Origin of the sequence: Lactobacillus sp. Sy-1, from assembly GCF_019303535.1 — a bacterium.
Classification (GTDB): Bacteria; Bacillota; Bacilli; order Lactobacillales; family Lactobacillaceae; genus Nicoliella.
In genome coordinates this window covers 1-57,671 of record NZ_JACCIU010000001.1, presented here as the reverse complement: position 1 = coordinate 57,671, position 57,671 = coordinate 1, and the positions used below count along the sequence as shown (strand labels likewise).

The 57,671-nt window shown below is 41.5% G+C and carries 47 protein-coding genes, 1 tRNA gene and 5 rRNA genes (1 of these 53 running past the window's edge); 46 read left to right on the top strand and 7 right to left on the bottom strand.

The genetic code is table 11. The features are described from left to right. From HZL42_RS00265 to HZL42_RS00255, 3 genes are all read left to right on the top strand, one after another. Window positions 1-878 (top strand): 23S ribosomal RNA (locus tag HZL42_RS00265) (it extends 2,037 nt beyond the left edge of the window). Window positions 879-949: 71 nt separating this feature from the next. Further along, window positions 950-1,066, top strand: a 5S ribosomal RNA gene (gene rrf, locus HZL42_RS00260). Window positions 1,067-1,113: 47 nt separating this feature from the next. Next, window positions 1,114-1,186: transfer RNA gene (locus HZL42_RS00255), tRNA-Thr, on the top strand. Between the two features lie 73 nt (window positions 1,187-1,259). On the opposite strand, the gene helD is transcribed toward HZL42_RS00255, so the two are convergent. Beyond that, the gene (helD, locus tag HZL42_RS00250) at window positions 1,260-3,575 is read right to left on the bottom strand and encodes an RNA polymerase recycling motor HelD (RefSeq protein WP_219053735.1); all 2,316 of its coding nucleotides are present in this window, start codon (window positions 3,573-3,575) and stop codon (window positions 1,260-1,262) included. A gap of 333 nt (window positions 3,576-3,908) precedes the next feature. Between helD and trpS the strand changes: the two genes are divergently transcribed. The 15 genes from trpS (at window position 3,909) to HZL42_RS00175 (ending at window position 18,896) form a co-directional block, all read left to right on the top strand. Further along, window positions 3,909-4,928: a tryptophan--tRNA ligase gene (gene trpS, locus HZL42_RS00245; RefSeq protein WP_219053734.1), complete on the top strand. Its 1,020-nt coding sequence runs from the start codon at window positions 3,909-3,911 to the stop codon at window positions 4,926-4,928. Between the two features lie 39 nt (window positions 4,929-4,967). Continuing rightward, a complete protein-coding gene (locus HZL42_RS00240; protein ID WP_219053733.1) occupies window positions 4,968-5,906 on the top strand; it encodes a Ppx/GppA family phosphatase in 939 nt (312 codons plus the stop codon). A gap of 54 nt (window positions 5,907-5,960) precedes the next feature. Next, window positions 5,961-7,211 (top strand): hydroxymethylglutaryl-CoA reductase, degradative, encoded by a 1,251-nt coding sequence (locus HZL42_RS00235; RefSeq protein ID WP_219053732.1) that lies wholly within the window; start codon window positions 5,961-5,963, stop codon window positions 7,209-7,211. Window positions 7,212-7,226: 15 nt separating this feature from the next. Continuing rightward, window positions 7,227-8,192 (top strand): IpaB/EvcA family protein, encoded by a 966-nt coding sequence (locus HZL42_RS00230; RefSeq protein ID WP_219053731.1) that lies wholly within the window; start codon window positions 7,227-7,229, stop codon window positions 8,190-8,192. Between the two features lie 18 nt (window positions 8,193-8,210). Beyond that, entirely contained in the window at window positions 8,211-8,918 is a 708-nt protein-coding gene (locus tag HZL42_RS00225) for an NAD-dependent protein deacylase (protein ID WP_219053730.1), read from the top strand. A 2-nt stretch (window positions 8,919-8,920) separates the two neighbouring features. Continuing rightward, complete coding sequence (locus tag HZL42_RS00220; RefSeq protein WP_219053729.1) at window positions 8,921-9,766, top strand: DUF72 domain-containing protein; 846 nt, start codon at window positions 8,921-8,923, stop codon at window positions 9,764-9,766. 72 nt (window positions 9,767-9,838) lie between these two features. Next, complete coding sequence (metG, locus tag HZL42_RS00215) at window positions 9,839-11,869, top strand: methionine--tRNA ligase (protein WP_219053728.1); 2,031 nt, start codon at window positions 9,839-9,841, stop codon at window positions 11,867-11,869. Window positions 11,870-11,937: 68 nt separating this feature from the next. Further along, on the top strand, window positions 11,938-12,711 hold the full coding sequence (locus HZL42_RS00210; RefSeq protein ID WP_219053727.1) for a TatD family hydrolase: 774 nt from the start codon (window positions 11,938-11,940) through the stop codon (window positions 12,709-12,711). After that, on the top strand, window positions 12,711-13,268 hold the full coding sequence (gene rnmV, locus HZL42_RS00205; RefSeq protein WP_219053726.1) for a ribonuclease M5: 558 nt from the start codon (window positions 12,711-12,713) through the stop codon (window positions 13,266-13,268). The genes HZL42_RS00210 and rnmV overlap by 1 nt, the downstream gene beginning before the upstream one ends. Next, window positions 13,268-14,158, top strand: a complete 891-nt coding sequence (gene rsmA / locus HZL42_RS00200) for a 16S rRNA (adenine(1518)-N(6)/adenine(1519)-N(6))-dimethyltransferase RsmA (protein WP_219053725.1) — start codon at window positions 13,268-13,270, stop codon at window positions 14,156-14,158. Before rnmV ends, rsmA begins: the two co-directional genes overlap by 1 nt. 110 nt (window positions 14,159-14,268) lie before the next feature. Continuing rightward, on the top strand, window positions 14,269-15,117 hold the full coding sequence (gene ispE, locus HZL42_RS00195; protein ID WP_219053724.1) for a 4-(cytidine 5'-diphospho)-2-C-methyl-D-erythritol kinase: 849 nt from the start codon (window positions 14,269-14,271) through the stop codon (window positions 15,115-15,117). Between the two features lie 113 nt (window positions 15,118-15,230). Next, the gene (purR, locus tag HZL42_RS00190) at window positions 15,231-16,055 is read left to right on the top strand and encodes a pur operon repressor (protein WP_219053723.1); all 825 of its coding nucleotides are present in this window, start codon (window positions 15,231-15,233) and stop codon (window positions 16,053-16,055) included. A gap of 15 nt (window positions 16,056-16,070) precedes the next feature. Next, window positions 16,071-17,444, top strand: coding sequence for a bifunctional UDP-N-acetylglucosamine diphosphorylase/glucosamine-1-phosphate N-acetyltransferase GlmU (gene glmU, locus HZL42_RS00185; RefSeq protein WP_219053722.1), 1,374 nt, complete (start codon window positions 16,071-16,073; stop codon window positions 17,442-17,444). A gap of 120 nt (window positions 17,445-17,564) precedes the next feature. Next, window positions 17,565-18,524, top strand: a complete 960-nt coding sequence (locus HZL42_RS00180; RefSeq protein WP_219053721.1) for a ribose-phosphate diphosphokinase — start codon at window positions 17,565-17,567, stop codon at window positions 18,522-18,524. A gap of 3 nt (window positions 18,525-18,527) precedes the next feature. Next, the gene (locus HZL42_RS00175) at window positions 18,528-18,896 is read left to right on the top strand and encodes a DUF3899 domain-containing protein (protein ID WP_219053720.1); all 369 of its coding nucleotides are present in this window, start codon (window positions 18,528-18,530) and stop codon (window positions 18,894-18,896) included. A gap of 41 nt (window positions 18,897-18,937) precedes the next feature. On the opposite strand, the gene yidA is transcribed toward HZL42_RS00175, so the two are convergent. Further along, window positions 18,938-19,756, bottom strand: coding sequence for a sugar-phosphatase (gene yidA / locus HZL42_RS00170; RefSeq protein WP_219053719.1), 819 nt, complete (start codon window positions 19,754-19,756; stop codon window positions 18,938-18,940). Window positions 19,757-19,773: 17 nt separating this feature from the next. Next, window positions 19,774-21,120, bottom strand: coding sequence for an HD domain-containing protein (locus HZL42_RS00165; RefSeq protein ID WP_219053718.1), 1,347 nt, complete (start codon window positions 21,118-21,120; stop codon window positions 19,774-19,776). Between the two features lie 172 nt (window positions 21,121-21,292). Here HZL42_RS00165 and HZL42_RS00160 point away from each other — a divergent pair, with 172 nt between their 5' ends. The 5 genes from HZL42_RS00160 (at window position 21,293) to HZL42_RS00140 (ending at window position 26,042) form a co-directional block, all read left to right on the top strand. Further along, on the top strand, window positions 21,293-21,703 hold the full coding sequence (locus HZL42_RS00160) for a DUF1934 domain-containing protein (RefSeq protein WP_219053717.1): 411 nt from the start codon (window positions 21,293-21,295) through the stop codon (window positions 21,701-21,703). A gap of 74 nt (window positions 21,704-21,777) precedes the next feature. Further along, window positions 21,778-22,353 carry a DNA-directed RNA polymerase subunit delta gene (gene rpoE, locus HZL42_RS00155; protein ID WP_219053716.1) on the top strand — a complete coding sequence of 192 codons (576 nt, stop codon included), beginning with the start codon at window positions 21,778-21,780 and terminating at the stop codon, window positions 22,351-22,353. Between the two features lie 191 nt (window positions 22,354-22,544). Then, a complete protein-coding gene (locus HZL42_RS00150) occupies window positions 22,545-24,155 on the top strand; it encodes a CTP synthase (RefSeq protein ID WP_219053715.1) in 1,611 nt (536 codons plus the stop codon). Window positions 24,156-24,402: 247 nt separating this feature from the next. Beyond that, window positions 24,403-25,689 carry a UDP-N-acetylglucosamine 1-carboxyvinyltransferase gene (locus HZL42_RS00145; protein ID WP_219053714.1) on the top strand — a complete coding sequence of 429 codons (1,287 nt, stop codon included), beginning with the start codon at window positions 24,403-24,405 and terminating at the stop codon, window positions 25,687-25,689. Window positions 25,690-25,793: 104 nt separating this feature from the next. Further along, window positions 25,794-26,042, top strand: coding sequence for a type B 50S ribosomal protein L31 (locus tag HZL42_RS00140; protein ID WP_219053713.1), 249 nt, complete (start codon window positions 25,794-25,796; stop codon window positions 26,040-26,042). A 47-nt stretch (window positions 26,043-26,089) separates the two neighbouring features. Here HZL42_RS00140 and HZL42_RS00135 read toward each other — a convergent pair whose 3' ends face one another. Next, a complete protein-coding gene (locus HZL42_RS00135; RefSeq protein WP_219053712.1) occupies window positions 26,090-26,563 on the bottom strand; it encodes a low molecular weight protein-tyrosine-phosphatase in 474 nt (157 codons plus the stop codon). A 96-nt stretch (window positions 26,564-26,659) separates the two neighbouring features. On the opposite strand from HZL42_RS00135, the gene HZL42_RS00130 reads away from it, so the two are divergent. The 8 genes from HZL42_RS00130 (at window position 26,660) to HZL42_RS00095 (ending at window position 34,085) form a co-directional block, all read left to right on the top strand. Next, window positions 26,660-27,241 (top strand): LemA family protein, encoded by a 582-nt coding sequence (locus tag HZL42_RS00130; RefSeq protein WP_219053711.1) that lies wholly within the window; start codon window positions 26,660-26,662, stop codon window positions 27,239-27,241. 8 nt (window positions 27,242-27,249) lie between these two features. Beyond that, window positions 27,250-28,146, top strand: coding sequence for a zinc metalloprotease HtpX (htpX, locus tag HZL42_RS00125; RefSeq protein WP_219053710.1), 897 nt, complete (start codon window positions 27,250-27,252; stop codon window positions 28,144-28,146). 69 nt (window positions 28,147-28,215) lie between these two features. Then, entirely contained in the window at window positions 28,216-29,001 is a 786-nt protein-coding gene (locus tag HZL42_RS00120) for a hypothetical protein (protein ID WP_219053709.1), read from the top strand. Between the two features lie 66 nt (window positions 29,002-29,067). Next, window positions 29,068-30,450: a UDP-N-acetylmuramoyl-tripeptide--D-alanyl-D-alanine ligase gene (gene murF, locus HZL42_RS00115; RefSeq protein WP_219053708.1), complete on the top strand. Its 1,383-nt coding sequence runs from the start codon at window positions 29,068-29,070 to the stop codon at window positions 30,448-30,450. Window positions 30,451-30,600: 150 nt separating this feature from the next. Beyond that, on the top strand, window positions 30,601-32,133 hold the full coding sequence (locus HZL42_RS00110) for a DEAD/DEAH box helicase (protein WP_219053707.1): 1,533 nt from the start codon (window positions 30,601-30,603) through the stop codon (window positions 32,131-32,133). A 124-nt stretch (window positions 32,134-32,257) separates the two neighbouring features. Then, window positions 32,258-33,379: an alanine racemase gene (alr, locus tag HZL42_RS00105; protein ID WP_219053706.1), complete on the top strand. Its 1,122-nt coding sequence runs from the start codon at window positions 32,258-32,260 to the stop codon at window positions 33,377-33,379. Window positions 33,380-33,418: 39 nt separating this feature from the next. After that, a complete protein-coding gene (locus HZL42_RS00100) occupies window positions 33,419-33,730 on the top strand; it encodes a hypothetical protein (protein ID WP_219053705.1) in 312 nt (103 codons plus the stop codon). Then, window positions 33,711-34,085, top strand: coding sequence for a type II toxin-antitoxin system PemK/MazF family toxin (locus HZL42_RS00095; RefSeq protein WP_219053703.1), 375 nt, complete (start codon window positions 33,711-33,713; stop codon window positions 34,083-34,085). Before HZL42_RS00100 ends, HZL42_RS00095 begins: the two co-directional genes overlap by 20 nt. Window positions 34,086-34,146: 61 nt before the next feature. Here the strand turns inward: HZL42_RS00095 and cbpA are convergent, their stop codons facing one another. From cbpA to HZL42_RS00080, 3 genes are read right to left on the bottom strand one after another with little or no spacing between them, the layout of a single operon-like run. Continuing rightward, window positions 34,147-34,788, bottom strand: a complete 642-nt coding sequence (gene cbpA / locus HZL42_RS00090) for a cyclic di-AMP binding protein CbpA (protein ID WP_219053701.1) — start codon at window positions 34,786-34,788, stop codon at window positions 34,147-34,149. Window positions 34,789-34,792: 4 nt separating this feature from the next. After that, window positions 34,793-36,379: a glycosyltransferase family 39 protein gene (locus HZL42_RS00085; protein WP_219053700.1), complete on the bottom strand. Its 1,587-nt coding sequence runs from the start codon at window positions 36,377-36,379 to the stop codon at window positions 34,793-34,795. Window positions 36,380-36,436: 57 nt separating this feature from the next. Next, a complete protein-coding gene (locus HZL42_RS00080) occupies window positions 36,437-37,387 on the bottom strand; it encodes an L-lactate dehydrogenase (protein WP_219053699.1) in 951 nt (316 codons plus the stop codon). Between the two features lie 160 nt (window positions 37,388-37,547). Between HZL42_RS00080 and pth the strand changes: the two genes are divergently transcribed. From pth to rrf (HZL42_RS00005), 15 genes are all read left to right on the top strand, one after another. Continuing rightward, on the top strand, window positions 37,548-38,105 hold the full coding sequence (gene pth, locus HZL42_RS00075; RefSeq protein WP_219053698.1) for an aminoacyl-tRNA hydrolase: 558 nt from the start codon (window positions 37,548-37,550) through the stop codon (window positions 38,103-38,105). Window positions 38,106-38,131: 26 nt separating this feature from the next. Beyond that, window positions 38,132-41,653 (top strand): transcription-repair coupling factor, encoded by a 3,522-nt coding sequence (mfd, locus tag HZL42_RS00070; RefSeq protein ID WP_219053697.1) that lies wholly within the window; start codon window positions 38,132-38,134, stop codon window positions 41,651-41,653. Continuing rightward, entirely contained in the window at window positions 41,640-43,223 is a 1,584-nt protein-coding gene (locus HZL42_RS00065; protein WP_219053696.1) for a polysaccharide biosynthesis protein, read from the top strand. The genes mfd and HZL42_RS00065 overlap by 14 nt, the downstream gene beginning before the upstream one ends. A 4-nt stretch (window positions 43,224-43,227) precedes the next feature. Beyond that, on the top strand, window positions 43,228-43,506 hold the full coding sequence (locus HZL42_RS00060; RefSeq protein WP_219053695.1) for an RNA-binding S4 domain-containing protein: 279 nt from the start codon (window positions 43,228-43,230) through the stop codon (window positions 43,504-43,506). Window positions 43,507-43,590: 84 nt separating this feature from the next. After that, window positions 43,591-43,974: a septum formation initiator family protein gene (locus HZL42_RS00055; RefSeq protein WP_219053694.1), complete on the top strand. Its 384-nt coding sequence runs from the start codon at window positions 43,591-43,593 to the stop codon at window positions 43,972-43,974. Between the two features lie 83 nt (window positions 43,975-44,057). Then, on the top strand, window positions 44,058-44,567 hold the full coding sequence (locus HZL42_RS00050; RefSeq protein WP_219053692.1) for a S1 domain-containing RNA-binding protein: 510 nt from the start codon (window positions 44,058-44,060) through the stop codon (window positions 44,565-44,567). 73 nt (window positions 44,568-44,640) lie between these two features. Beyond that, the gene (tilS, locus tag HZL42_RS00045; protein ID WP_219053691.1) at window positions 44,641-46,029 is read left to right on the top strand and encodes a tRNA lysidine(34) synthetase TilS; all 1,389 of its coding nucleotides are present in this window, start codon (window positions 44,641-44,643) and stop codon (window positions 46,027-46,029) included. Beyond that, a complete protein-coding gene (gene hpt / locus HZL42_RS00040) occupies window positions 46,026-46,568 on the top strand; it encodes a hypoxanthine phosphoribosyltransferase (RefSeq protein WP_219053689.1) in 543 nt (180 codons plus the stop codon). Before tilS ends, hpt begins: the two co-directional genes overlap by 4 nt. A 106-nt stretch (window positions 46,569-46,674) precedes the next feature. Continuing rightward, window positions 46,675-48,741 (top strand): ATP-dependent zinc metalloprotease FtsH, encoded by a 2,067-nt coding sequence (gene ftsH, locus HZL42_RS00035; RefSeq protein WP_219053687.1) that lies wholly within the window; start codon window positions 46,675-46,677, stop codon window positions 48,739-48,741. 89 nt (window positions 48,742-48,830) lie between these two features. Then, window positions 48,831-49,769: an Hsp33 family molecular chaperone HslO gene (gene hslO, locus HZL42_RS00030; RefSeq protein WP_219053684.1), complete on the top strand. Its 939-nt coding sequence runs from the start codon at window positions 48,831-48,833 to the stop codon at window positions 49,767-49,769. Between the two features lie 10 nt (window positions 49,770-49,779). Then, on the top strand, window positions 49,780-50,784 hold the full coding sequence (gene dusB / locus HZL42_RS00025) for a tRNA dihydrouridine synthase DusB (RefSeq protein WP_219053683.1): 1,005 nt from the start codon (window positions 49,780-49,782) through the stop codon (window positions 50,782-50,784). Between the two features lie 115 nt (window positions 50,785-50,899). Continuing rightward, complete coding sequence (gene lysS, locus HZL42_RS00020; RefSeq protein WP_219282803.1) at window positions 50,900-52,393, top strand: lysine--tRNA ligase; 1,494 nt, start codon at window positions 50,900-50,902, stop codon at window positions 52,391-52,393. 373 nt (window positions 52,394-52,766) lie between these two features. Continuing rightward, window positions 52,767-54,342 (top strand): 16S ribosomal RNA (locus HZL42_RS00015). A 220-nt stretch (window positions 54,343-54,562) separates the two neighbouring features. Beyond that, a 23S ribosomal RNA gene (locus tag HZL42_RS00010) occupies window positions 54,563-57,477 on the top strand. Between the two features lie 71 nt (window positions 57,478-57,548). After that, window positions 57,549-57,665: ribosomal RNA gene (gene rrf, locus HZL42_RS00005) — 5S ribosomal RNA — on the top strand. Together the 16S, 23S and 5S rRNA genes form the textbook arrangement of a ribosomal RNA operon. Window positions 57,666-57,671: the final 6 nt, after the last annotated feature.

Below are 57,671 nucleotides of genomic sequence, written 5' to 3'. Positions count from 1 at the left end.
ACCTGTGAAGAAGCAGGTTACCCGCGACAGGACGGAAAGACCCCATGGAGCTTTACTGTAACTTGATATTGGGTGTTTGTATAGCTTGTACAGGATAGGTAGGAGCCATAGAAGTCGGAACGCTAGTTTCGATGGAGGCAATGGTGGGATACTACCCTCGCTGTATGAACACTCTAACCCGCACCACTGATCGTGGTGGGAGACAGTGTCTGGTTGGCAGTTTGACTGGGGCGGTCGCCTCCTAAACAGTAACGGAGGCGCCCAAAGGTTCCCTCAGAATGGTTGGAAATCATTCGACGAGTGTAAAGGCAGAAGGGAGCTTGACTGCGAGACATACAGGTCGAGCAGGGACGAAAGTCGGGCTTAGTGATCCGGTGGTACCGTATGGAAGGGCCATCGCTCAACGGATAAAAGCTACCCTGGGGATAACAGGCTTATCTCCCCCAAGAGTTCACATCGACGGGGAGGTTTGGCACCTCGATGTCGGCTCATCGCATCCTGGGGCTGTAGTTGGTCCCAAGGGTTGGGCTGTTCGCCCATTAAAGCGGTACGCGAGCTGGGTTCAGAACGTCGTGAGACAGTTCGGTCCCTATCCGTCGCGGGCGTAGGAAATTTGAGAGGAGCTGCTCTTAGTACGAGAGGACCGGAGTGGACATACCGCTGGTGTACCAGTTGTGCCGCCAGGCGCATCGCTGGGTAGCTATGTATGGATGAGATAAACGCTGAAAGCATCTAAGTGTGAAACCCACCTCGAGATGAGATTTCCCATTCCTTTATGGAAGTAAGACCCCTGAAAGATGATCAGGTAGATAGGCTGGAAGTGGAAGTGCAGTGATGCATGGAGCGGACCAGTACTAATTGGTCGAGGACTTAACCAAGTAAGGTAGTTCTCACGGAAGAATAAAATATTATCTAGTTTTGAGAGAACGAAGTTCTCACAGTTAAATAGTGTGGTGATGATGGCCAAAAGGATACACCTGTTCCCATGTCGAACACAGTAGTTAAGCTTTTGAACGCCGAAAGTAGTTGGGGGATCGCCCCCTGCAAGGATAGGACGTTGCCACGCAAACTAAGGACCTTCGTGAATAACGAAGGTCCTTTTAATTTAACAATGCCGTTTTAGCTCAGGAGGTAGAGCGTTTCCATGGTAAGGAAGAGGTCCCGGGTTCAAATCCCGGAAACGGCTTCTCAAATTAATATTGCGTTAAAACAAAAAATCCAGTTCCCATTTCTAGGGCAACTGGATTTTATTGTTCTAATTAGTTATGCGAACTAATTTGATGATCGATTTTAAACGCGTTATTTGGGACACCAGCTTTAGTAATTAATGAACTAACTGGACCAATACTAATTAATATTAAGCTGTGCATGGCCCTAGTTGCAATCGTATAAAGGGTGCCAATTAAATCGGTTGAATCATAGTTTTTATCAGAGACGTTCCAACCAATTACGGAGTCGAATTCTAGTCCCTTAGCTAAATAAACCGGTAATACAATTGCTCCCTTTGGCAGCGTTCGATCAGCATCATCTAGGAGGGTGGTTTTAAATTCCCGATATAGATGATGATAGATTAACTTAGCTTCATCCATATTCTTGGTGATAATTGCAACGGTACCATTATCTAACAATTGTTGCTTAATGGAAGCCTTTAGGCTATTAATCGCCACTTTATTATCATATCGGACAATAATCTCTGGAATTGGTCCCTGCCGATTGAAAGCCTCAATTTCGTTTCCATCTGGAAGTAATGACTTAGCAAACGTTGTGATCTGATAAGTTGAACGATAAGACTTCCGGAGGGTAATCAATCGGGAGTGCTTCGTTTTAAAAGCTGCATCCAACTTAATTAGGAGGTCGTTAGGTTTTTCAACCGCTTTAAAAAGGGCCTGTTCACTGTCCCCAATTAAATTAAATTTGGCATTGGAAAATATAAATCTTAAATAAACTAATTGGGCGATTGAATAGTCCTGCATTTCATCGATAAATAGGTATTTAATTGCCCGATTGCGACCTTCACCAGTAATTAAATCACGTAAGTACAATTGTGGCGCAGCATTATCCAAACTTAATTGATGATTTTCCAGTTGATCTGAAAACTGCTTAACGGATTGTTCCCATTCCTGATTTGAAATATGGTCAGGGACGTCAAGCTGTTTTAAGAATTGCTCATATTGGATGTATGGATCAAAGAAGTTATTATTATAAATCGCATCATAGATGATGCGATACTCCTTTTTAACAATTTTAGTTGCTAGGAAGTCTCGCTCATCGTCTTGACCTTGAAAGTCGCGCAATTGCTTACCCTTCATCATTGTTCTAATTCTTTCCTCACTAAGACTTTCTAATTCTTTATTGACCCAATTATCATGAATGGAGGTATGAATCCGCCGTTTTAAAGTGCGAATTAGTTGATTTTTAGTTTTTAAGATTCTTTGAGAAGTATGCATACTCTGTGGGTATTGTTGATAGATAGAACGAATATCCTCAGCGGTAAAAAATGGCTTTCCTCTAAATCCGATTGAACTGAACTGAATATCATCAGCTGCAATATTAGCAACGTAATTAGCGAGATCATTCATAAATTGCGCGCTGCCCTTATAATTATGAATTGCGATTTGTTCTGAGCTGAGTACCTGTTGATTTTCATATCGGTCAAAAATGGTTTGGACTTTTAAACCTTCAAAGCGGTGGTTAAAGAACTCAGCAAGGGTCACCTGGCGCATGTTACGCTCACCCAGGCTAGGCAGTACGTCTGAAATATAATGACTAAATAACTTGTTAGGCGATAGTAGCACGATTTGATCTGCAACCAACGAGCTTCTGCTGTGGTAGAGAAGAAATGCAATTCGCTGTAAAATAGCGGATGTCTTTCCAGATCCTGCAACCCCTTGAACTACTAGCAGATCACTGGTGGTATCACGAATAATGTCGTTTTGTTCACTTTGAATCGTGGCAACGATATTTTGCATCGTTTCATCGTTTTGTTCCCCAAGAGCGTGTTGAAGCATTTCATCACCAACGGTTTCGTTGGTATCAAACATGTTATCAATTTGGCCTGCTTGGATTTGAAATTGTCGTTTTTTTAGTAGCTCGGTTGATAGCCGACCGGCAGGGGTGGTATAGCTAACCTTACCCAATGTTCCATTATAGTAGATACTTGAAATGGGTGCCCGCCAATCATAAACTAAAAAGTTTTGTTGGTCATCAACGAATGATGCAGTCCCGATGTATAGTTGTTCTGGGGTTGTTTCTCCATCATCTAGGATGTCAATTCGCCCAAAATACGGTGAATTAGCTAATTCCTTCAGCGTATTTAAATGGCGTTTAATGATGGTTTCATTTTCAATGTCCCGGTTAACTAATCCTCTTTGTTGTTGCAATTCAGCACTGGTTTCAATTCGGTCATCAACTTCAAAGTAGTTAACTGAAGTATTGGCACTGTAGTTTTGTTGAACGTTTTTGGTTTCTTCATGTGCTTTTGACAAATCAACCTTTGTCTTTTCAATTCTAGACTTAATCTGTTTTACAATTGAATCAACACGTTTTTGTTCTTTTTGGTATTCACCGGGTTCCAAACTGATTCCTCCGTTTCCTAAAATCCTTTTCAACGTGCAATAATTTTAGGTTGAAAAAGGCCAAATGTCAATCAAACTCACTTTGACATTAAATTAGTAATCAATTAAAATATTAGATGATTATAAATGTTTAAAAGTAGTTGCCCCTACCAGACAGAGAGGTCATAAGCGCTGAAATTGACCATGGGTTGACGAAATGGTTAGATGGGTTCCCCCTTATCGGAAAATAGTGGCAAGTTTAAGCGCTTGCAACATAGGTGGTACCACGTTAAAGGCGTCCTATTGGAGATTATTCATCCAGTAGCACGCCTTTTTTAGAAAGGATGGATTATTATGACGGATAAAAAGGTAATTTTAACTGGAGATCGCCCTACGGGGAAACTTCACATTGGACACTATGTTGGTTCATTACGGAATCGGGTGGCATTACAAAACTCAGGGGATTACGATACCTACTTACTAATTGCAGATATGCAAGCGTTAACTGACAACGCTCGTGATCCTGAAAAAATTCAACACAGTTTACTACAGGTGGCCTTAGACTACCTAGCAGTTGGAATTGATCCCGAAAAATCAACGATTTGTGTTCAATCTCAATTACCAGCGTTAAATGAATTGACCATGCACTACCTTAACTTAGTAACGGTTTCTCGTTTGAACCGGAACCCAACGGTTAAGACTGAAATTAAGCAAAAAAACTTTGGGCAAAGTGTCCCAGCCGGTTTCTTCATCTACCCAGTTAGTCAAGCCGCTGACATCACTGCGTTCAAGGCTAATACGGTTCCAGTCGGGGCTGACCAAGAACCAATGCTTGAACAGACCAGAGAGATTGTCCGGTCTTTTAACTCCATTTATAAGCAGGAAATTTTGGTGGAACCAGAAGGCTACTTCCCACCAAAGGAAATGGGTCGGATTCCAGGACTAGACGGTAATGCTAAGATGAGTAAATCACTTGGGAACGCGATTTACCTAGCTGATGATCCAGATACGATTAAGGAAAAGGTCATGTCAATGTATACCGACCCTGATCACATTCACGTTGAAGATCCCGGAAAGGTAGAGGGGAACACTGTTTTCACCTACCTTGATATTTTTGACAAGGATCAAGACCATGTTGAAGAATTAAAGCAACAATACCGGCATGGTGGACTAGGGGACGTTAAAATCAAGCGTTACTTAAATGAAGTTCTCCAAGCTGAATTAGAACCAATTCGAACTAGACGTGAAGAATTTGCTAAGGACCCAGCAGCGGTTTATGACATTTTGAAAGCCGGCAGCCAACGAGCTCAAGCTGTTACTAACCAAACCCTTCAAGAAGTTCGGGATGCAATCGGGATTAATTACTTTAAATAAACACTGAACTAAATCGTTATTTAAAGAAGGGTGTTAAAATTGGAAAATTTTGTAATTTTAGATATCGGTTCCAATTCAGTGCGAATGGCAATCAATCAAATTGAAAGTGATGGATCGTATCGTGAAGTTAAGAGAGTAAAAAATGATAGCCGCCTTTCCGAAGGGATGGGGCGTGAAAAGCTATTAAGACCAGCGGCGATTAAGCGAACGATAGGTGCACTGCAAAATTTCCAAAATGTTTATAAGGAATATCCAAACGTGCACGTTAAAGTAATCGCAACCGCCGCGGTCCGCCAAGCTAATAACCAATCAACCTTTTTGAAAAAGGTCCGGGATGTCTTGGGATTACGGATTAAAATCTTATCCGGGAACCAAGAGGCCTACTATGATTACTTGGGAGTCGTTAATAATATTAAGGAACCCAACTACATTCTAGTTGATATTGGCGGTGCTAGCATGGAACTTGTGTTAGTGCAAAATCACAAGAAAAAGAACTTAATTAGCCTGCCAATGGGGGCAGTGAGCCTATCTGAGCACTATCACCTAGGAAGTCGGATTAACGCCGCAGATTTATTTAACGCCGAATGCTATATCCAACAAGAATTGCACCGGGTATTCTGGTTAAAATGGGCTTACCGTTATCCCCTCGTTTTACTAGGTGGTGCAACCCGGGCGCTAGCTAGGATCAATCAGCACCATCAACACCTTAATCGGTCCCACCGGTTGAATCGTTACCAATTAAAGCAGACCCAGGTCTTGAAAACGTTTGAAATTTTGGTTGCGCGTGACAATGCCCAACGAAAACAAATTTCGGGGTTAGAATCTGACCGTGCTGACATTATTGTTGGGGGATTGTTGCCATTAGTTTCAATTATTAATCGAATTAATTCAAAACAGGTCATTTTTGCTGATAGTGGGGTTCGTGAGGGGTTAATCAACGAATACCTTCGGCACATGCAGGCCAACCAAAAACGTTAATTACTTTCGATCAGCTGAATTAGGTGACCGATTGCAAAGGTGGAATTTTTATCTATGGATAGCTCGTTTAAACATTTTTACCGTAAATCATATCATGATCGGTTATCAGTAGTTGGTGAATACGCAACCCTTAATGATGATGCGAAAACCTTAATCAAGGAACACGTTAATCAAACGGACGCAAAGCTAATTGAAAACTACCTCACTGACTATTCATTACCCGAAGGGGTGGGAGTGAACCTAATGGTAAACGGCGTCGAACACGCCGTTCCAATGGTAACCGAGGAGCCTTCCGTAATTGCGGCCGTTAGTAATGGTGCCAGAATGCTTAGTAAAAATGGCATCGACGCCACGGTGATTAGCCGGGAACTAATTGGCCAAGTGGTTTTACACAATCCGCAGCCTGAACTATTAGATTGGATTAATGAACGGCACGGAGAACTAATTGCCCTAGCTGATTCGGCCCACCCGAGCATCCATAGTTATGGGGGCGGAGCTACCGACATCGAAATTCGCCAGTTAGACGTTGATGACTACTCGTTAGACCTCAGTGTCAACGTTTCAGAAGCGATGGGTGCAAACATCATTAATTCAATGCTGGAAAAAATTGGGGCTGCAATTAACCAACAATCACCGGGCGTTGTTTTAATGCAAATCCTCTCAAACTATGCGACGAAGAGTCTGGTGCGGGTAGTTGGGAAAATTGATTTTAGCCAACTAGGAGCGCCTGGGATGACTGGACGTGAGGTTGCTGTTAGAATTGGGTTAGCTAGCCACATCGCCCAAATTGACCCGTACCGGGCCACCACCCATAATAAGGGAATCATGAATGGAATTGATGCCGTAACGATTGCCATGGGAAATGACTGGCGGGCAATCGAAAGTGGGATTCATGCTTACGCAGCTAAGGATGGGCACTACCGCGGGCTAAGTCATTGGAAGGTTGTTGATCAACAACTAGTTGGTGAAATGACGGTTCCAATGCCAGTTGGGTTTGTCGGCGGGGCCACAAGTGTGTTTCCACTAGTGAAAATCAATCAGTCAATCGCTAAGGTTAAAAATGCGCGTGAATTAATGCAGTTAATCGCAGCGACTGGATTGGCGCAAAATTTAGCGGCATTAAAGGCGATTGTTACTGATGGAATTCAAAAGGGCCACATGGCATTGCAACTAAACTCACTGGCTATTAGTGCTGGTGCAGCTCCCGACGAGGTTGCTGAGGTGGTTAAGAAGCTAAGAAAAATAAAGAACGTTGGAATTGATGATGCCCGTTCGGTTATCAATCAAATTAGAAAATCTAGTTAATGAAGGTGATATTACTTGGAACCACAAGATATTAAGTTAAATGAACAAACCCAGAGTTTACTGAACGTTGTAAATCGGTTCTTTCCAGGCAAGGTGGAAGTGCAATTTATTGGACGTTTGCAATCTGGATATGTAAGACACGACCAAGCTCAAATGGTGCAAGACGGTAAGAATATTTATATTCAAATTTCTGATTTAACCGCCCCTAATTACACGGCATCACACGAACTACTGCACTTGTTAATGACGCTCCGCGGTTTTCCGCAGGAGTTTTTCTCCCTGACGACCGGTAATTCAGAATTAGATGACCAACTTCAAGCAATGGGAATCGAACTATTTGATATTGTTTCCCACTTCGTGGTGGTTTCTGAACAACGAAAGCACGGTTTAATTGACGATGAGATTGAATCAATGTACCTAAAGGGGGTAAAGGCGACGATTAAGCCTGAACCAGCTGAACTAGATGATGAAATGTCATTACGGCTGTTGACCCTTTTAGATGCATTAGTGTTCTACGGTGATGAATTTAATAAGGTGGCTGACGAACTAAAATCGGACTACCCAATTTCACTAGCGGCCGCTCAAAAGATTTATCAAGTGATCACCGCTAAGCCAACCGATTCACCATTTGGCCTCCGGAGAAACGTGGTAAAATTATTCAGGGTTTTTGATGACCAATTGAAGGAATGGAATTTACCACCATTGAACAATAAGGACTTTACTACCATCACAAGTGTATTATCAGAACGGCAGTTAGGTCTCAAGGTTAATCAAATGTTTGAAATTTTCCATTCGGAACTTCATGAAAAACAAACTAACCGCAGAGCCTATGTTGGATTCAGCAAGGTTGATGATCAAAATTCATTTGTAATTCCGGCACCAACCGGGATGGATGATAGTCCCGCATATTTTAAACGTCTTTATAACATGAGCGTAGAAGACCTCTTTAAAGAACTTAAGATGCCATTTATCATTCGATAATTAATGGGGGCGTTAAATATGGATGAAGATGTTCAAAAAGTTTTTAACCAAGCAAAGCGAATTGTCTTCTTGACCGGCGCGGGGGTTTCAACTCCTTCCGGGATTCCAGACTACCGCTCCAAAAACGGTTTATATGAACAGGATAATGATGGTAAGCCGGCTGAGTACTACCTTAGCCATGCTTGCCTGCAAAACGAACCGGATAAGTTCTATGCGTTTGTTAAGAATAATATGTACTACCCAGACGCAAAACCGAATCCAATTCATGAAAAGCAAGCAGCGTTGACTAACCAGAACCGCGCTAGCATTATTACCCAAAATGTTGATAACCTTTACAATGTTGCCCATGCTACTCACCTAGTTGAGTTTCACGGAAACTTATATGATGTTACATGTCAAAAGTGCCATCGTTCTGTCGATTGGCATGCTTACCTAGAAAGTCCAGTTCACAAAGATTGCGGTGGTATTTTACGTCCTGGAATCGTGTTATACGATGAGGGACTGGATCCTAAACGGGTTCAAACTAGCGTTGACTTAATGTCAGAAAGTGACTTGATTGTAATTGTGGGAACTTCGATGCGGGTCTATCCATTCGCAGGGTTACTCCAGTACCGAAACCCAAGTGCACCAGTTATTGCAATTAATCAAGAAAAGCTGGACCTAGGAATTCCGTTAAAAATGATTCAGGGGGATGCGGTAACCTTTTTTAAGGAATTGCGGGTCTAATTATGATTACGATTGGATTAACAACCTGGTCGGATCATCCTGCATTTTCTAACACCAATCAGGCCCCCAAATTAGTGGAGTACGCTAGCTTCTTACCAACGGTAGAAGTTGATACGCCATTCTATGCCATTCCACGGGTCGCAACCGTTTTGGATTGGCGAAAGCAGGTGCCTAGTCAGTTTCAATTTATCCTAAAAGCAAATCGATTAATGACGCAACACGATATCAAGAGTCCAGAGGCGGTCTCACTTGCTGATCGCAAGCAAGCGTTTATTAGGTTTAAGGAAATGGTACAACCACTGGTGGAAACTAACCAACTCAAAACGGTGCTATTCCAATTTCCACCGTACTTTGCAGTTAGTAAGGATAATTTAGACTACCTTGCAGAACTTCCGAACTGGTTGCCTGGCCTCTCGCTTACGGTGGAATTTCGCCACCCTTCGTGGTATCAAAAGCCGTTCATTAATCGGTTGTACTCCGGATTGAAGCAATTGAAAATGACCCTTGCCATCATTGATGAACCGCATAATCTAAATGATGGAGTTCCGTTCGTTCCGTTAATTACCAACCCAAATTTGGTTTTTATTCGGCTCCACGGACGAAATGCTGAGGGCTGGTTCAACCAGGGTCCTGATTGGCGTAAAAAGCGGACCCTTTATCGTTATAATGAGCATGAATTAACCGGATTAGCAAAAATAATCCGTGATTTAGACTCGCAGGCTAAGGAAGTATGCGTGATATTTAACAATAATTCCGGGAAGGATGCTGCTCCAAATGCTTTAAAGTTACAATCGATTTTGGGACTGCATTTTACTGGATTAGCACCAAAACAACTCGATTTATTTTAACGGTTCACTGTTATGCTATAATGAAAAACAAATAAAGCTAGCGGCCACCGCTTTGGAAAGGGAGCATTACCTATGGCAAAACCAACTTACTATATCACCACCCCAATCTATTACCCGTCCGGGCGATTACACATTGGAAACTCATACACTACCATCGCATGTGACGCGTTGGCGCGTTTTAAGCGTGCAACTGGGTACGATGTATTTTACCTTACCGGAACCGATGAACACGGTCTCAAAATCGAACAAAAGGCTGAAAAGTTAGGCATGGATCCCCAATCATATGTTGATAAAATGGCCAAGGGGATTAAAGAACTTTGGAAGACCCTTGATATTTCAAATGATAAGTTTATCCGGACGACCGATGACTACCATGAAGCTGCAGTGCAAAAGATTTTCCAAAAGCTCCAGGATAATGGTGACATTTACCTTGGTGAATACACCGGTTGGTATTCAGTATCCGATGAAGAATACTTTACTGAATCCCAATTATCCGAGGTTTACAAGGATGACGATGGAAACGTTACTGGTGGGAAGGCCCCTAGTGGCCACGAAGTTCAATTAGTCCACGAACCCTGTTACTTCTTTAAGATGAGCAAGTATGCAGACTGGCTCCTTCAATACTACAAGGACCATCCAGACTTTATCGAGCCATCAACTAGAATGAATGAAATGATCAATAACTTCATTAAACCTGGTTTGGAAGATCTTGCTGTTTCACGGACTTCATTTAAATGGGGGGTTCCAGTTAAAAGTGATCCCAAACACGTTGTTTACGTGTGGATTGATGCTTTGACTAACTATATTACCGCATTAGGATACGGTTCTGATGACGATTCCCTATTCAAGAAGTACTGGCCTGCTGACGTCCAAATGGTGGGGAAGGAAATCGTTCGGTTCCACACGATTTACTGGCCAATTATCTTACACGCATTGGGACTAGCAATTCCGAAGCACGTAATTGGGCACGGATGGTTACTAATGAAGAACGGAAAGATGTCGAAGTCCAAGGGGAACGTGATCTATCCAGAAACCTTGGTGGAACGCTATGGACTAGATGCCACTCGTTACTACCTACTACGGGCAATGCCGTATGGGAATGACGGGGTCTTTACTCCCGAAGACTTTATTGACCGGGTTAATTACGACCTTGCAAACGACCTCGGAAATCTTTTGAACCGGACAATTGCAATGATTAATAAGTACGAAGGCGGAACCGTTCCTGAATTCAAATCCGGAGTAACTGAATTTGATGGGACGTTAGAAACCGTTGCTGCAGATTCCATTACCGAATTTAACGAAAAAATGAACAGCGTACACTTCGCAGATGCATTGGCTGCCGTTTGGAAGTTAGTGGCTGCTACGAATAAGTACATTGACCAAACTGAACCATGGACGCTTGCAAAGAGTGATGGTGCAGATGATAAAGCAGCGTTAGCCGCAGTGATGGCGCACCTTGCCGCTAGCTTACGGGTGATTGCACTCCTGGTTAGCCCAATCATGACGCAAGCGCCTAAGAAGATTTTCGAACAACTCGGCTTGCCACTAGATTCACTTACCTTAACGGACCTTAAAATTGCTGATTTACCAGCAAATACTAAGGTAATTAAGAAGGGGGTTCCAATCTTCCCTCGACTAGACGTTGAAGCAGAAGTGGAATTTATTAAGGGACAGATGACTAAGTCTGATAAGACCAAGGGGCGTGCTGCTCAAAAGGCTGCTGCCGAAGGCGCCTTTGATCCTGATACAACTGAGTTGACCCTCACTAAAAAAGCAATTCGATACGAAGCCTTTGATAAGGTTGAACTAAAGGTTGCGGAAGTGGTTGACGTTCAACCAGTTGCGGGCTCTGATAAGCTATTACAATTTAAATTAGATGCAGGTGATCAGGGGTACCGGCAAATTCTATCTGGAATTGCCCAATGGTATCCAGATTACGCTAAATTAGTTGGGAAGAAGCTAATTGCTGTATCGAATTTGAAGCCTCGTAAAATGCGTGGTGAAGTTAGTCAGGGAATGTTGTTGTCCATTGAACACGAAGACGGTTCAATTGAGTTAGCAACCCTACCAAGTAACTTTGAAAACGGGGCTACTTTAGAATAATTAAAACCTAAAATTAGCCATTAATTCAATTTGATTAATGGCTAATTTCATTTTGGAGGAGCATGTTTATGAAAATTTTTGACTCACATACCCATTTAAACGATGCCATTCTTTATCCGGATGCGAAGCAATATATCGAACATGCGCAAAAATTAGGCGTGGTGAAAATGGCAATTGTTGGTTCTGACCAGCATTTGAACCGTTTAGCAATCGATTTGGCACATCAATACGATAACTTATATGCAATTATTGGTTACCATCCAGAGGAAGCAAACTCATTTGATGATGCAGTTGAAGCGGAGTTAATTGAGCAACTAAAGGATCCTAAGGTAGTTGCGGTGGGCGAAATTGGTCTTGACTATCACCAAAACGTAGTGAAGCAAAGCACCCAAAAACGGGTCTTTAAGCGCCAGATTGAAATTGCAAAGGATGAGAACCTACCAATTTCGGTTCATAATCGGGATGCATTTGAAGACACTTATGACATTATAAAATCAACCGATGTAAGCAACACCCACGGAATTGTGCATAGCTTTAACGGGGATGCTGAATGGGCTCGTAAGTTTATTGAGCTAGGGATGCTAGTTTCATTTAGTGGGGTAGCTAGTTTCAAAAAAACGAAGGAAGTCCATGAGGCGGCTGCTGAAGCTCCGTTAGACCGCATTTTAGTTGAAACTGATGCGCCCTATTTAGCACCGGAACCATACCGGGGCAAACAAAATGAGCCCGGGTATACACTCTACACTGTAGAAGCAATTGCAAGGTATCGAGATACAACTCCAGATGTAATTGCTGATGCAACCTACCAAAATACGCTAAGGTTATTTGGAATCGAGGAATAATGAAGAAGATAAAGGAAGTCATTGTCGTTGAGGGTAAGGATGATACCAAACGAATTAAGGATGCCGTTAATGCTGATACCCTCGAAACCAGGGGCTCGGCAATCGACAAGCGAACAATTGCGCTGATCAAAAAAGTGGCTGTCCAACGGGGCATCATTATTTTTACTGACCCTGATTTTTCTGGCGAGCGAATTCGCAAAATCGTTGCTAAAGCGGTTCCGGATGCCAAGCATGCATTTATTAATCGGAGTCTGGCAACGCCAACCAGAAGTCATGGATCACTTGGAATTGAACACGCCTCTGCTGAAACCATTCAAGCGGCGCTAGCGAACCTGTATACGGAGAATCCAACTGCACAGCCATTAATTCCAGATGCAGTATTGATTGAGTCCGGGTTAATGGGGGGCACCGGTGCTAAACAGCGCCGCCAAAAACTATGTGACATTTTAAACATTGGTTATGTGAATGGGAAGCAACTAAGCAAGCGTTTGCAAATGTTTTCAATCACCCCACAGCAATTTGACGGCGCATTGAAGCAAGTTGAGGAGGAACAATAATGACAGAAACACCAGCAATCGGGAGTCCTGCAAGAACTCAGGCAATTTTAAACCGCTACCACCTTTCAGCGAAGAAGAGTCTCGGGCAAAACTTCTTGACCGACTTAAACACCCTAGTGGGGATTGTGGACGCAGCTGAAATTACTACTAATGATAACGTAATTGAGATTGGCCCCGGAATTGGCTCGCTAACGGAACAGCTAGCCAAGCGGGCTAATAAGGTGGTTGCCTACGAGCTAGATCAAAACCTACTCCCAGTCCTAGATGATACGTTACATCAATACGATAATGTGAAAATTATCAACCAAGACATCTTAAAGGCAAACCTTCCTGAAATGATTGAAAAGGAATTTGGTGATGATAAGCCGATTAAAGTGGTTGCAAACCTTCCTTACTACATCACAACCCCCATCATCTTAAGCCTTTTAAAGGGACCAGTTGATTTTTCAAAAATTGTGGTAATGATGCAAAAAGAGGTTGCTGACCGCCTTTGTGCTAAGACGGGGGTAAAGGCATATAGCTCTTTATCGGTAATCGTTCAGTACCTCCATCGGGTGACCGTTCCAATGTTGGTATCCAGAAAGTCATTTATTCCATCGCCAAATGTTGACTCTGCAATCGTAACCCTTTCTAGTTACGATCATCGCGATGTCGTAGCGTTTAATGATAAGTCATTTATGGGATTTGTGCGGGGGTGTTTTGCTCATAGACGGAAAACGCTTTGGAACAACCTCCAAAGTGTTTTTGGCAAGAGTCCAGAAACCAAGGAACAAATTAAAGCTGGATTGGCCCAAATGGAAATCGATCCAGGGGTGCGCCCAGAAAGATTAACGGTGAGTGACTTTGTTAAATTAGCGAACACCTACCATCAAATTGGAATCTTAAAATAATCGAACTAGCAACTATTAAAATCTAATAGTTGCTTTTTTAGTCCACTGACTTTTGATTCAATTTTTAGTATAATTAAAAATAAATCAAAATTATGATTGGAGGGGTGGACTTGAGAATCGTAGAAAAGGCGCCAGCGAAGATCAATTTAGGACTAGATACGCCGTATATGCACGATGATGGATTACCAGAGTGGAACATGGTAATGGCATCAGTGGATTTGGCAGATTACGTTGAGATTAAAACAGATGGGAGTGGCCTGATTACTGTTGAATCTGATAGTGTATTTATCCCGAATGATCAACGTAACTTAGCATACCAAGCAGCATTGTTGATTACCAAGCAGTATCATATCAACGATGGCATTCAGATTAAAATTACCAAGCACATTCCGATTGCAGCCGGGCTCGGGGGCGGATCGTCTGATGCAGCAGCTGTTTTGCGGGGGTTGAATAAGTTATATCAGATCAAGCTTACCAATCGTCAACTAGCTGAACTTGGTTTAAAAGTTGATTCAGACGTTCCGTATTGTATATATAGCCAGACCGCCCGGGTGACTGGTCGGGGTGAAATCATTGAAGTGATGCCTAAACTACCGTCAATGTGGGTGGTAATTGTTAAACCCCGCATTAGTGTTTCTACTCCCAAAATTTTGCAGGAAATTGATTATCAAAATTTAATTCATCCAGATATTGAAAAACTATTATTTTTCACCAAAAATGGGGATTTAAATGGAATTACTGCTAATATGGGAAATGTTTTAGAGGCCATTTCTGGGAAACGATATCCGGAAATCATTGACATTAAAAATCGTTTGATTAGCTTTGGGGCTGATGGTTCCCAGATGAGTGGAACTGGGCCCACCGTATTTGCGGTCTGTCATAAGTATAGTCGGGCCAAACGGATTTTAAATAGCATTCGAGGGTTTTGTAACGAGGCCTATTTAGTTCGTCCACTATAAATATTACTTACATTAATTGATTAAATTCTGAATAAAGTAGGTAAAACACGAACTTTTATGATAGAATTTGATTGATAGGAAAATTTTGGAATTATTTTATAGAGGTGAAAAATTTGAAGGTCAGACGAAGTAATCGGCTAATTGATATGACAAAGTATCTTTTAGATCGACCACACACACTTATTCCCCTGACTTTTTTTGTTGACCGTTATGGTTCAGCAAAGTCTTCAATTAGTGAAGACCTAGGAATATTAAAACAAACATTTAAGGATCGTGGAATTGGAATTGTTGATACTGTTCCGGGAGCCGCAGGTGGGACCCGCTTTTTGCCATCCATTCCGGCATCCGAAGCCCAATCATTTGTTAACGGGTTAAAGGATGCCCTAAATGATGATAGTCGCTACCTAGCTGGAGGCTACATCTATATGTCAGACGTACTTAGCTATCCTGATACTCTGAGAACGATTGGCCGTATCATGGCGACTAAGTACACCGATCAAAAGATTGATGCAGTCTTAACAGTTGCCACGAAGGGAATCCCAATTGCTCAAAGTATCGCTAGTAATTTAAACGTTCCGTTCGTAGTTTCTCAACATGATTCTAAAATCACCGACGGATCTACAATTAGCGTGAATTATGTGTCTGGTTCAAATAATAATGTTAAAAAAATGGTATTATCTAAGCGGAGCCTAAAGGCTAATTCCAGAGTGTTGATCGTTGATGACTACCTTAAGGGTGGTGGAACGGTAAATGGACTGGCGACCTTAGCTCGTGAATTTAACTGTGAAGTTGCAGGTGTTTCTGTATTAGCTGAAGAAAATTATGATCGAACTGAATTTGCTGATCAAGATTATGTTTCACTGGTTAAGGTTGACATTGCAAAGCACATTACGGTCTCAGATGGCAACTTCTTAAAGACCGTCTTTAATCAAAAATAGGGGGGAATTATTTCAATGGCTGTAAGAAATACAATTATTTTAGCTGCTGGTAAGGGAACCAGAATGAAATCTAAGTTGTACAAGGTCTTGCACCGCATTTGTGGGCGGACCATGGTGGATCACGTATTGACTCAGGTAGAAAAGACCCACATGGATAACGTCGTAACGGTAGTTGGTTATGGGGCCGAGGATGTTGAACGTGAACTAGGAGATCGGACTAAGTACGTGGTTCAAGAAAAACAACTAGGAACTGGGGATGCCGTAATTAAGGCAGAACCATTGCTAGCTAACGTTGAGGGAACCACAATGGTAGTTAGTGGTGATACACCACTATTTACCAGTGAGACCTTTGAAAAATTGTTCAAGTACCACGAAGAAAAGCAAGCTGCTGTTACCATTTTGACTTCGAAGGCTCCTGATCCAACTGGATACGGGCGGATTGTGCGAAATGACCTAGGAATCGTTGAAAAAATCGTTGAACAAAAGGATGCCTCGAAGGAAGAACAAGCAATCAACGAAATTAACACCGGGGTGTACGTTTTTGATAACCAGGCGTTATTTGAATCGTTGCATCAGATCAATAACGATAATGCTCAGGGTGAATATTACCTAACTGATGTAATTGAAATTTTGAAGAACGCCGGCCGGATTATTGCGGCCTACCAAATGGCGGACTTCTATGAATCGATGGGGGTTAACGATCGTATTGCGCTTTCGAAGGCCACTAAGGTAATGCAAGAACGAATTAATAATCATCATATGACCGAAGGGGTTTCGATTATCAACCCTGAGGACACCTACATCGATGTTGACATTCAAATTGGTTCCGACACGGTAATCGAACCCGGGGTGCAGATCCATGGAAAGACGACCATCGGATCTAATTGTCGGATTGGGGCCCACTCTGAAATTATCGATTGTAAGTTACATGATAATATCCATGTAATTTCTTCATACCTTCAAGAATCAGAAATGCTTGATAACTCCAATATCGGCCCTTACAGCCACTTAAGGCCACAATCAATAATTGGTGAACACGTTCACTTAGGAAACTTCGTAGAGGTTAAAAAGGCCCAAATTGACGAAGGGACCAAGGTGGGACACCTAACCTACATCGGAAACGCCCATTTGGGTCGAAGTATCAATGTTGGTTGTGGAGTGATTTTTGCTAACTACGATGGCAAGAATAAGCACAACATTACCGTAGGTGACGCCTCGTTTATTGGGAGCAATTCAAACTTGATTGCGCCAATTACCGTTGCTGACCATTCCTTTATCGCTGCCGGTTCCACGATTACCGATGACGTAAAAGAATACGATATGGCAATTGCCAGGGCTAGACAAACAAATAAGCCAGGCTATTATAAAAAATTACCATACGATGGATAGATAGTGAATGAATTCACTAAACGTTGTATAATATTAACTGAAATTAGTGTAAAATAGTAAGCAAGAATATCTTAATAAGTGTAATAGTCAATCTGAATGGATTTTGAGATGGAGGAAGTCATGGCTGAACAAAAAATCGATCCTAAATTTAAACTATTTGCCTTAAGTTCAAACCGCCCATTAGCACAAAAAATTGCTGATGATATGGGGATTGAATTGGGCAAGGCAAATGTTAATCATTTTAGTGATGGTGAAATTCAAATTCAAATCGAAGAAAGCATTCGTGGGGATGATGTATACATCATTCAATCAACTTCAGAACCAGTGAATGATAATTTGATGGAATTATTGATTATGTCCGATGCGCTTAAGCGTGCTAGTGCCCGGACAATTAACGTTGTAATCCCTTACTATGGTTACGCACGACAAGATCGCAAGGCCCAATCTAGAGAACCAATCACTGCCAAGTTGGTTGCTGATATTTTACAAACCGCTGGAGTTAATCGAGTGGTATCACTTGATTTGCACGCTGCTCAAATTCAAGGGTTCTTTAACATCCCAGTTGACCATCTAATGGCAGCACCCTTACTAGCTGACTTCTTCTTAAAGGAAGGCTTTGATTCAAATACTGTTGTGGTCTCACCTGATCATGGTGGCGTTGTTCGCGCACGGAAGTTAGCCGAACACCTAAAGGCCCCAATTGCAATCATTGATAAAAGAAGACCCAAAGCAAACGTTGCTAAGGTTATGAACATCATTGGTGATATTAAGGGGAAGACCTGCTTAATGGTTGATGACATGATTGACACGGCCGGGACAATTACACTGGGAGCGCAAGCATTAATTGATGCTGGGGCAAAAGAAGTTTACGCTTGTTGTACCCATCCAGTGTTATCCGGTCCAGCAATTGAACGGATTGAAAAATCACCAATTAAGCAATTAGTGGTAACTGATTCCATTCAACTCAAGCCTGAAAAAGAAATTAGTAAAATTAACCAAATTACAATCGCTAAATTAATGGCGAATGCAATTACTCGAATTCACCAAAACAAGCCATTGAGCCCTTTATTTAAGGCTTAGACGATGCTAAGTCGTTTGATCAACCAATTTAAAATCATGCTGATAACCACTGGTGGTGCAATTTTAATTGCGTTAATTCCATTGTTGATGCATAAACTGTCGCTTGTGGTAATGCTAAGTAACGTTTACTTCATGGTTGGATTGTTTATGCTAGTGGTATCCGCATTTATTATGATTTTAGGGGGCCATTTGTTTACAGGTTGGCATCGAGTTCGGCGGCGTGGTGATAATGCTGAACTACCTGATGAACAGGTTCCAGCTAGAAAAGTTGGCCGTTTAAAGAACGCGCCAATCCGGGTGAGTCGTTCTGCTAATTTCTGTTTACAAATATCAATTCCGCTAATTATCGTGGGAATTCTGATTACAATATAAAAAGCTGACCATTTGGTCAGCTTTTTATTTGCGGTTTTTAATTATGATTCAGGATTGTTAACGAATTTGTTGATCGCATAAGCAACCCCATTTTCAACATTGCGTTTAGTTACGAATTGGGCAGCTTGCTTATTATCTTCAATGGCATTGCCCATTGCAACCCCTAGTCCAGCAAATTTAATCATTGAAAGATCGTTTCCTTGATCACCAATTGCCATGATGTTTTCAGGTTTTAAGTCTAACTTTTCAGCTAGTTCGCGAAGGGCATTTCCCTTACTAATTTTTTTATTTAAGAATTCAAGGAAGAATGGTTCGGTTTGAACAACGTATAGTTTATCTTGAATTGCTGTGGGAATGTTAGCCTTAGCGTGGGTGATTTTTTCTGGAGAACTAACGAACATGGACTTGGTAATTGTTAGTTCTGGTTTGATGTCCTCTGGAGTTCGAAACTTAATTGGCAGTCTGACAATTGAACTTTCATAGATCGAGTAACGACTGAGGTCGCGATTAAAAGCATAAATTGCCTCGGGGGTTTCAATTTGATAGTTAACGTCAAACTTCCGAGCTAGGGCTTCGGTATCCACGAAATCGTCGTAAGTGATGGTGTGATTAGTAATTACCTTACCGTTTGCGTCTTGAACCGTGGAGCCATTAAAGGTAATTGCGTATTCATCTGACCCTGAAATTGATAACTCTTCCAGGTACTTCTCAACTCCTGAAATAGGGCGGCCAGTACAAAGCACAATCTTGATTCCCTTTTGGCGCGCCGCTGCGATTGCCTGTTTGGTTGGTTCGCGAAGGACCTTGTCGTCGTCAACTAGGGTTCCATCAATATCGATTGCAATTAATTTAATATCCATAATTTTTTTATTCCTCGCTATTCATTAATAATGTGATCATTTTTAATATGTTTTCTAAATTCTTCTACCATGGGTGAGAATAAGTTGATTTCATCAGACTTAATTAACTCCCGCGGGAAGAAAAAGCGGTTCTCACTGACGATTTTATTAGTAACTACCCGAACGAGGTCACTAACATCTGATAATCCCACGAAGCTGCCATCCGGATTAATCAACTTAATTTGCCCGTCATGAATTTCCTTTTTGGTGTCGTATGAATCATAGGGAAGGTTAAAGCTATTGTCAATTCCGGTATAGTACTTGGTATCATACCCGCAACCAGCAACTAGCTTTTTCATTTTATTAATAGTACTAAGGTCTTCCTTATCATACTTGGCTGATTTAAATGGCCGCCGATCAATGAAACGATGGGCGAGGTCGCTTAAAATGGGGTCGTTAGATTTTTTCCAGTGAATGAAGTAAGTATTTAAAACCCCATCGTCTAATTCAAGGTAGTCACTCAGACTAAACTCCTGATTGAAGAATGGAATTAATAAATACGGCATTAATTCAGGCTCTAACTGGTTAGCACGGTACAAGTCTTTTGCCCGAAGCAAGAGGTGGTTTAAAATGACCTCCATTGAACGGGAAACCGGATGAAAGTAAACCTGTAAATACATCTGCATCCGACCAATAATGTAGTCTTCAATTGTGTGCATTCCATTCATGTCAAAGCAAATCCCGTTTTCGTACGGTCGCATGATTCTTAAAATTCTGGTAAGGTCAAAATTACCATAGCTAGTTCCGGTGCTATAAGAATCGCGAAGCAGATAGTCCATCCGGTCCGCATCGCACTGGCTAGAAATCATTTGAACGACCTGCTTATTCGGATACGATTTATCGATTACACTAGCCACTTTTTGGGGGAAATCATCGCTGACCTGCAGTAAAACTTTATTCACCTGCGTACTAGGATTAGTGATAATTTTTCTGGTGATTGCCTCGTGGTCGGTGTGAAAGATGTGTTCGAACGTATGGGAATAAGCCCCGTGGCCAATGTCGTGAAGCAAGGCTGCACAAAGGGCCACGATTCGTTCTGAATCATCCCAAAGCCCATCTCCAGGTGTTTTAGATGGGAAGTTTCTTTGGAAGTTATTACAGATTCGCCGGGCGATTTCATAAACGCCCAGTGAATGGGTAAATCGAGAATGTTCAGCGCCATGAAACGTAAATGATGACGTTCCTAACTGCTTAATTCTACGAAGTCTTTGAAACTCAGGAGTGTTGATTAAATCCAGGATTACTTGGTGGCGTACATATATATAATTATGAACCGGGTCGCGAAAAACTTTTTCACGAGGTAGTAGTTGATTAGCGTATGACATGCTTTAACTCCCCTAGTAGTTTAAAATCAAAAGGATTATAACATTATTATAACTAAATTTAATGACTGTGACTATTAAATAAGTGCATTTTACGTTTTCCTAAGTATAATTAAGGGGATGTGAAAATTATTGGGAGGCGAATATCATTAGAGATACGAACGTACAAAAGGTCATGATTCATCTAGAAACCAGCATTAGTCAAGCAGATGATCACGATAATTTCGTGTATGATGTTGAAGGACAATTGGCGCGTGTCGGTCAATCATTTTACTTGCGTTACCAAGAAGACGATCCAAATACTGGTAAAAAGGTTCCGGTAACGTTTAAGATGGACGATAGCGGAGAAGTGCGCTTGACTAGGGCTGCTGATAACCGTTTGCAAGTTAGATTTGCGCAGGGCAAAAAGCACGTTGCGCGCTACAGTACCCCTTATGGATTGATGAATATGGACGCTGAAACAGTCCAGTTATCATATCAGTATCAAGATAATCCAGCTAGGGGCAACCTGTCCGTTGATTATCGGCTATTTTCAGGAGTTAACTTGCTTGGTGACTATAAGATAAGGTTGCAATTTAGCGTCTAGACGAGTAACATAAAGTAGTATATGTATAGCTCGATTAATACGATTTGAAAGTGTTTGAAAGGACGTGCACCAATTTGGAATTAAAAGCCTTGGAAGGTAAAAATAAAAAAGAACTCTCAATGATTGAAGTTGCGCACGCAATTTTATCACAACGTGGCGATGTTATGTCATTTGCTGATTTAGCTAATGAGATTCAAAAATACCTTGGTGACTCAGATGAAGAAATCAGAAACCGCTTAGTTCAGTTCTACACTGACTTAAACGTTGATGGTAGCTTCATTTCATTAGGTGATAACCTTTGGGGCCTTCGGACTTGGTATCCATACGATTCAATCGATGAAGCCACTGTTCATCCAGAAGAAGAAGATGAGGAACGCCCAAAGAAGAAGCGTCGGAAGGTCAATGCATTCTTAGCTGATGCTGATGACGACGATGATGTTATTGATTATGATGATGATGATCCTGAAGATCAAGATGATTATGATGCCGATGACGACGATGATGAAGATGATCATGATTTAGATGATATTGACGAAGAAAATCCAATTGACGATGAAGAACACAATGACGTTCCCGATGACGTTGATCTTCATGATGCTGACATGGATGATGATGACGATGATGATGATCAAGATGAAAGTAAAAAATAATTTTTTTGCTTGACTATCACCTTAAATCTATGTAGTATATTGTTTGGGCTCCTTGCATGGACTTTGCAAGGAATTGATCGATTATATTATTGTAGTTAATAAGCTCCCCGTTCCATTGAATGGGGAGTCTTTTTATTTTTTATTGTTGTTTTTAAATGTAACCCTAAATCATGAAAAAAGGAGAAATTCAATTGACTAAGTATATTTTTGTAACTGGTGGAGTTGTTTCCTCACTTGGTAAAGGAATTGTTTCAGCATCAATTGGTCGGCTATTGAAGAACAGAGGACTTAAGGTAACGATTCAAAAGTTTGATCCATATATTAATGTGGATCCTGGAACGATGAGTCCTTATCAACACGGTGAAGTTTTTGTTACCAATGATGGGACTGAAACTGACCTTGATTTAGGTCATTACGAAAGATTTATTGACATTAACTTAAATAAGTATTCAAACGTAACGACTGGGAAAATTTATTCAGAAGTGCTAGAAAAAGAACGGCGTGGGGACTACCTAGGGGCAACCGTTCAGGTAATTCCACACATTACGAATATGATTAAGGAAAAAATCATGCGGGCTGCAAACATCTCCGATGCAGACGTTGTAATTACTGAAATTGGGGGAACCGTTGGTGACATTGAATCCCAGCCGTTCTTGGAAGCAATTCGGGAAATGAAGACGGAAATGGGTGCTGAAAATGTATTTTACATCCATACGACCTTAATTCCGTATCTACATGCAGCTGGTGAAATGAAGACCAAGCCAACCCAACACAGTGTTAAGGAACTACGGGGACTAGGAATTCAACCTAACTTGCTAGTTGTTCGGGCTGAACACCCAGTAACTGATTCAATGAAGAAGAAGATTTCATTGTTCTGTGATGTTAAGCCAGAAGCCGTTGTGGAATCAACTGATGCCAAGTCCCTTTATTCCGTTCCATTGAGCCTACAAGCACAAAAGATGGATGACCAAATTTTGGAACACTTTGGAATTGACGCACCAGAAGCTGACATGACTAGTTGGCGTGAGCTCGAACACCGTGCATTGAACCTAAAGAATGAAATTAACATTACACTGGTTGGTAAGTACGTATCCCTTCATGATGCCTACATCTCAGTTGCCGAAGCATTACACCATGCTGGATACCCAGTTGATGCTAAGATTAACTTAAAGATGGTGGCAGCTGCTGACATTACTGATGATAATGTAGCAGAAGTGCTTGCCGGTGCTGATGGAGTCATTGTGCCTGGTGGATTCGGTCGCCGTGGAGTTGAAGGAATGATTAGAGCGGTTAAGTACGTTCGTGAAAACGATATTCCATTCTTAGGGGTTTGTTTAGGAATGCAGGTTGCTAGTATCGAGTATGCACGGGATGTACTTGGCTATGCTGATGCTAACACTACTGAAATTGATCCTGATACTAAGCACAATGTAATTGATATCATGGCTGACCAATCAGACATTGAAGAACTAGGTGGGACCCAGCGACTAGGGGCATACCCATGTAAGATTAAGCCGGGAACTGTAACTGCCGCTGCTTATGACAATAAGAAGGAAATTTCAGAACGGCATAGACACCGTTATGAATTTAATAATAAGTTTAGAAAAGATATGGAAGCTAAGGGATTGGTATTTGCTGGAACCTCCCCAGATAACCACTTAGTTGAAGTAATTGAAGTTCCAGAAAACAAGTTCTTCGTTGCGGCTCAATATCACCCAGAATTTCTTTCTAGACCAAACCGTCCAGAAGGCTTATTCAAGGCATTCGTTGCGGCTGCTAACAAGCAACACGGGAACGAATAATCAATAAGTTGGGCTGAGTATTAAAATAATTCGCAAAAGTGAGCGCATAGATGTTGGTAGTTACTAACGTCTATGCGCTTTTTTTATTTTACATTTGCTAATAAATTCACAAATTGGATATAAAAAATGATATAATTTATTATCAGTGATTAGTTTACTAGTCACGACTGATTTTTCACTTGGAAGGTGGCATAGTGACCACTTCAAACCAGTGTTAATGATAAAAATTAAGCGAGGAAATGCAATAATGAGTGAAATGATTATTCATGGGGGGCATCGACTCTCAGGAGAGGTAACAATTGGGGGAGCTAAAAATAGTACGGTAGCCATTATTCCGGCATCCATTTTAGCTGATTCACCAGTTCAATTGGACATGGTTCCTAATATTTTAGATGTTAAGAATTTAATGTTACTTCTGGAGTCAATGAATGTTCATTCTGAATTTGTCGATGGTGTTTTAACCATTGATCCTACCGACATCAAACAATTACCGTTACCTAGTAGGGCAATCAAGAGTTTACGGGCTTCGTATTATTTTATGGGAGCGCTATTAGGCCGTTTTCACCGGGCCGTATTAACCTTTCCTGGTGGTGATAACATTGGTCCCAGACCAATCGATCAACACATCAAGGCCTTCAAAGCGTTGGGCGCAACCGTTGATGAAAAACCAGATGGTAAAATTAACATTGAAGCTGGTCCGAATGGTCTTCATGGAGCACCAATTTTTATGGACGTAGTATCAGTTGGCGCCACGATTAATGCTATTTTAGCTGCTGTTCGGGCTAACGGGACCACCACGATTTGGAACGCCGCTAAGGAACCAGAAATTATTGATGTAGTTACGTTTTTAAATAACATGGGCGCTAAAATTAGGGGGGCCGGCACCGACGTCATTCGAATTGACGGGGTCGATCAACTAATTGCTAAAAACACCCATACAATTATTCCAGATCGAATCGAGGCCGGGACCTATCTTTCGATGGCTTCAGTAATTGGAAATGGTGTGTTAGTTAACAATGTGATTCCAGAACACTTGGAATCGTTTATTGCTAAGTTAACTGAAGCGGGCGTCAAATTAGACATTAACGAAGATAGTATTTATGTCCACCGGTGTAACCGCTTTTCACCAATTAAGATTAAGACGCTTCCCTTTCCAGGTTTTGCAACTGATCTTCAGCAGCCGATTACACCATTACTATTGAGGGCGAATGGTGATAGTATCATTGTGGATACCATTTATCCCGAACGGACTCGGCATATTCCAGAGCTGATTAAGATGGGGGCTAATATTCGGGTCAACGAAGATGATCATATCATCATCATTAGTCCGACCGATAAACTGACTGGTGCAGTTGTGGACGCTGGTGAAATTAGGGCTGGAGCAGCAGCGTTGATTTCTGGATTAATGGCTGATGGGGTCACTAAAATTACTAACGCTGATAATATATTGCGGGGGTATGATAATGTGGTTGATAAACTGACGAATTTGCATGCCCACGTTGAACTGATCAATAATACCAACTTAATAAATTAAAAAAGCATTGATTGACTAGTTAGTTGGTGGTAATATAATAAGTATCGACTAATCGATAATCTCTGTTTTCAGAAAGATTTCAGGGCAAAGGAGCGATAGATATAATGAAAAAAGGAATTCATCCAGATTACCACAAGGTTGTATTTAAGGATTCAAGTACTGGTTTCAGTTTTTTAACTGGTTCTACTGCTAATTCTGACCAAACCATCGAATGGGAAGACGGTAACACTTACCCATTGATTCTTGTGGAAATTTCATCTGATTCACACCCATTCTACACTGGACGTCAAAAGTTCACTCAAGCAGATGGTGCTGTGGACCGTTTCAACAAGCGTTACGGTTTAAACAAGTAATTAATCTTAATTACGGAAAAGAGTTCGTCATTCGACGAACTCTTTTTTTATTGCGTTAATGAATGTTGCTTAATGTAGGCTAACCATGCGGGCATGGCCTTAGCTAATACATCGTATGTGTAGTCAAACTTATGGGTGTACCATGGATCAGGAATTGGCGTACCCTTTTGATCTGGGAAGATGTCCAGACAAAGATGAATCTTATCGATGCAATCAGCGGGGGCCATTCGTTTTAGGTCGATCATGTTCTGGTGGTCCATTGTAATGATGTAATCAGCCCATTCAAAATCAGCAGTGGTAATTTGGGTTGCGTGGAGATTTTGCCACGCCAAGTGATGCTTAGTGAGGGTTTTAATGGTCCCTGGTTGAGGATGGTTACCCTGTTCCTCATCACTAGTGGCTGCGGAACGAACCTTGATTTGATTGGTAAGGCCCTGTTCAGCAACTAATTTTTTAAAAATGACTTCTGCCATCGGTGAACGACAAACGTTACCCAAACAGACAAATAAAACGTTGGTCATAATGTTCCTCCTTAGTTTATGGTTATTATTATTATAGCTAATTAAGCTGTTTTTTGTTATGATTAATACCAAATTAACAGAATGGAGATATTCAAAATGGGAATTATTATTGCGATTGTTGTGATTGCCGTTGTGGTAATTGCATACATTATGATTTATAACGGATTAGTTCGTTCAAGAACGTACGTTGATGAATCATGGAGTCAAATTGACGTTCAATTAAAACGCCGAAACGATTTAATTCCAAACTTAATTTCAACGGCGAAGGGGTATGCTAATTATGAACAAGAAACCCTAGCAAAGGTGACTGAATTAAGAAATCAAATGGTCTCAATCGATGGGAACGTTGATCGTGACAAGTTAATGCAGGTTTCTGACCAGTTGTCTGGTAGCCTTAAGTCAATGTTTGCGGTGGCTGAAAACTATCCAGAACTAAAGGCTGATAAGCACTTCCAAGAACTAATGGAAGAATTAACTAATACTGAAAATAAGATTGCTTATTCAAGACAGCTATATAATTCAACCGTTGCGAAATACGATATGCAAATTAATACCTTCCCTAGTAATTTAGTTGCTGGGATCCACCACTTTACTAAGCGGGAATATTTAACGGTTCCAGAGGAAGAAAAGCAAGCGCCGAAGGTAAATTTTGACGAATTTAAGGGCTTTAATAAGTAGGCGGATAAATGTTATATGAACAAATTGCGCAAAATAAACGAAAGACGCTTTACGTATTAACCGGATTTATTTTATTGCTGCTGCTAGTCGGGGCAGCAGTCGGAATCCTGTTCTTTAGAAGCCCCGTTGCCGGGATTGTGATTGCGGCATTGGTCGGGGTGGTTTACTCTTTGATCATGATCAGTCAGTCAATTGATATCGTGATGATGATGAATCACGGTCATGAAATTACCTCCTCAGATCAGGATCCTGAACTATGGCACATCGTTTCTGACATGGCTTTGGTTGCACGGATTCCAATGCCGCGGGTCTTTATTATTGATGATGACAGTCCGAATGCCTTTGCAACCGGAAACAATCCTAAAAAAGCGGCGGTAGCAGTTACGACTGGATTACTTGCGGCGTTAAATCGGGAGGAGTTAGAAGGTGTAATTGGACATGAGGTTTCACACATTCGGAACTATGACATTCGAGTATCGACAATTGGGGTTGCCCTAGCTGCTGCAATTTCCATCATTGTTGATTTTGGGATGCACTCGCTTTGGTTCGGTGGGGGCCGCAGGGATGATAATGATGAAAAAAGCACTGGGGTGGTTGAGATTATTGCTGCGGTGGTAATTATCATCTTGGGTCCACTAGCTGCCAGCATTGCCCAGATGGCATTATCCAGAAACCGAGAATACTTAGCTGATGCTTCAGGCGTGGAATTGACTAGAAATCCACTGGGGTTGATTAACGCCCTAAGGAAAATTTCTGGTGGTGAACCAATGCATGACATTAACGCTAATAGTGCGGGACTATACATTGAAGATCCTTACCATGGTCGCCACCAGTTTTCATTTTCAAGGCTATTTGACACTCATCCGCCGATTGAGGATCGCATTAAAAGGTTAGAAAAAATGTAATTTTGTGGTGTAAAAATTTAAAAAAGGAGTACAATAAAATAGTTAAATATTTGCGAAAGTGTGGTTGTAATGCGGGATAATTTTATTTACATCGACGCTAATTTAGTAAGAAATATGACGATCATCAGAGGGATTGATTCCGCAGACTTTGTGAATGGCTTAGATCACTTTCCGAGCAATATTATCTTGTTGAATGATGATCGTGACAATGCAAATAGCTATAATGCACACTCTAAATTCAGTACGATCACTGGGAGTGGAGCGGTAAAAGAGTACCTATTAGATAAGCAGATTAAAGATAAAAAGTTCATCGATTTTCACTCTAACGACGAGTTGAACGTCCTATTAGATAGTGAAATTGCTAACCTTCTTTATCTTGGCCACATGACTTATCCAATGGATAGCCCATTTTCTTCTAAATTGCGTAATAATTATATTTATATTCTTCTGAAATCAAATTTTGTTAAGGTGTTTTTTCGCCAATTTTCCCAATTTAACCACGTTTTAGAAGTGAGCTTAAAACGACACCTAAGGGAAATGCACAGTGGTAGGAGGATGTTTGTTCGGCCGTTAGTAATTAAAAATATTGATGACGCAGTTTTGACCAAATTAATAAAGCTAAGCAGTGAGGGCTTAGTGGTTGCTTTTGATCAATCATTTGAGCAACAGCGTCAATATAATATCCCATTATTGATGGAAAAATACCCAGAAAAGCAGAGTACATGGTATACTAAACATGATATATACCAGAATGCCGTTTCAATCGGGACTTTAAATTACTTAATTTACGAGCAAAGATGGCAAGTTCACATTGATGAAGATAAATTACCAAATAATTTTATTTTTGAAGATTAATTGCATTCTGGACGGTTAAGTCGTCGGAATGCTTTTTATTTGATATCTTAATGGAGTTAAAAAATTATGAAAATGAATTTAGTTGAAATTGCCAAAGTGGTATCGGCAAAAAATGACGTTAATGATTATGGAGATGTAGAGGTCACTAGCGTGGCTTTCGATAGCCGTAATTTGAAGCAGGGGGCACTCTTTGTGCCGTTAACTGGAAATCAAGATGGGCACCGATTTATTAATAGTGCAATTGATAACGGAGCCAGTGCAGCCTTTTGGGCTAGTGATCACTCTGATCAACCAACTGGATTTCCATTGCTGGTGGTTGATGATCCACTAAAGGCACTGCAAGCACTAAGTAGTTACTATCTAAAGAAAATTAATCCCCAAGTGGTTGCGATTACTGGAAGCAATGGAAAAACCACCACTAAGGATATGGTTGCGTCTATTTTAGCAACCCAGTTTAACGTTACGAAGACCCATGCTAACTTCAATAATGAGATTGGGGTTCCAGTAACAATTCTATCAATGGAAGCTAATACAGAGGTACTAGTGGTTGAAATGGGAATGGACCGGCCTGGGCAGTTATCCTTTTTGAGTCGATTAGTTCAACCAGACGTTGCAATCATTACGATGATTGGTGAGGCACACATTGAATTTTTTGGCACCCGTGATAAAATTGCGGATGCAAAGATGGAAATTTTGAACGGCTTAAAAGAAGACGGGACGTTTATTTATGACGGCGATGAACCACTATTAAAACAACGGGCTAGTAAGGTTGATTTTAAAGAGTTAACCTTTGGCAGGAATGGAGTTAATACCATCTATCCGACCGTAATTAATGACCGGACAGACCAAACCAACTTTGTTACTAACATGTGGAAGGACTTTTCATTTACGATTCCCATGATTGGGGAATACAACGTAAACAATGCGCTTGCCGCAATCTTAACCGGGTCCCTATTTCAAATTCGGCCTGAATTTATTCGGCAGGGATTGCAACACGTTAACTTAACTGCGAACCGAGCAGAATGGATTCACGGCCAGCAGGGAGAATTGATCCTAAGTGATGTTTATAATTCCAACCCAACCGCCGCTCGTGAAGTGTTGCAAGCCTTTTCTGAAGTTCCTACCGATGGACGCAGAATTGCTGTATTGGGAGATATGTTAGAACTGGGCGACCAATCTAAACAGATGCATGAGTCATTAATTGGTTCGCTGAACCCAAATGTAATTCAGGAAGTATTTTTAATTGGTACTGACATGGCAGCCCTCCGGTATAAATTGATTGCTAGTTACGAATCAAAGGCGGTTCACTACTATCAAGCTGACCAGTTGGCGCAATTAGCCCATGATTTACAAGCAGATGTGAACAGTGATGATATCCTATTATTAAAAGCCAGTCATGGAATCCATTTGGAATCCGTTTTAAGTACATTAGTGAATGGAAATGAATAAGGTTGATTAATTGACCGAAAAGGATTATTATTAATTAGATATACAATTTTAATAACAGATTTATTGATTTTGAATCCGCTATTGAGTGTTTGACGGAAACGGATTTTTCTTAGCTCATTAGTAATTTTCAAAATCATAGGAGGAAATTTTTTGAAATTTAGAGAACTAGGTTTATCAAAAGACCTATTAACAGCCGTTGAAAAAGCAGGTTTTACTGAAGCTACCCCTATTCAATCGGATACAATTCCATTGATTCTTGAAGGGCACGATGTTTTGGGACAAGCCCAAACTGGTACTGGTAAAACAGCTGCATTTTCCCTACCCATTTTAGATAAAATCGATTTAGATGATCCAAATGTGCAAGCATTGGTTGTATCACCTACTCGTGAATTAGCAATCCAAACCCAACGTGAAATGAATCGCTTTGGTCGGGTTGAAGGCGCTAAGGTACAAGCCGTTTACGGTGGTGCTGATATTCGCCAACAAATTAGAAACTTAAAGAAGCATCCTCAAGTGGTCGTTGGAACACCAGGACGGATTCTAGACCACATTAATCGTCGAACTTTAAAACTAGGCAATGTTAAGTTCTTAGTTTTAGATGAAGCTGATGACATGTTAGACATGGGATTTTTAGATGATATTGAAAGCATCATTAAGGCCCTCCCGACTGAACGACAAACCCTATTATTCTCAGCTACGATGCCTGATAAAATTAAGCGGGTTGGGGTTCAGTTTATGCACCAACCAAAACAAGTTAAAATTAAAGCGAAGGAATTGACCACTGATTTAGTTGACCAATTCTACGTTCGTTCAAAAGAAGCTGAAAAATTTGACTTAATGACCCGGTTCTTTGATGTTCAAGCACCAAAGGTTACCATCGTCTTTTGTCGGACTAAGCGGCGGGTTGATGAAGTATCCCGTGGATTAATTGCATGTGGCTACCCAGCTGCTGGATTACATGGTGATTTAACCCAAAAACGGCGTTCGCAAATCATGCGTGAATTCAGAGATGGTAAAATTTCAATCTTAGTTGCAACTGACGTTGCTGCTCGTGGAATTGACGTTAGTGGTGTGACCCACGTATACAACTACGATATTCCTCAAGATCCTGAAAGTTACGTTCACCGGATTGGTCGGACTGGTCGGGCCGGAAAGCATGGGGTATCGCTTACCTTTGTTGAACCAAATGAAAAGGACTACCTTAGAGAAGTTGAAAAATTAACTAAGGTGAGAATGCTGCCATTAAAGCCACCTTCGGAAAACGAAGCGTTAAGTGGTCAGTTATCAGAAGTTAAAAATGAATTAGGGGATTTAATTCAAAAAACTGATATGGATAAATTCTCAGATACTGCTGACGAACTTTTGGAAAAGTATTCTGCTAAGGAATTGGTTTCAGTACTCTTAAGCAAGATGACTAGAAGCCAAGTCAAAGTTAGAATTACTCCAGAACGGCCATTGCCTAATAAGAAACGGCGCTTCAGTCACGGTCGGCGTTACAATGGTCATGGCGGTGGTGGCCGGAATAATCGTAACTCTAACGGTGGTAGTCGTCGTTACAATGGCCGCAATGGTGGAAACCGTCGTAACGATAGAAATCACGGCAGAAGTGATGATCGTCGGAATAACAGTCATCGAAACAGTAATGGTGGTGGCAAGTCATTCACCATTAAGCAACGGGACTAGTTAAATTTTAAATTTATTTAGATAATAAAAACAGGAATGCTGGATTATAAAATCCACGTTCCTATTTTTTATTCGATTAATTAATGATAAAATAGAATATAAATTATGTTTGAGGGTGTAGGTTATGAGGACTGGATTTCATCGGAATGCCAATTTGATAATTGACAAACAAGCGATTTATCATAATATTCATAGTGAAATAGAACGTTTAAATACCGATACTGAGCTTTTCATGGTGGTCAAGGCCAATGGATACGGCCATGGAGCAGTTGAAGTTGCTAAGGTTGCTAAATCTGCTGGAGCGAAGGGGTTCTGTGTTGCCATTTTAGACGAGGCGCTTGAATTGCGTGACGCTGGCTTTACTGAACCCATCTTAGTGTTAGGGGTTACTAGACCGCAAGATGCATTAACTGCCGCTACCTTTAATATTTCAGTTACCCTCCCCTCAAATGAATGGCTAAAAGCAGCGGTTGCGGAGTTAGCCAATTATAAGGATGCTCCTAAATTGAACGTTCATGTGGCCCTGGATACTGGGATGGGCCGAATTGGCTTTCAATCAATTGACGAGATGGAAGTAGCATTACAATTAGCTGGGAATAATTCGCAGTTGATAAACGTTGAAGGGATTTTCACCCATTTTTCAACGGCTGATTCTCAAGATACGGACTACTTTAAGCTTCAAGTTAAGCGCTTTAAAAAGTTTATGGCTGCACTTCCTAGTAAGCCACGCTATGTTCACGTTTCTAATTCTGCAACTAGCTTGTGGCACCAGGAATGCAATGGCAATATGATTCGGTTCGGGGTGTCCGGATACGGACTCAATCCTTCTGGGACTGAATTAACGCCACCATATGATTTAAAACCAGCCTTGAGTTTGGTTTCTGAAGTTGTTCATTGTAAGTTAGTACCAGCAGGGCGTTCAATTGGTTATGGAGCTACTTACACCACTACGGATGACGAATGGATTGGCACAATTCCAATTGGCTATGCAGATGGCTATGTAAGAGCCTTACAAGGATTCCACGTCTTAGTTGATGGTCAGTTTTGTCCAATCGTGGGGCGGATTTGTATGGATCAGTTCATGATTAAGCTCCCAAAACAGGTAAAAATGGGAACTAAGGCTACGTTAATTGGAAAAAATGGTCAAAATGAGATTTCTTTGGAATCAGTAGCTCAATTTTGTGATACAATTCATTATGAAGTTGCTTGTTTATTTCAAAAGCGGCTACCAAGAGTATATATTTAGTGATTTTTAATTAATATATTATAATAAGGGGTATTTATTATGCCATTTATTCTAAGTGAACGTTTTTTAATTAGGACGTCTAAGTTAATACTAATTGATGAAATTAATAATAATTTAACTAATTATAGAACGTTTTCTGTATTAGTTAATCCTGAATATAACTATTCCCCTTATATCCAGGATTTAATTTATGGTTATATTATTATGGGGAATATAAATAAGGATATCGTTAAAGAGTTTATGCCCTCTGAGGATTGTGCGGCAAGAACTATTAATGAATACTTAAGTAAAAATAAATTCGTTAATAAGGCAAAGGAGGAGTATATCAGAAATGGCCAAAACAGATGTTAAACGTGGTGATATTTTTTATGCTGATTTATCTCCGGTCGTCGGTTCCGAACAAGGAGGGGTCAGACCAGTACTGATAATCCAGAATAACATTGGAAATCATTACAGTCCGACCGTTATCGTAGCTGCAATTACTGCTCGGATTTCTAAGCCTAAGATGCCCACCCATGTGGGAATCAAGGCTAGTCAATCGGATATCGAAAAAGATTCGGTGATTCTACTCGAACAAATTCGAACGATTGATAAGCAACGATTAAACGACCGCGTAGCTCATTTAAATCAATATCTAATGAAAAAGGTTGATACTGCTTTGGAATTAAGTGTTGGACTATCGTCTAAAACTAATTCTAAAAAGTAGTATACATAATAAAAAAGATTCGTGGATGCTGTTTGCACCTACGAATCTTTTTTATTATGGATTATTGCATGGCGTTTAAATTTTCAATTTCAGGAACCTTAAAACCACGTTTGTTTAATGCAGTGGTTATTTTATCGAGTTGTTCTGCATCTACTTCGGATGGGAGGGTAAACATGGTCCGGTGGACTAGCTCGCCCTCTTGAACATCTAGGGAAATGACACTCGCGATGTTAGTGAACTTGGTAATGATCCGGGCCATTTTTTCTAGATCACCTCTTTCACCAGTTGAGACAACTGTAATTACGTAGCTCCCTACATTTACGTTCCAAGACTGTGAAAGCATGTCCATTAACCGATTGTGGGTTAGGATTCCGTAGAATGAATTTTGTTCGTCAAGAACGGCGATGTATGGCAAGTCCTTAATTGAAAAGAATACGTTAAAGAATGATGAATTAACGCTAATGAACTTAGTAGAATTCTTAATTAGATGGGTAACTGGTAAGTTCATATCCCCACCGCGGGACTTATGACGATACAAATGCATCTTATAAATATTACCACGGAAGAGGGTGCCAGTTTCGTCTAGGATTGGGACACACCGGAAGTCCTTTTCTTCTAGGATTTTTAATGCTTCAGCCAAGGTGTTATTTTCAGTGACCATCGTCAGTCCATTCTTGGGTTTAACTAATGATTTTAATAACATAAAATCAACTCCTTAATTCATATAGTAGGTACTTCATTTTGTGATTTTGAAAGATTAACTTACGTTGGGCTACCAATCGATAGGCATGGGTAAAGCTATCGTCTGGTTGTTGGTCAGAATCCCAAATCGATTCATTTTCCAGCAGTGTGAAAACCACAAAGTGAGCCTGGTGATTATTCAACAGATAGTTTTGTGTATCCATTAACGGTCTAAAACCTCTCAAATTCAGTTTAGCAAAGTATTTGGTTTGTGGCAACGTTCCAGTTGCGGTATATATTCCAACGTCTAAGTTATTGTAGTTTAAGATGGTCCGGTCCTTACTTTTATTAATAATCTTAGCAAATTGAATTTGGAAGGGAGTGGTGGTGTTGTGATTAGTACTAATTGCTTGGTTATGGGGAAATAGGATCGTGTAACGGTAGTTACGATTAGTGATGAAAATGCTACCAACTGCAATGACGGCAGTAATTAAGCTGACCTTAGTCTGATTATTAAAACGGTGTTCAGTAAGGTAGGTTAAACCACTTGCAATTCCCATTGACATGAAAACCATGAACACCCCAAGGGCCACAAAGTAGTATCTAAAGCTAAATTCGTTTCCAACAATTACGATTACTTCCAATAGGGCAGCTGAAAGGATGATTATTTTAGGGAACCATTTGAAGGTGGTGTTAAAAATTAGGTACAAGATGCCAATTAAAAACAGTGCTGAAATTGTAACGGTCCGAAAATTCCTAAACACAAAACCACTGATGGTTTCTATTAATTGAAATGAAAATAAATGACTATGGGGGTAGTAATTAAGATTAATTATAAAATAAACTTTAAATAGGTCCGATAACGCACCCATTACCCCATAAAAGATGATGAGTGGCACCGAAACGGCCATAAAACCGGCAAGGCTAGCAGCCACTTTTCTGAGGAGTTCGTGAAAATGCTTCGAGAATAATGCTTGAACAGCAATCAAACCAAAAAATGAAATCCACGGTAGAATCAAACTAAATTTAATCCAAAAAACAACGGCCATTGCAACCCCTTGACCAAACAATTGGAAGTTGGTTTCTGGCTTGCCGTTATTCTTTAATACGATATAAATTAAACTGAGGACTAACGGCATGATTAAACTTTCCGGTAGTTCACCATTTTCAAAAAAATAGTCGTTAAAGACGATTGGTAGCAGTGTTAAACTGCTGGCAAATGAGATGGGTCGGCTAAATTTCAAGTTAATGATTTTATAGCTCATGATGATATCAAAAAAGACCGTTAATGCCTCAAATAAGTACACCCCTAAAAAAGTTTTATAACTGATTAGGGCGGAAAATGAGTTCATTAAATAGATTAGTGGTCCCCGTTGATCAAATAAGTCGCGGTAGGGCATTAATCCATGCCATAGTCCCTTTCCAACGGTAAACATTGTATTCCCATCCCATGAATTATTAAATGCGAACAGGGGCGAGGTAGTGGTAATGAATGCTGTAATGAATAAACTTAAGCCGATGGTCAAAATGGTTAGTGACCAACCGAGTTTTTGATTGGTTTGCCGGTTCATAGTTGTTAATTCGGGAAGCTCCCGATCTCCCTTCTTTCTCATTAAAAAATAACCGCACTCCTGAAGAGCACGGTTATTTTTAATTTTAAAATTGGTGGATTAATTTAATGAATCCATACCCTTTTTAGCCATTTCCTTCAAAGTTTCAGCGGATGCTGACATCTTCTTAGCTTCGTCATCACTCAATGGAACTTCAAGCACCTTAGCAACACCAGATGCATTGATAACGGCTGGAGTACCGATGTAAATATCGTTTAATCCATATTCACCGTTCATTGGAGCACCAATTGGTAATACTGAGTTTTCATCACGTAAGATTGCACGAGAAATTCTCATTAATGCGGTAGCAACCCCATAGAAGGTAGCACCCTTCTTGTTAATGATTGTGTAAGCCTTGTCACGAGTTTCTTGTTCTAACTTAAGAAGATCATCCTTGCTAACACCGTTTTCCTTAGCAACGTCAACTAATGGACGGCTACCAACTTCTGCTTCGTCAATTGCGGCGAATTCAGAGTCACCGTGTTCACCCATGATGTATGCGTGAACGTCAGCAGGGTTAACCCCCAACTTCTTACCAACGGCAACTTGGAAACGAGTAGTATCGAGGGAAGTCCCTGAACCAACAACCTTTTCCTTAGGGAATCCGGATAGCTTTTGAGTAGCGTAAGTTAACACATCAACTGGGTTAGCAGCTACTAAGAAAATACCATCAAATCCTGAATCAACAACTGGTTTCACAATTGATGATAGAATCTTAATGTTTTTGCTTACTAAGTCAAGACGAGTTTCGCCTGGCTTTTGAGGAGCACCAGCAGTAATAACTACTAGGTCTGCATCCTTACAATCACTGTAATCGCCAGAATAGATGTTCTTTGGAGCAGTGAAAACTTGAGCGTCTTCAAGGTCTAAAGCGTCTCCTTCTGTCCGATCTTTAACAATATCAATAATGACGAATTCTTCGGCGATTCCTTGTTGCATCATTGCAAATGCGTATGAAGAACCAACCGCACCGTCACCAACTAAAGCAACTTTTTGGTGTTTTAATGCCAAAATAATCATCCCTTCAAAAGAATTTTTATTTGAATGTTTCCAAAAATCATTATAGCATAATTAAAGTTAAGTTGATAACGAAGAGGGCGCCTTTAATTATATTAATCCGATCTTTTGCTATAATAGAGAGAAATAGATAAACAGGGAGTACACTTAAAAAATGAAAATGATTGTTGGATTGGGCAATATTGGCCCACAATATGATGGAACTCGTCACAACACTGGGTTTGCTGTTTTGGACCAGTTTGCCGATGACCACGGAATCGAATTTACCACCCGTAAAATGGATGCAAAGTTGGGGTCCGGAATGATTGATGGGGAAAAAGTACTACTAGTAGAACCAACCACGTTTATGAATGAATCTGGGCGGGCGGTTGGCCCATTGATGAATTTTTATAAGTTAGATTTAGCAGATTTAATCGTAGTTTACGATGATATGGACCTCCCAGTTGGAAAAATCAGACTACGGACCCACGGTGCTGCTGGGGGTCACAATGGAATCAAGAGTTTGATTGCCCACTTGGGAACGAACCAGTTTGACCGAATTCGGGTGGGAACTGACCATCCGAAGTTCCAAAAGGTAGTTGACTACGTTTTAGGTAAGTTTACGGACGAACAACTCCCTGATTTTAAAACCGCTTGTGATCAATCAGTGGCTGCATTGAACGACTGGGTTGCAGGCCAAGCGTTCGACAAGCTCGAAAATAAATACAATTAATTTAAAGCGTTGAAAGGACCCTTTTAATGAAATTAAGTCAGTTTTTTACTTCAATTCCGCAATTTAAAACAATTACTGACAATTTAAAACCGGCGACCCGCCAGCTAATCACTGGGATGTCTAGTTCGGCAAAGACCCTCTTGATCTCAATATTAATGAAGCAAGTTAACCGCCCGATTTTATTAGTGGTCGATAATTTACACCACATGACCCAGGTGGCTGATGACTTTACTAACTTACTATCACAGGATCAGGTATTTGAATTTCCAGCGGAGGAGCTAATCGCTGCGGAAGCGGCAACTAGTTCACCGCAGTATCGCTCCCAACGGGTAAGAGCCCTCCACGCTTTACAGACTAATATGCCAGCTATAATTGTCACTTCAATGTCTGGGGTCCGCCGGATGTTACCCACGCCGGGAGACTTTAATGCTAACCAGTTTGAAATTAAGGTTGGTGCGGACGTTGATGCTGACTTAAGGACTAAGCTATTCCGACTGGGGTATCGGAAAGTCCGGTTAGTTGCTGCTCCCGGGGAATTTGCGATTCGGGGCTCAATTGTTGATATTTATCCCTTAAATTCAGAATATCCAATTCGAATTGATTTATTTGATACCGAAGTTGACTCACTTCGGTATTTTGACGTATCAACGCAAAGTAGCATCGAAAACCTTGAAAGTTTCAAGGTCTTACCAGCAACCGACTTTATTTTGAATGCAGATCAGCTAAAGAACGGGCCCCAAAAGTTACAGACCCACTTGAACCGGTCTACTGGTCAAATCAAGGACAGTAAGACTGCTGAAGCGATGAAGGATTACCTCCAACCGATCATTGATGAATTTAAGACCGGGGTCATTGATAATCAATTAATTTTATTTGCTAACTATCTGTTTGATAGCGATACATCCATTTTTGATTACGTACCAGCGGATGGGCTAATTATTTGCGATGACTATAACCGCCTATTAGAATCTGAACAGGAATTAATTGGGGATGAACAACAGTGGGCAGCTGATAAATTGTTGAACGGTGAAATTTTTAGTGACCAAAAATTTGGTCATGATTTTAAACGAACCTTCAAAGCTGCTAATCAAGCTGAACTCATGTTCGCGCGGTTCCAAAGGGGATTGAATGGACTAAGATTAACCAATTTAGTCGACATTAAAGTTCAGCCCATGCAAAAGTTTTACGGCCAAATTCCGTTGCTCAAGACTGAAATGAACCGGTGGCTGAAGCAAAACGAAACCGTCGTTATTATGGTCAGGGACAAGGCCCAGATGGAAAAGTTAGCAGGTACGCTGACTGATTTTGAAATTAATGCTACCCAGACCGATTGGGATCACATTATCAAACACCGGGTTCAGTTGATTCCAGAACGATTGAACAACGGCTTTGAGTTGCCATTTGCGAACTTGGCATTAATCACCGAGGCTGAAATGTTCAACCACGTTACCAAGCGACGCGCCCGGCGACAGACCTTTTCCAATGCGGAACGAATTAAGAGCTACGTTGATTTAAAGCCGGGGGACTACGTTGTCCACGTTAACCACGGAATTGGTCGCTATGAGGGAATGAAGACCATGGAAGTCGATGGGAAGCATCAAGACTACATGACCATTACCTACCGCGATAACGCCCAGTTATTTATTCCAGTGACCCAATTAAACCTAATTCAAAAGTACGTTTCATCTGAGGATCGGCACCCCCGGATCAATAAACTAGGGGGAACGGAATGGGCTAAGACTAAGAGTAAGGTTGCCAGCAAAATTGAGGATATTGCTGAGGATTTGATTGCGTTATACGCTAAGCGATCAACCGAAACTGGATTTGCCTTTCCACCGGATGATGTTTATCAAGAACAGTTTGACGATGCATTCCCGTATCCAGAAACGCCGGATCAAATTAAAAGTATTGATGAAATCAAAGCGGATATGGAAAAACCGCACCCAATGGACCGGCTATTGGTCGGGGATGTGGGGTATGGGAAAACGGAAGTGGCTTTAAGGGCGGCTTTTAAGGCGATTGAAGCTGGTAAACAGGTGGCGTTTTTAGTGCCAACCACCGTATTAGCCCACCAGCACTACGAAACGATTCTGAAGCGGTTTGATGGTTTTCCTGTGGAGGCAGCGGTGCTTTCTCGGTTTAGAACCCCCAAACAAATTAAGGAAACCATTAGTGGCTTGGAAGATGGCGCGATTGATATCGTGGTTGGAACCCACCGGCTGCTATCTAAGGATGTTCATTTTAAGGATTTAGGACTACTAATTGTTGACGAAGAGCAACGATTTGGCGTCAAGCACAAGGAACGCATTAAGAGCTTGCGGGCTTCCGTTGATGTTTTGACCTTAACTGCCACCCCAATTCCTAGAACCCTGAATATGTCGATGATGGGGGTGCGGGACCTTTCAGTAATTGAGACGCCGCCCACTAATCGCTACCCAATTCAAACCTACGTGTTAGAAGAGAATGCCGGAACGATTAAGGATGGGATTCATCGGGAGATGGACCGCGGAGGTCAGGTGTTCTACCTTCATAATCGGGTCGAAGATATTGAAAAGACGGTTGGGATGCTGCAACAGTTGGTTCCAGATGCCGCAATTGGCTACATTCACGGTAAGATGAACGAAAACCAACTGGAAAGCGTGCTCTATGACTTTGTGAACGGTGAATACGACGTGTTAGTAACCACGACGATTATTGAAACGGGGGTTGATATCCCCAATGCCAATACGTTGTTCGTTGAAAATGCTGACCATATGGGTCTTTCCCAGTTGTACCAGCTCCGGGGCCGAATTGGACGGAGTAACCGGATTGCATATGCCTACTTTATGTACAAACCAAACAAGGTGTTGACGGAAGTAAGTGAGAACCGGCTAGAAGCCATTCGTGATTTTACCGCCCTGGGTTCTGGATTTAAGATTGCAATGCGCGACCTTTCGCTTCGGGGGGCCGGGAACCTTTTAGGAAAGCAACAACATGGCTTTGTTGACTCAGTTGGTTACGATCTGTATACTGAGATGCTCTCGGATGCAGTGGCTGATAAACGGGGCAGTAGTCGGACTCAGCGGGTGGACTCCACAATTGATCTTGATGTTGAAGCCTACCTGCCGGATGATTATATTGATGACCATCAACAAAAAATTGAGTTATACAAGCGGATTCGGCAATTAGAAAACGAAGACCAGTACACTGAAATTCAGGGGGATCTAATCGATCGATTTGGTGACTACCCAGAAGCAGTTGCCAACCTCCTGTTGATTGGTAGGATGAAGATGTTAGCTGATCAGGCACTCATCAAAAAAATTAGTAATAATAAGCAGTCAATCATTGTGACGATGTCGAAACTAGGCACTGATAAGTTCAGCTCAAAGGATATTTTAAAGGCGATTGCCGAAACTAAGTTTAGATCAACGGTGGAAGTGGTTAATGACCGAATTCAAATTAAATTAATTATTCAACCAACGATGCAACAGGCAGTTTGGTTAAATGAATTGATGCGCTTAATTGAATCACTTGTTCATCGTCGGATGGAGATTGATGATGAAGAATAACTCACAAATCCAGACCGTGATGAGCGGGGCAGGGATTTTAACGCTATCTTCATTAATTGCAAAGGCGCTGAGTGCCGCTTATCGGATTCCGTTACAAAATTTAGTTGGCAACATTGGTTTTTACATCTACCAACAGGTGTACCCAATTTATGGAATTGGGATGACTTTTGCGCTATCAGGACTACCGGTTTTAATTTCAAAATTAGTTGCAGAGGAACCTGATTTAGAACATCGGATTGGATTAGTAAAGCGAATTAACGTACTCTTGGGAATCACGGCGTTACTGATTTTCGGAGGCCTGCAATTTGGCGCACCGTTAATCGCCTGGCAGATGGGTGATATTAACCTGGTCCCAGTCATTAGAGCAGTAAGTTGGATGTTTCTATTAATGCCGTTTTTATCAACCAGCCGGGGCTTTTTTCAAGGAACCCTTAACATGGTGCCCACCGCAATTTCTCAGGTAGTGGAGCAGATCGTTCGAATTTCAATCATTATCATGGTAGCGATATTAGCGCACCGTAATCACTGGGATTTATACCTAATGGGCCGCAATGCAATGCTATCATCACCAATCGGAGCGTTGTTTTCGAGCCTGGTGTTAATCGTTTTTTGCGTGCCATTGTTTCGCCGTCGGGGGGTGCGGCCCCAGATTTCTAACTGGCAGCTTACCAAGAAGCTGTTTAAGGAAGGCGGAACGATTTGCTTACTATCGGCATTAATGATCATGATGCAGTTAGTGGACTCATTCACAATTAGAAAGGGCCTCTTAGTTTCTGGGTTGGATGGTTTAATGTCCCAAGACGTTAAGGGAGTTTACGATCGGGCTCAGCCACTAGTTCAAGTTGGCCTAGTAATTGGGACCTCGTTTGCTTCAGCTGCGTTGCCTTCGCTAGCAAAATCAATTCAAGATCGTCAGAAAACGGCTTTTCGTTCCACAGCCCAGTTGATGGTAAAAAGTAGCTTAGTAATTACGGTTTTAATGACCGTTGGAATGATGACTCTAATGCCTTCAATCAACCTCATTTTATTTGGGAGTACCGAGGGCAGCTTAACCCTGGCAGTGTATTGTTTTAGCATTGTTGTAGTAACGCTAATTACCACCGATAACAGTATTCTCCAGGGAATGGGGAACTTTAAAGTTGGTTTTTACGCGGTGGTTACTAGCGTGATTATTAAGGCGTTGATTACCGAAGCCCTAGTGGGCCAGATTGGAATTCTAGGTGGTAGTATTTCCACGGTGATTGCATTAATGGGTGGCTTACTGGTTAACGAAGTGGGAGTCCGCCGATTAATTAGGAGCAACCCGTATTCAATTGAATTACTGCTTAAGTTAACGGTAGCGACCGGATTAATGGTAATGGTGGTAATTTTAATTCAAACTGGGCTAATGGCGTTGCTGCCCCCCCGGCCGGGAAGGCTTTTAACCCTTTTGATGGTCATTTTAGCCACTACTAGTGGTGGGGTGACCGCAATGATTGCCGTTTTAAAATTAAAAATGTTTGATGATAACGAGTTACTTAGCCTGCCAATCGTAAACCGGCTGGTAAGGATTCATAAAGAAGGGAATTAATTTTATGAGATTAGATAAATTTTTAAAAATTTCACGAATTATTAAAAGAAGAACGGTTGCGAAGAGCATTTCGGACCAGGGCCGAATTGAAATTAACGGCCGGGTGGCTAAATCTTCAACTAACGTCAGTCCACGTGATCAACTAGTGATTAAATTTGGAAATAAAACCCTGACGATTGAGGTAGTTCAATTAGCTGATACCACCAAAAAGGCTGATGCTGACAAAATGTATAAGGTTTTGAGCGAAGATTATGAGCATGATTATAAAAATGAACAGTTTTAAACGCTTACATTCCTAGTAAAATAGACAATTTGGCTACTTATTGATATACTAAATTTAATTGAATAATTTTTGGGGGAATTATTTATGAAAAATAGTAATATTAAATGGTTGAATAATGCCTATACCAAGCGCCATTATCGTAAAATTAAGTGGTCGTTTATGAATAAACCGAAGTTTAGAAGAGTTAGCTTAGCGACGGCTTTATTTTTGTTATTTTCAATTCCGTTATTTATTGGAATTGCTAAGGCTAGCTCGCAAACTACTGAAATTCAGCGCCAAACTAAGGTTAGTAAGCAAACCTTAGCTGAGGCTAAGGCCCATAATCAAGAGTTGAAGTTAAATGTTAAGCAACTTAATAATACTGAATACGTTGAACAATTAATTCGTGATAAGTACTACTACACTAAGAACGGTGAAACCGTATATAGCCTACCTAATGACGTGGCTAAAGATGTTACACAAAATTAACCGTTTTTAATTTTTAATATGTAATATTGCTGGTTTTGGTGCTATACTAAAAGCACTTAATTATTAGGAGGAAACACTTTTTTATGGCAATTGAAGTTGGAGCAAAAATTCCCGGTAAAGTTTCTGGAATTACTAATTTTGGGGCTTTCGTAGATTTAGGTGATCATAAGACTGGTTTAGTACACATTAGTGAAGTTTCTGATGGTTTTATTAAGGATATTCACGATGTACTTAAGGTCGGTGACCAGGTAAATGTTAAGGTCTTAAAAGTTGGCGATGATGGAAAGATTGCTCTTTCTATGAAACAAGCAAATGACGAACACAGTCACACTGGTGACAAAAATAATAGTCATAACCGTCCGCATAACGAACACCATGGCAGTTCAGAACATAAAAACTTCCATGGCCATGGTGGAAATAATAACCACTTTAATAACCACCGTAGTGAAGGTGCCGCTAATCATAATAATACTAAGTCAGAAAACTTCGATGATATGATGTCTAAATTTCTGAAACAAAGTGATAGTCGCTTAGCAACAATTAAAAAGAATACCGAAGGAAAACGTGGTGGTCGTGGTGGCCGGCGCAGTTAATTCCTAAATTAATAATTTAAAAAGATTAAGGCCTGGTCCTTAATCTTTTTTATTTTTAGGGGGGAGTAGATCAATGAAACTATCGTTAAGAAAGCAATTCGCACGGACGGTTAAGCAGAATCATTGGTGGCACTCTGGTCAAGCGGTTGTAGTAGCAGTTTCAACTGGCGTGGATTCAATGGTCCTGCTTGATTTACTTCAGCACTTGCGAATTGATGTGCCTAAAATTATCGTGGCTCATTTTAATCACGGACTAAGGACGGCTAGTAAGGTAGAACAAGAATATATTACTGATTATTGTAAAACGCATGGAATTCAATTAGCAGTTGATAACTGGCCTGCTGAACTCCACCCGGATGCAGGGGTTGAATCGGCTGCCCGTAAAGTTCGCTATGCTTTTTTCAAACGGGTAATGCAAGCAAATGATGCGAAATTTCTGATTACTGCACACCATCAAAATGATCAAGCGGAAACCGTTTTAATGAAGTTAATTCGGGGTGGCAATTTAGAACAACTCCGGGCAATTAGGGTGAAACGGCCGTTCGGAAATGGCTTTTTAGTGCGGCCCCTTCTTCAATTTTCTAAGGCGACCTTGATTCAATATGCCCAGGAAGCGGGCATTAAGTGGTACGAAGACGCCACTAACCATGATGACGTTGTTGAACGGAATCGAATTCGACACCAAATCCTACCGCTAATGGAGCGTGAAAACCCACAGGTTATCAATAACATAACCAATTTTGCAACGCAGTTATCGAATTTAATCGATGCTAATCAATATATGATCCAGCAGCTGTTGGAACGAATGAAAACCGCCAATGGATACCAACTCATCTCATTTTTAGAATTACCAATGGCAATCCAGAATCAACTATTAAAAGGAATCGGGCTGCAATTGTCACAGCAACCAGTGCTAACCGATAAGCAAATTAAAATGGTTAGCAAGATTTTAAATAACGCTCAGAAACCACAGGGCCGATTTACAATTGGTGCACACTTGATGCTTGTAAAAGCATATGATGAATTCAAACTAGAATTTAGTAAAAATGTTAAGAAAAATGCAATCAAAATTAATCGAATTATGGTAAGATTAAACCATTGGTATCGGATTGATAGTGGAGTAACAATTGGCGTGTTCGAACGCCAAAAAGCCCCTAAAATAACTGATGGCCGCACTACCGATTTTAAACTAGGCGTAGCTTGTTTGCCATTGGTAATTAGACCCTGGCAGTCTACGGATCGAATTACTTTAAAGTCAGGTGGTCATCAGAAAGTTAAACGGATTTTAATTGATCAAAAAGTGGCTAGTGCCGATCGTAAAAAAGCATTAGTTCTAGTTGACCAACAAAATCGGGTGATTTCGTTATTGGGATATAAAGATTCTACTTTTCCCATTGAAAATAGTGGGGGAATGTCACTTCAGCTATTGGTCTGGACTGAATTTGAGAGGAGAATTCCATGAATAACGACATATTGAAAACGGTGTGTGATCAAGAGCACATTCGACAGGTTTGTAAGCGATTAGGTGATCAGATTACAAAGGATTATCAAGGGAAAGAACCGCTAGTAGTTGGAGTATTGAACGGAGCCATCTTCTTTATGACCGACGTCGTTCGCTACATGGACTTGTACTTATCAATCGATTTTATCGATGTGTCTAGTTATAATGGGGGCACTAAGTCTTCTGGAAAGGTAGAATTGATTAAGGATTTAGACAGTGATGTTAAGGATCGCGACGTGATTATCGTTGAAGACATCATTGAAACCGGGCGGACACTTAAATATGTTCAAGACCTACTAAAAAATAGGGGCGCTAAGTCAATTAAGATGTGTACATTGGTGGACAAGCCAGAGGCACGGGTAGTTGAATTACCAGTTGATTACGTTGGAATTGACGTCCCAAATGAATTTTTAGTGGGGTACGGACTGGACTACCAAGGAAAGTATCGTAACTTACCTTACATTGGTGTCTTGAAGCCTGAGGTTTACCAAAACAAATGATTAGTTGATTTGTAAAAATCATGGTATCATTATTTTTTGTAAAATAAGTTTACGATTTCGGTAAAAATTACCATTTAATCGTAACCAGTTAATTAGGAGGCACTTAATGAAAAACAATAAAAATGGACTATTCCGAAGTAGTCTGTTCTATATTGTTATTGCCATGTTGTTGATTGGGGTTTTATACTTCGTTAGTGGCAATGGCAATAGCGGCCAGACTCAACAAATCCAATCGAGTCAATTCATAACTTCATTAAAATCAGATAAAGTTAAGAACTTCTCAATTCAGCCTTCTGGTGGTGTGTATAAAATTACTGGTGAATACCGAAGCGCACAATCCGCAAGTAATTCTAACCAAAGCACGTTCACCCTTGGAGCAGCTAAGAGTACCAAGGTTACTAACTTTTCTACGACTATTTTAAAGAATAATGCTTCTGTTTCAGAGGTAAATAAAGCAGCAAGCCAATCTGGAACGAAGATGAATGTAAAACCAGCTGAATCAAATAGCATCTGGTTAAACTTGATTGTTTATATTTTACCGATGATTCTATTGGTATTTTTCTTCTATATGATGATGAACCAAGCCGGCCGTGGTGGCGGAAATGGTATCATGAAATTCAGCAAGAGTAAGGCAAAGCCTACTGACAGTAAGGAAAACAAAGTTCGTTTTTCAGACGTTGCTGGTGAAGAGGAAGAAAAGCAAGAATTAGTAGAAGTGGTTGAATTTTTGAAGAATCCGAAGAAGTACTCTTCTTTAGGTGCTAAAATTCCCCATGGGGTCCTTTTAGAAGGACCTCCTGGAACTGGGAAAACCTTACTTGCTAAGGCGGTTGCTGGGGAAGCTAACGTTCCTTTCTACTCAATTTCTGGATCTGATTTTGTTGAAATGTTCGTTGGGGTTGGTGCTAGTCGGGTTCGTGACTTATTCGAACAGGCTAAGAAATCAGCACCTGCGATTATCTTTATTGATGAAATTGATGCCGTTGGTCGAAAGCGTGGTTCTGGGACCGGTGGTGGTCACGACGAACGTGAACAAACCTTGAACCAGTTACTGGTTGAAATGGACGGTTTTAGTGGTAACGAAGGAGTAATCGTGATTGCTGCTACTAACCGTGCTGACGTCTTAGATAACGCCTTAACTAGACCGGGTCGTTTTGACCGGAAGGTATTAGTTGGTCGTCCTGACGTTAAGGGTCGTGAAGCCATCTTAAAGGTGCATGCTAAGGGCAAACCATTAGCAGATAATATCGACCTTCATGAAATCGCCAAGCAAACCCCTGGGTTTGTTGGTGCTGATTTAGCTAACTTATTGAACGAAGCTGCTTTACTAGCTGCGCGTCGCGATAAGAAGTTAATTGGACCTGAAGAATTGGACGAAGCTGAGGACCGGGTAATTGCTGGGCCTGCTAAGAAGGACCGGGTTGTAAACCAACAAGAACAAAAGACGGTTGCCTACCATGAAGCAGGACACACCATCGTCGGGTTGGTATTAAACGATGCCCGAGTAGTGCACAAGGTTACCATTGTTCCGCGGGGTCGAGCTGGTGGTTATGCTATTATGCTTCCTAAGGAAGATCAACAACTCCTTTCGAAGAAGAACGCAATGGAACAAATTGCTGGTTTGATGGGTGGTCGAACCGCTGAAGAAATCATCTTCAACTCTCAATCATCCGGAGCTTCTAATGATTTTGAACAGGCTACTAACATTGCACGGGCAATGGTTACTCAGTATGGAATGAGTGCTAAATTGGGGATGGTTCAATTAGAGAACCCGAACCAAGAAGCCTATGCACAACCACGGTACTCTGATGAAACTGCTGCCTTGATTGATTCTGAAGTTCGTCGGATTACAAACGAAGGACACGAAACTGCCAAGCAGATTATTGAAGCTCATCGTGAACAACACAAGGTAATTGCAGAAGCATTACTTAAGTATGAAACGCTTGACGAAAAGCAAATTATTAGTCTTTATAAGACTGGTAAGATGCCAACTGAAGATAGCGAATACCCTAGCGAAGCTGCTTCCTTTGAAGAAACGAAGCAAGAATTAGCTAAGCAGGAACAAGCAAAGGATCGTTCATTTGAATCCGAAGCCGAAAAACAGGTAAAGCAAGACGATGCCGACCATGACCAGGATGTAAACGACAGCCGAAACCATGGTGATAAAGATTAATATGTTACTAAAAGACGTGGGTTAAACATTGCACTCACGTTTTTTATATATATAATGATTTATATTTAATGGGAGGACAAATTAATACGATGCAAAAAGATCATTTAGTTAAAAGTATTACTAAGGATGGAATGTTTAGAGCCTATGCGATTGATGCAACGGGTGTGGTAGCTGAAGCCCAAAAACGGCAGGATACTTGGAGTGCATCTTCGGCTGCATTGGGTCGGACATTGGTAGGAAGCTTGTTGCTTTCTGCTTCAGTTTTAAAGGGAAAAGAAACCATGACCGTTCAAATTAATGGTGGTGGTCCAGTTGGAACCATCATGGTTGATGCAGATGCGAAGGGCCATGTTAAAGGGTATGTTCAAAATCCACACGTCCATCTCCCACTCAATAAAGTTCATAAAATTGATGTTGGGAAAGCCGTTGGAATCAATGGTTTTATGCAGGTAATGAAAAGTATGGGTGGTGACGAACCTTACTCCAGTAGTGTCCCATTAGCTTCTGGTGAGATTGGTGATGATTTTACTTATTACCTAGCCCAATCAGAACAAATCCCATCTGCCGTTGGGGTCTCCGTTTTTGTGAATGATGATAACTCCATTAAGGTTGCTGGGGGGTATTTAATTCAGACCCTTCCAGACGCTGACGATAAAGCAATCGACCGACTTGAAAAGCGATTGAAGGAAATTCCAATGGTTTCAGAACTACTGTTATCCGAACAAACGCCGTTGGATATTTTGAACCTCATTTTTGGTGAAGATAACTTAGATATTTTAACTGATACCCCGGTAGAATTTACTTGTAGTTGTTCTAAGAAGCAGTTTGCCAAATCATTGTCCCGGGTTAACCCTGCGGAAATTAAAAAGATTATTGATGAAGACCATGGTGCAGAATTAGTTTGCCATTTTTGTGGAGCTCGTTATAATTATGATGAAGAAGAACTAAAGTCCATTTTAGCCGTAAGTGAAAAGCGGGCTGAATTGGATGCTGAAAATGGTGATTCAAACCAGGAACCAAAAGAATAAGGAGAATTTTATGAAAAACGATAGTTGGAAAATTGGTAACATTGAAATTCCTAACCGCGTAGTTGTGGCACCAATGGCTGGGGTTACAAACTCTGCCTTTAGAATTATTTGTAAGAAGTTTGGGGCTGGCCTGGTGGTCTGTGAAATGATTTCAGACCGGGGGTTAATGTACCGTAATAAAAAGACAATGACGATGATTGGGGTTAATCCTGAAGAACATCCAATGAGTATTCAAATTTTTGGTGGTAGTAAGGAAACGTTAGTTCAAGCTGCTCAATTTATTGATCAACAAACTGATGCCGATATTATTGATATCAACATGGGTTGTCCAGTTAATAAGGTAATTAGAACTGATGCTGGTTCCAAGTGGCTCTTAGACCCAGACAAGATTTATGAAATGGCTAAGGCGGTCACTAGTGCCGTTGAAAAACCAGTTACCCTGAAAATGCGGACTGGTTGGGATAACGACCATCTATATGCGGTTGAAAATGCCTTAGCTGCACAAGAAGCTGGTATTTCAGCACTTGCCATGCATGGACGGACTCGTGCTCAAATGTACCAAGGACACTCCAATTGGGAAATTTTACATGAAGTTGCTAACCATATCTCAATTCCATTCATGGGAAATGGTGACGTAAGAACCCCTCAAGAAGCAAAACAAATGCTAGAAGAAGTGGGTGCAGACGCAGTAATGATGGGAAGAGCTGTTGAAGGAAATCCATGGATTTTGAAGCAAACGACCCACTATCTTGATACTGGTGAATTACTTCCTGAACCTAGCGTTGAAGAAAAGATCTTAACTGCTAAGGAACATCTTCACCGGCTCGTTGAATTAAAGGGTGATAACGTTGCCCCACGTGAATTCAGAGGCCAAGCTGCATACTACCTAAAGGGAATCTCCCACTCGGCAAGAGCTAGAGCTGCTTTAAATAATGCCAATACCGAAGCTGAAATGAACGAGATTTTTGATAAGTTCATTGAAAAGCAAGCTAAACGGACCGCTAGAATGGCTTAATTTAGGCTGTTAATCGCCAGTAGTTTTAAAAAATGATATAATATGCTTGATATCGAAGTTGAAATCTGGCACATGGTTTTAACAAATAAACGGAGGTTTTATTGTGGCAAAAGAAATGAATGATCAAATGCGCGTTCGTCTTGATAAGATGAATGAGCTTCGCCAAGAAGGAATCGATCCTTTTGGTCATGCGTTCAAAAGAACTTACTTAGCAAAACAACTACATGCTGAGTTTAATGATTTGGATAAGGAAGCAATTGAAGATCTAGGTAAAAAGGCCATTATTGCTGGACGAATGGTTGCTAAACGAGGTAAGGGTAAGGTTGGATTTGCGGACATCATGGATCGAACTGGCCGAATTCAAATTTACGTTCGGAAAGATGTTGTGGGAGAAGAAAATTACCACATTTTTAAGCGTTCTGATATTGGTGATCACCTCGGAGTTGAAGGAGACATCATTAAGACCGATATGGGTGAATTGACCATTCGGGCTACGCACATTACCTTCTTATCAAAGGCATTGCGGCCACTACCAGATAAATTTCATGGTCTACAAAACAAGGAACAAAAGTATCGTCAACGCTACCTTGATTTAATTTCTAATCCGGAAAGTTTCGATCGTTTCCAAAAGCGGACGAAGATTATTTCTGCAATTAGAAGTTATTTGAATAATGAAATGGATTGTACTGAAGTGGAAACGCCAGTGCTTCATAATCAAGCTGGTGGGGCTAGTGCACGGCCATTTATTACCCACCATAATGCTTTGAATATCGATCTATACCTCAGAATTGCGCTTGAACTACCATTGAAGCGGTTAATTGTAGGTGGAATGGAACGGGTTTATGAAATTGGCCGGGTCTTTAGAAATGAAGGAATGGACCAAGACCATAATCCAGAATTTACGGAATTGGAATCATACATTGCATACTTTGATTTCAAGGATGTTATGGATGAAACTGAGGGAATCTTTAAAGCAGCTGCCAATGCGGTTACTGATGATGGAAAGGTTACCTATGAGGGTGAAGAAATTGACTTTAGTAAGCCTTTTGCTCGTAAGCACATGGTCGATGCAATTAAGGAAGTTACTGGAGTTGACTTTTGGAAAGAAATGACCATTGATGAAGCCCGTAAGATTGCTGATGACCATGATGTTCAATACGAACCATATTGGAAGGTTGGCCACATTATTAATGCGTTCTTCGAGAAATTTGTTGAAGATACGATTAAACAACCAACGTTTATTTATGGGCATCCAGTAGAAATTTCACCTTTGGCTAAGAAAAATGCAGAAGATCCACGTTTTACTGATCGGTTCGAACTTTACATTTCAGGAACTGAGTATGGGAATGCATTTACTGAACTTAATGACCCAATCGATCAAAGAGAACGTTTCGAAGCGCAAGCAGCTGAAAAAGATGCTGGTAATGACGAAGCTCAAGGAATTGATGAAGACTTTATTGAAGCCTTATCATATGGAATGCCACCTACTGGTGGGCTTGGAATTGGAATTGATCGGTTAGTAATGCTATTAACCGATGCAGAATCAATTCGGGATGTTATTTTATTCCCAACCATGCGTCCAGAAGATAATTCACAACCAGAAGAATAGTTTTAATTTAGTTACCAAAAGATGGGATTTGAAAAAATTCCATCTTTTTTTATTATCTTGGTTGACTTTTATCTTTAATGAATGTATAGTAGTTAATGCTGATAAATTGATAGCAGCCATTATGGTTGATTATTAATTTGGAACAGCAAATTTAATTTTAAAAAGTTGTTGACATCCAGTTGATGATTTGATATTATTAAATAGTTGTCGTTACGAGCGACACATTCAAGTAGATCTTTGAAAACTGAACAAAATTATGACAAAAATGTGTAAGGAACTTCATATTTAATATGAAGTACAAAAATCTTATGCGAAGTCAATTCGCTTAAAAGTAACAATATTTAAAGAAGAGCTAACGTTGAGCTTTTCATCTTAAGATGAGAGTTTGATCCTGGCTCAGGACGAACGTTGGCGGCGTGCCTAATACATGCAAGTCGAACGAACTTCCGTTAATGATAGTTGATGCTTGCATTAACTTGACTTAACATCGAAGTGAGTGGCGAACTGGTGAGTAACACGTAGGTAACTTGCCCTAAAGCGGGGGATAACATTTGGAAACAAGTGCTAATACCGCATAACAACAAAAACCGCATGGTTTTTGTTTGAAAGATGCGTTTGCATCACTTTAGGATGGACCTGCGGCGTATTAGCTTGTTGGTGGGGTAATGGCCTACCAAGGCAATGATACGTAGCCGACCTGAGAGGGTAATCGGCCACAATGGGACTGAGACACGGCCCATACTCCTACGGGAGGCAGCAGTAGGGAATCTTCCACAATGGACGAAAGTCTGATGGAGCAACGCCGCGTGAGTGAAGAAGGGTTTCGGCTCGTAAAACTCTGTTGTTAAAGAAGAACGGGTGTGATAGGAAATGATCACATCGTGACGGTATTTAACCAGAAAGTCACGGCTAACTACGTGCCAGCAGCCGCGGTAATACGTAGGTGGCAAACGTTGTCCGGATTTATTGGGCGTAAAGCGAGCGCAGGCGGTTTTTTAAGTCTGATGTGAAAGCCTTCGGCTTAACCGGAGAAGTGCATCGGAAACTGAGAAACTTGAGTGCAGAAGAGGACAGTGGAACTCCATGTGTAGCGGTGAAATGCGTAGATATATGGAAGAACACCAGTGGCGAAGGCGGCTGTCTGGTCTGTAACTGACGCTGAGGCTCGAAAGCATGGGTAGCAAACAGGATTAGATACCCTGGTAGTCCATGCCGTAAACGATGAATGCTAGGTGTTAGAGGGTTTCCGCCCTTTAGTGCCGCAGCTAACGCATTAAGCATTCCGCCTGGGGAGTACGACCGCAAGGTTGAAACTCAAAGGAATTGACGGGGACCCGCACAAGTGGTGGAGCATGTGGTTTAATTCGATGCTACGCGAAGAACCTTACCAGGCCTTGACATCTCCTGCAAAGCTAAGAGATTAGCCGTTCCCTTCGGGGACAGGATGACAGGTGGTGCATGGTTGTCGTCAGCTCGTGTCGTGAGATGTTGGGTTAAGTCCCGCAACGAGCGCAACCCCTATTATTAGTTGCCAGCATTCAGTTGGGCACTCTAGTGAGACTGCCGGTGACAAACCGGAGGAAGGTGGGGACGACGTCAAATCATCATGCCCCTTATGGCCTGGGCTACACACGTGCTACAATGGACGGTACAACGAGTCGCAAAACCGCGAGGTTAAGCTAATCTCTTAAAGCCGTTCTCAGTTCGGATTGCAGGCTGCAACTCGCCTGCATGAAGTTGGAATCACTAGTAATCGTGGATCAGCATGCCACGGTGAATACGTTCCCGGGTCTTGTACACACCGCCCGTCACACCATGAGAGTTAGTAATACCCAAAGTCGGTGTAGTAACCTCTTTTGAGGAGCAAACCGCCTAAGGTAGGACTGATGATTAGGGTGAAGTCGTAACAAGGTAGCCGTAGGAGAACCTGCGGCTGGATCACCTCCTTTCTAAGGAATAATTCGGAACCTTATGCAGTCATAGTTTTGTTTAGTTTTGAGAGGTCTACTCTCAAACTTGGTTCTTTGAAAACTAGATAATATTTTAATTTTTCCAAATTATTGAATTGTATTAAATACAATTTCAACCGAGAACACCGCGTTATTTTGAGTTTTTTATATTAGTTTATTCGTATTTACTCAATTAACCAAATACCACTTCGTGGTAATAGGTTAAGTTATTAAGGGCGCATGGTGGATGCCTTGGTACTAGGAGCCGATGAAGGACGGGACTAACGCCGATATGCTTCGGGGAGCTGTACGTAAGCTTTGATCCGGAGATTTCCGAATGGGGAAACCCAATAAACTTTATCGTTTATTATTCAATGACGAATTCATACTCATTGAAAGGCAGACGTGGGGAACTGAAACATCTAAGTACCCACAGGAAGAGAAAGAAAATTCGATTCCCTCAGTAGCGGCGAGCGAACGGGGAACAGCCCAAACCATTGAGTTTACTCAGTGGGGTTGTAGGACTGAACATTTGAGTTACCAAAGAATTAGATAGTCGAAAGATCTGGGAAGTTCTGCGACACAAGGTGATAGCCCTGTAGACGAAATCTAATTCCCTCAGTTCAGGATCCTGAGTACGGCAATACACGTGAAACATTGCCGGAATCCGGGAGGACCATCTCCCAAGGCTAAATACTCCCTAGTGACCGATAGTGAACCAGTACCGTGAGGGAAAGGTGAAAAGCACCCCGGAAGGGGAGTGAAATAGTTCCTGAAACCATGTGCCTACAAGCAGTTAGAGCCCGTTAATGGGTGATAGCGTGCCTCTTGCAGAATGAACCGGCGAGTTATGATAACATGCAAGGTTAAGATGAGAAGTCGGAGCCGTAGCGAAAGCGAGTCTGAATAGGGCGTTTGAGTATGTTGTGATAGACCCGAAACCAGGTGATCTACCCATGTCCAGGCTGAAAGTGTGGTAAAACACACCGGAGGGCCGAACCCGTGTACGTTGAAAAGTGCTGGGATGAGGTGTGGGTAGCGGTGAAATTCCAAACGAACTTGGAGATAGCTGGTTCTCTCCGAAATAGCTTTAGGGTTAGCCTTGGAGTCGAGAATCATGGAGGTAGAGCACTGTTTGGGTGAGGGGCCCGTCTTGGGTTACTAAATTCAGATAAACTCCGAATGCCATTGATTTATATCCAGGAGTCAGACGATGAGTGATAAGATCCACCGTCGAAAGGGGAACAGCCCAGACCACCAATTAAGGTCCCTAAATATATGCTGAGTGGAAAAGGATGTGGAGTTGCATAGACAACTAGGATGTTGGCTCAGAAGCAGCCACCATTTAAAGAGTGCGTAATAGCTCACTAGTCGAGTGATCCTGCGCCGAAAATTTACCGGGGCTAAGCATATTACCGAGATTGTGGACGTAACTTTGTTACGTGATAGGAGAGCGTTCTAAGGGCGATGAAGTCAGACCGTAAGGACTGGTGGAGCGCTTAGAAGTGAGAATGCCGGTATGAGTAGCGAAAGATCAGTGAGAATCTGATCCACCGAATGACTAAGGTTTCCTGGGGAAGGCTCGTCCTCCCAGGGTTAGTCGGGACCTAAGCCGAGGCCGAGAGGCGTAGGCGATGGATAACAGGTTGAGATTCCTGTACTAGTTAACTATGTTTGAACGATGGAAGGACGTAGGAGGCTAAACGTAGCATCCTGTTGGATATGGATGTTCAAGCACTAAGTCAGGTATTGAGTCAAATGCTTAATACCGGGTTGACAAGGTGTGATGAGGACCGAAATTTAGTAGGGAAGTCGTTGATGTCACACTACCGAGAAAAGTTTCTAGTTAGTAGTTAACTACCCGTACCGCAAACCGACACAGGTAGTCGAGGAGAGAATCCTAAGGTGAGCGAGTGAACTCTCGTTAAGGAACTCGGCAAAATGACCCCGTAACTTCGGGAGAAGGGGTGCTGCACTATGTGCAGCCGCAGTGAAAAAGCTCAGGCGACTGTTTATCAAAAACACAGGTTTCTGCAAAATCGTAAGATGAAGTATAGGGGCTGACGCCTGCCCGGTGCTGGAAGGTTAAGTGGATGAGTTAGCTTCGGCGAAGCCCAGAAACGAAGCCCCAGTAAACGGCGGCCGTAACTATAACGGTCCTAAGGTAGCGAAATTCCTTGTCGGGTAAGTTCCGACCCGCACGAAAGGCGTAACGATCTGAGCACTGTCTCAACGAGAGACTCGGTGAAATTGAGATACCTGTGAAGAAGCAGGTTACCCGCGACAGGACGGAAAGACCCCATGGAGCTTTACTGTAACTTGATATTGGGTGTTTGTATAGCTTGTACAGGATAGGTAGGAGCCATAGAAGTCGGAACGCTAGTTTCGATGGAGGCAATGGTGGGATACTACCCTCGCTGTATGAACACTCTAACCCGCACCACTGATCGTGGTGGGAGACAGTGTCTGGTTGGCAGTTTGACTGGGGCGGTCGCCTCCTAAACAGTAACGGAGGCGCCCAAAGGTTCCCTCAGAATGGTTGGAAATCATTCGACGAGTGTAAAGGCAGAAGGGAGCTTGACTGCGAGACATACAGGTCGAGCAGGGACGAAAGTCGGGCTTAGTGATCCGGTGGTACCGTATGGAAGGGCCATCGCTCAACGGATAAAAGCTACCCTGGGGATAACAGGCTTATCTCCCCCAAGAGTTCACATCGACGGGGAGGTTTGGCACCTCGATGTCGGCTCATCGCATCCTGGGGCTGTAGTTGGTCCCAAGGGTTGGGCTGTTCGCCCATTAAAGCGGTACGCGAGCTGGGTTCAGAACGTCGTGAGACAGTTCGGTCCCTATCCGTCGCGGGCGTAGGAAATTTGAGAGGAGCTGCTCTTAGTACGAGAGGACCGGAGTGGACATACCGCTGGTGTACCAGTTGTGCCGCCAGGCGCATCGCTGGGTAGCTATGTATGGATGAGATAAACGCTGAAAGCATCTAAGTGTGAAACCCACCTCGAGATGAGATTTCCCATTCCTTTATGGAAGTAAGACCCCTGAAAGATGATCAGGTAGATAGGCTGGAAGTGGAAGTGCAGTGATGCATGGAGCGGACCAGTACTAATTGGTCGAGGACTTAACCAAGTAAGGTAGTTCTCAGGGAAGAATAAAATATTATCTAGTTTTGAGAGAACGAAGTTCTCACAGTTAAATAGTGTGGTGATGATGGCCAAAAGGATACACCTGTTCCCATGTCGAACACAGTAGTTAAGCTTTTGAACGCCGAAAGTAGTTGGGGGATCGCCCCCTGCAAGGATAGGACGTTGCCACGCAAATTA

Coding starts and splice junctions, on each gene's coding strand:
- HZL42_RS00095 (WP_219053703.1), top strand. CDS start 33,711: ATGGCCAAAACAGATGTTAAACGTGGTGATATTTTTTATGCTGATTTA.
- murF (WP_219053708.1), top strand. CDS start 29,068: ATGAAAATGAATTTAGTTGAAATTGCCAAAGTGGTATCGGCAAAAAAT.
- metG (WP_219053728.1), top strand. CDS start 9,839: ATGGCAAAACCAACTTACTATATCACCACCCCAATCTATTACCCGTCC.
- HZL42_RS00225 (WP_219053730.1), top strand. CDS start 8,211: ATGGATGAAGATGTTCAAAAAGTTTTTAACCAAGCAAAGCGAATTGTC.
- HZL42_RS00135 (WP_219053712.1), bottom strand. CDS start 26,563: ATGACCAACGTTTTATTTGTCTGTTTGGGTAACGTTTGTCGTTCACCG.
- glmU (WP_219053722.1), top strand. CDS start 16,071: ATGGCTGTAAGAAATACAATTATTTTAGCTGCTGGTAAGGGAACCAGA.
- hslO (WP_219053684.1), top strand. CDS start 48,831: ATGCAAAAAGATCATTTAGTTAAAAGTATTACTAAGGATGGAATGTTT.
- rnmV (WP_219053726.1), top strand. CDS start 12,711: ATGAAGAAGATAAAGGAAGTCATTGTCGTTGAGGGTAAGGATGATACC.
- HZL42_RS00210 (WP_219053727.1), top strand. CDS start 11,938: ATGAAAATTTTTGACTCACATACCCATTTAAACGATGCCATTCTTTAT.
- HZL42_RS00180 (WP_219053721.1), top strand. CDS start 17,565: ATGGCTGAACAAAAAATCGATCCTAAATTTAAACTATTTGCCTTAAGT.
- HZL42_RS00050 (WP_219053692.1), top strand. CDS start 44,058: ATGGCAATTGAAGTTGGAGCAAAAATTCCCGGTAAAGTTTCTGGAATT.
- HZL42_RS00060 (WP_219053695.1), top strand. CDS start 43,228: ATGAGATTAGATAAATTTTTAAAAATTTCACGAATTATTAAAAGAAGA.
- HZL42_RS00100 (WP_219053705.1), top strand. CDS start 33,419: ATGCCATTTATTCTAAGTGAACGTTTTTTAATTAGGACGTCTAAGTTA.
- rsmA (WP_219053725.1), top strand. CDS start 13,268: ATGACAGAAACACCAGCAATCGGGAGTCCTGCAAGAACTCAGGCAATT.
- HZL42_RS00235 (WP_219053732.1), top strand. CDS start 5,961: ATGGATAGCTCGTTTAAACATTTTTACCGTAAATCATATCATGATCGG.
- pth (WP_219053698.1), top strand. CDS start 37,548: ATGAAAATGATTGTTGGATTGGGCAATATTGGCCCACAATATGATGGA.
- HZL42_RS00065 (WP_219053696.1), top strand. CDS start 41,640: ATGATGAAGAATAACTCACAAATCCAGACCGTGATGAGCGGGGCAGGG.
- trpS (WP_219053734.1), top strand. CDS start 3,909: ATGACGGATAAAAAGGTAATTTTAACTGGAGATCGCCCTACGGGGAAA.
- HZL42_RS00130 (WP_219053711.1), top strand. CDS start 26,660: ATGGGAATTATTATTGCGATTGTTGTGATTGCCGTTGTGGTAATTGCA.
- HZL42_RS00085 (WP_219053700.1), bottom strand. CDS start 36,379: ATGAGAAAGAAGGGAGATCGGGAGCTTCCCGAATTAACAACTATGAAC.
- mfd (WP_219053697.1), top strand. CDS start 38,132: ATGAAATTAAGTCAGTTTTTTACTTCAATTCCGCAATTTAAAACAATT.
- HZL42_RS00055 (WP_219053694.1), top strand. CDS start 43,591: ATGAAAAATAGTAATATTAAATGGTTGAATAATGCCTATACCAAGCGC.
- cbpA (WP_219053701.1), bottom strand. CDS start 34,788: ATGTTATTAAAATCATTAGTTAAACCCAAGAATGGACTGACGATGGTC.
- alr (WP_219053706.1), top strand. CDS start 32,258: ATGAGGACTGGATTTCATCGGAATGCCAATTTGATAATTGACAAACAA.
- tilS (WP_219053691.1), top strand. CDS start 44,641: ATGAAACTATCGTTAAGAAAGCAATTCGCACGGACGGTTAAGCAGAAT.
- htpX (WP_219053710.1), top strand. CDS start 27,250: ATGTTATATGAACAAATTGCGCAAAATAAACGAAAGACGCTTTACGTA.
- yidA (WP_219053719.1), bottom strand. CDS start 19,756: ATGGATATTAAATTAATTGCAATCGATATTGATGGAACCCTAGTTGAC.
- ftsH (WP_219053687.1), top strand. CDS start 46,675: ATGAAAAACAATAAAAATGGACTATTCCGAAGTAGTCTGTTCTATATT.
- hpt (WP_219053689.1), top strand. CDS start 46,026: ATGAATAACGACATATTGAAAACGGTGTGTGATCAAGAGCACATTCGA.
- HZL42_RS00145 (WP_219053714.1), top strand. CDS start 24,403: ATGAGTGAAATGATTATTCATGGGGGGCATCGACTCTCAGGAGAGGTA.
- lysS (WP_219282803.1), top strand. CDS start 50,900: ATGAATGATCAAATGCGCGTTCGTCTTGATAAGATGAATGAGCTTCGC.
- HZL42_RS00160 (WP_219053717.1), top strand. CDS start 21,293: ATGATTCATCTAGAAACCAGCATTAGTCAAGCAGATGATCACGATAAT.
- HZL42_RS00175 (WP_219053720.1), top strand. CDS start 18,528: ATGCTAAGTCGTTTGATCAACCAATTTAAAATCATGCTGATAACCACT.
- HZL42_RS00140 (WP_219053713.1), top strand. CDS start 25,794: ATGAAAAAAGGAATTCATCCAGATTACCACAAGGTTGTATTTAAGGAT.
- HZL42_RS00120 (WP_219053709.1), top strand. CDS start 28,216: ATGCGGGATAATTTTATTTACATCGACGCTAATTTAGTAAGAAATATG.
- HZL42_RS00220 (WP_219053729.1), top strand. CDS start 8,921: ATGATTACGATTGGATTAACAACCTGGTCGGATCATCCTGCATTTTCT.
- HZL42_RS00165 (WP_219053718.1), bottom strand. CDS start 21,120: ATGTCATACGCTAATCAACTACTACCTCGTGAAAAAGTTTTTCGCGAC.
- dusB (WP_219053683.1), top strand. CDS start 49,780: ATGAAAAACGATAGTTGGAAAATTGGTAACATTGAAATTCCTAACCGC.